Origin of the sequence: Nocardioides sp. JQ2195 (assembly GCF_012272695.1) — a bacterium.
In the GTDB taxonomy this organism is placed as follows: Bacteria; Actinomycetota; Actinomycetes; order Propionibacteriales; family Nocardioidaceae; genus Nocardioides.
In genome coordinates this window covers 1,479,323-1,536,993 of record NZ_CP050902.1, presented here as the reverse complement: position 1 = coordinate 1,536,993, position 57,671 = coordinate 1,479,323, and the positions used below count along the sequence as shown (strand labels likewise).

The 57,671-nt window shown below is 68.6% G+C and carries 41 protein-coding genes and 1 tRNA gene (2 of these 42 running past the window's edge); 19 read left to right on the top strand and 23 right to left on the bottom strand.

Annotated elements, in window-relative coordinates; genetic code table 11:
* Positions 1-1,078 carry the 5' portion of a glutamate-cysteine ligase family protein gene (locus ncot_RS07320; RefSeq protein WP_168617014.1) on the bottom strand. The gene continues 392 nt to the left of window position 1, outside the view, so the window shows 1,078 of its 1,470 coding nt (coding positions 1-1,078); its start codon is at positions 1,076-1,078; its stop codon lies off the left edge, out of view.
* Between the two features lie 77 nt (positions 1,079-1,155).
* Entirely contained in the window at positions 1,156-2,154 is a 999-nt protein-coding gene (locus ncot_RS07315) for a DUF4192 domain-containing protein (RefSeq protein ID WP_168617013.1), read from the bottom strand.
* Between the two features lie 136 nt (positions 2,155-2,290).
* Between ncot_RS07315 and ncot_RS07310 the strand changes: the two genes are divergently transcribed.
* The 3 genes from ncot_RS07310 to ncot_RS07300 all read left to right on the top strand — a co-directional run bounded on the left by ncot_RS07310 (position 2,291) and on the right by ncot_RS07300 (position 6,980).
* A complete protein-coding gene (locus tag ncot_RS07310) occupies positions 2,291-3,592 on the top strand; it encodes a DNA polymerase IV (protein WP_168617012.1) in 1,302 nt (433 codons plus the stop codon).
* Between the two features lie 54 nt (positions 3,593-3,646).
* Entirely contained in the window at positions 3,647-5,806 is a 2,160-nt protein-coding gene (locus tag ncot_RS07305; protein ID WP_168617011.1) for a S9 family peptidase, read from the top strand.
* A gap of 226 nt (positions 5,807-6,032) precedes the next feature.
* Positions 6,033-6,980: a sigma-70 family RNA polymerase sigma factor gene (locus tag ncot_RS07300; RefSeq protein WP_168617010.1), complete on the top strand. Its 948-nt coding sequence runs from the start codon at positions 6,033-6,035 to the stop codon at positions 6,978-6,980.
* 21 nt (positions 6,981-7,001) lie between these two features.
* Here the strand turns inward: ncot_RS07300 and coaE are convergent, their stop codons facing one another.
* Positions 7,002-7,586, bottom strand: a complete 585-nt coding sequence (gene coaE, locus ncot_RS07295) for a dephospho-CoA kinase (protein ID WP_168617009.1) — start codon at positions 7,584-7,586, stop codon at positions 7,002-7,004.
* A 75-nt stretch (positions 7,587-7,661) separates the two neighbouring features.
* On the bottom strand, positions 7,662-8,072 hold the full coding sequence (locus ncot_RS07290; protein ID WP_168617008.1) for a MarR family transcriptional regulator: 411 nt from the start codon (positions 8,070-8,072) through the stop codon (positions 7,662-7,664).
* A gap of 83 nt (positions 8,073-8,155) precedes the next feature.
* Here ncot_RS07290 and ncot_RS07285 point away from each other — a divergent pair, with 83 nt between their 5' ends.
* Positions 8,156-9,997 carry an ABC transporter ATP-binding protein gene (locus ncot_RS07285; RefSeq protein ID WP_168617007.1) on the top strand — a complete coding sequence of 614 codons (1,842 nt, stop codon included), beginning with the start codon at positions 8,156-8,158 and terminating at the stop codon, positions 9,995-9,997.
* A gap of 122 nt (positions 9,998-10,119) precedes the next feature.
* Positions 10,120-12,255: an aryl-sulfate sulfotransferase gene (locus tag ncot_RS07280; protein ID WP_168617006.1), complete on the top strand. Its 2,136-nt coding sequence runs from the start codon at positions 10,120-10,122 to the stop codon at positions 12,253-12,255.
* A gap of 36 nt (positions 12,256-12,291) precedes the next feature.
* On the opposite strand, the gene ncot_RS07275 is transcribed toward ncot_RS07280, so the two are convergent.
* Together ncot_RS07275 and ncot_RS07270 are read right to left on the bottom strand one after the other, a co-directional pair.
* Positions 12,292-14,238, bottom strand: coding sequence for a sodium:proton antiporter (locus ncot_RS07275; RefSeq protein WP_206065198.1), 1,947 nt, complete (start codon positions 14,236-14,238; stop codon positions 12,292-12,294).
* A gap of 166 nt (positions 14,239-14,404) precedes the next feature.
* A complete protein-coding gene (locus tag ncot_RS07270; RefSeq protein ID WP_206065196.1) occupies positions 14,405-15,358 on the bottom strand; it encodes a helix-turn-helix domain-containing protein in 954 nt (317 codons plus the stop codon).
* 93 nt (positions 15,359-15,451) lie between these two features.
* Between ncot_RS07270 and ncot_RS07265 the strand changes: the two genes are divergently transcribed.
* Positions 15,452-15,613: a hypothetical protein gene (locus ncot_RS07265; protein ID WP_168617004.1), complete on the top strand. Its 162-nt coding sequence runs from the start codon at positions 15,452-15,454 to the stop codon at positions 15,611-15,613.
* Between the two features lie 123 nt (positions 15,614-15,736).
* Here ncot_RS07265 and rpsA read toward each other — a convergent pair whose 3' ends face one another.
* Positions 15,737-17,248, bottom strand: coding sequence for a 30S ribosomal protein S1 (gene rpsA, locus ncot_RS07260; RefSeq protein WP_168617003.1), 1,512 nt, complete (start codon positions 17,246-17,248; stop codon positions 15,737-15,739).
* A 383-nt stretch (positions 17,249-17,631) separates the two neighbouring features.
* Between rpsA and ncot_RS07255 the strand changes: the two genes are divergently transcribed.
* Together ncot_RS07255 and ncot_RS07250 are read left to right on the top strand one after the other, a co-directional pair.
* Entirely contained in the window at positions 17,632-20,481 is a 2,850-nt protein-coding gene (locus ncot_RS07255) for a binary toxin-like calcium binding domain-containing protein (protein WP_168617002.1), read from the top strand.
* Positions 20,482-20,576: 95 nt separating this feature from the next.
* Entirely contained in the window at positions 20,577-21,383 is an 807-nt protein-coding gene (locus ncot_RS07250) for a class I SAM-dependent methyltransferase (protein WP_168619218.1), read from the top strand.
* Between the two features lie 50 nt (positions 21,384-21,433).
* Here the strand turns inward: ncot_RS07250 and ncot_RS07245 are convergent, their stop codons facing one another.
* Positions 21,434-22,333, bottom strand: coding sequence for a DUF3068 domain-containing protein (locus ncot_RS07245; RefSeq protein ID WP_168617001.1), 900 nt, complete (start codon positions 22,331-22,333; stop codon positions 21,434-21,436).
* A 184-nt stretch (positions 22,334-22,517) separates the two neighbouring features.
* Between ncot_RS07245 and ncot_RS07240 the strand changes: the two genes are divergently transcribed.
* Both ncot_RS07240 and ncot_RS07235 read left to right on the top strand, forming a co-directional pair.
* On the top strand, positions 22,518-24,368 hold the full coding sequence (locus ncot_RS07240; protein WP_168617000.1) for a hypothetical protein: 1,851 nt from the start codon (positions 22,518-22,520) through the stop codon (positions 24,366-24,368).
* Positions 24,365-25,582, top strand: a complete 1,218-nt coding sequence (locus tag ncot_RS07235) for an acyltransferase (RefSeq protein ID WP_168616999.1) — start codon at positions 24,365-24,367, stop codon at positions 25,580-25,582. Before ncot_RS07240 ends, ncot_RS07235 begins: the two co-directional genes overlap by 4 nt.
* Here ncot_RS07235 and ncot_RS07230 read toward each other — a convergent pair.
* A complete protein-coding gene (locus ncot_RS07230; RefSeq protein ID WP_168616998.1) occupies positions 25,471-29,622 on the bottom strand; it encodes an alpha-(1->3)-arabinofuranosyltransferase in 4,152 nt (1,383 codons plus the stop codon). The genes ncot_RS07235 and ncot_RS07230 overlap by 112 nt on opposite strands.
* Positions 29,622-30,386 (bottom strand): class I SAM-dependent methyltransferase, encoded by a 765-nt coding sequence (locus tag ncot_RS07225; protein ID WP_168616997.1) that lies wholly within the window; start codon positions 30,384-30,386, stop codon positions 29,622-29,624. The genes ncot_RS07230 and ncot_RS07225 overlap by 1 nt, the downstream gene beginning before the upstream one ends.
* A gap of 85 nt (positions 30,387-30,471) precedes the next feature.
* Between ncot_RS07225 and ncot_RS07220 the strand changes: the two genes are divergently transcribed.
* Positions 30,472-31,641 carry a glycosyltransferase family 4 protein gene (locus ncot_RS07220; protein ID WP_168616996.1) on the top strand — a complete coding sequence of 390 codons (1,170 nt, stop codon included), beginning with the start codon at positions 30,472-30,474 and terminating at the stop codon, positions 31,639-31,641.
* Positions 31,642-31,690: 49 nt separating this feature from the next.
* Here ncot_RS07220 and ncot_RS07215 read toward each other — a convergent pair whose 3' ends face one another.
* Positions 31,691-31,846, bottom strand: a complete 156-nt coding sequence (locus ncot_RS07215; RefSeq protein WP_168616995.1) for a hypothetical protein — start codon at positions 31,844-31,846, stop codon at positions 31,691-31,693.
* Between the two features lie 74 nt (positions 31,847-31,920).
* On the bottom strand, positions 31,921-33,624 hold the full coding sequence (locus ncot_RS07210) for a hypothetical protein (protein WP_240938121.1): 1,704 nt from the start codon (positions 33,622-33,624) through the stop codon (positions 31,921-31,923).
* A 108-nt stretch (positions 33,625-33,732) separates the two neighbouring features.
* On the opposite strand from ncot_RS07210, the gene ncot_RS07205 reads away from it, so the two are divergent.
* Positions 33,733-34,968: an oligosaccharide flippase family protein gene (locus ncot_RS07205; RefSeq protein ID WP_240938120.1), complete on the top strand. Its 1,236-nt coding sequence runs from the start codon at positions 33,733-33,735 to the stop codon at positions 34,966-34,968.
* 16 nt (positions 34,969-34,984) lie between these two features.
* Here ncot_RS07205 and polA read toward each other — a convergent pair whose 3' ends face one another.
* Complete coding sequence (polA, locus tag ncot_RS07200) at positions 34,985-37,687, bottom strand: DNA polymerase I (protein WP_168616992.1); 2,703 nt, start codon at positions 37,685-37,687, stop codon at positions 34,985-34,987.
* Positions 37,688-37,757: 70 nt separating this feature from the next.
* Between polA and ncot_RS07195 the strand changes: the two genes are divergently transcribed.
* Entirely contained in the window at positions 37,758-38,195 is a 438-nt protein-coding gene (locus tag ncot_RS07195) for a hotdog fold thioesterase (RefSeq protein WP_168616991.1), read from the top strand.
* Between the two features lie 51 nt (positions 38,196-38,246).
* On the opposite strand, the gene ncot_RS07190 is transcribed toward ncot_RS07195, so the two are convergent.
* Complete coding sequence (locus tag ncot_RS07190; protein WP_240938119.1) at positions 38,247-38,732, bottom strand: GNAT family N-acetyltransferase; 486 nt, start codon at positions 38,730-38,732, stop codon at positions 38,247-38,249.
* A 157-nt stretch (positions 38,733-38,889) separates the two neighbouring features.
* Here ncot_RS07190 and ncot_RS07185 point away from each other — a divergent pair, with 157 nt between their 5' ends.
* The 5 genes from ncot_RS07185 (at position 38,890) to ncot_RS07165 (ending at position 44,092) form a co-directional block, all read left to right on the top strand.
* A complete protein-coding gene (locus ncot_RS07185) occupies positions 38,890-39,645 on the top strand; it encodes a DUF554 domain-containing protein (RefSeq protein WP_168616990.1) in 756 nt (251 codons plus the stop codon).
* A gap of 241 nt (positions 39,646-39,886) precedes the next feature.
* Positions 39,887-41,338 carry a branched-chain amino acid ABC transporter permease gene (locus ncot_RS07180; RefSeq protein ID WP_168616989.1) on the top strand — a complete coding sequence of 484 codons (1,452 nt, stop codon included), beginning with the start codon at positions 39,887-39,889 and terminating at the stop codon, positions 41,336-41,338.
* 9 nt (positions 41,339-41,347) lie between these two features.
* Positions 41,348-42,346 (top strand): branched-chain amino acid ABC transporter permease, encoded by a 999-nt coding sequence (locus ncot_RS07175; RefSeq protein WP_168616988.1) that lies wholly within the window; start codon positions 41,348-41,350, stop codon positions 42,344-42,346.
* Positions 42,336-43,286 (top strand): ABC transporter ATP-binding protein, encoded by a 951-nt coding sequence (locus tag ncot_RS07170; RefSeq protein ID WP_168616987.1) that lies wholly within the window; start codon positions 42,336-42,338, stop codon positions 43,284-43,286. Before ncot_RS07175 ends, ncot_RS07170 begins: the two co-directional genes overlap by 11 nt.
* Positions 43,283-44,092 (top strand): ABC transporter ATP-binding protein, encoded by an 810-nt coding sequence (locus ncot_RS07165; RefSeq protein WP_168616986.1) that lies wholly within the window; start codon positions 43,283-43,285, stop codon positions 44,090-44,092. The genes ncot_RS07170 and ncot_RS07165 overlap by 4 nt, the downstream gene beginning before the upstream one ends.
* Before the next feature lie 351 nt (positions 44,093-44,443).
* Here ncot_RS07165 and ncot_RS07160 read toward each other — a convergent pair whose 3' ends face one another.
* Complete coding sequence (locus ncot_RS07160; RefSeq protein WP_168616985.1) at positions 44,444-45,769, bottom strand: ABC transporter substrate-binding protein; 1,326 nt, start codon at positions 45,767-45,769, stop codon at positions 44,444-44,446.
* Between the two features lie 117 nt (positions 45,770-45,886).
* Positions 45,887-46,513, bottom strand: a complete 627-nt coding sequence (locus tag ncot_RS07155) for a response regulator (protein WP_168616984.1) — start codon at positions 46,511-46,513, stop codon at positions 45,887-45,889.
* A 107-nt stretch (positions 46,514-46,620) separates the two neighbouring features.
* On the opposite strand from ncot_RS07155, the gene ncot_RS07150 reads away from it, so the two are divergent.
* Positions 46,621-46,703, top strand: a tRNA-Leu gene (locus ncot_RS07150).
* Between the two features lie 186 nt (positions 46,704-46,889).
* Here ncot_RS07150 and pyk read toward each other — a convergent pair.
* From pyk to trpA, 7 genes are all read right to left on the bottom strand, one after another.
* Complete coding sequence (pyk, locus tag ncot_RS07145; RefSeq protein WP_168616983.1) at positions 46,890-48,338, bottom strand: pyruvate kinase; 1,449 nt, start codon at positions 48,336-48,338, stop codon at positions 46,890-46,892.
* Between the two features lie 159 nt (positions 48,339-48,497).
* Complete coding sequence (locus tag ncot_RS07140) at positions 48,498-49,991, bottom strand: glutamate synthase subunit beta (RefSeq protein ID WP_168616982.1); 1,494 nt, start codon at positions 49,989-49,991, stop codon at positions 48,498-48,500.
* Positions 49,992-50,041: 50 nt separating this feature from the next.
* Positions 50,042-54,565, bottom strand: a complete 4,524-nt coding sequence (gltB, locus tag ncot_RS07135) for a glutamate synthase large subunit (RefSeq protein WP_240938118.1) — start codon at positions 54,563-54,565, stop codon at positions 50,042-50,044.
* A gap of 251 nt (positions 54,566-54,816) precedes the next feature.
* Positions 54,817-55,539, bottom strand: a complete 723-nt coding sequence (locus ncot_RS07130; RefSeq protein ID WP_168616980.1) for a VIT1/CCC1 transporter family protein — start codon at positions 55,537-55,539, stop codon at positions 54,817-54,819.
* 137 nt (positions 55,540-55,676) lie between these two features.
* Complete coding sequence (gene lgt, locus ncot_RS07125; RefSeq protein ID WP_168616979.1) at positions 55,677-56,654, bottom strand: prolipoprotein diacylglyceryl transferase; 978 nt, start codon at positions 56,652-56,654, stop codon at positions 55,677-55,679.
* Positions 56,651-57,262 (bottom strand): SCO family protein, encoded by a 612-nt coding sequence (locus ncot_RS07120; protein ID WP_168616978.1) that lies wholly within the window; start codon positions 57,260-57,262, stop codon positions 56,651-56,653. Before ncot_RS07120 ends, lgt begins: the two co-directional genes overlap by 4 nt.
* Positions 57,255-57,671: the 3' portion of a tryptophan synthase subunit alpha gene (gene trpA / locus ncot_RS07115; RefSeq protein ID WP_168616977.1), read on the bottom strand. 414 nt of this gene lie beyond the right edge of the window; the window shows 417 of its 831 coding nt (coding positions 415-831); its start codon lies beyond the right edge, outside the window; the stop codon is at positions 57,255-57,257. The genes ncot_RS07120 and trpA overlap by 8 nt, the downstream gene beginning before the upstream one ends.

Below are 57,671 nucleotides of genomic sequence, written 5' to 3'. Positions count from 1 at the left end.
TGCGCACGAGTCCGAAGTAGAACGCGGCGTTGGCCATGGTGTCGACAACCGTCGGCCCTGCCGCCAGCAACCGGTTCTCCACCCGGAGGTGGGGCACCCCGCCGGCGATGTCGTAGACCGGCCGGTTCCAGCGATAGATGGTGCCGTTGTGCAGCCGCAGCTCGGCGAGCTCGGGGGTGCCGCCCCCCTCGAGCACCTCCAGCGGGTCTTCGTCCTCGGTGACCGGCAGCAACGCCGGGAAGTAGCGAACGTTCTCCTCGAACAGGTCGAAGACCGAGTTCACCCACCGCTCACCGAACCACACGCGGGGCCGCACGCCCTGGGCCTTCAGCTCTTCGCTGCGGGTGTCGGTGGCCTGCTCGAACAAGGGGATGCGCGTCTCGCGCCACAGCTCCTTGCCCAGGAGGAACGGCGAGTTGGCGCCGACCGCGAGCTGCATCGCGGCAATCGCCTGCGAGGCATTCCAATAGGCAGCGAACTCGTCAGGCGTGGTCTGCACGTGCAGCTGCGTGCTGGTGCACGCTGCCTCGGGGACGATGGAGTCCGCGGTCGTGGTGAGCTGCTCGACACCATTGATGTCGATCACGATGTCTTCACCGCGCGCGGCCAGGATCTGGTCGCTGAGCAGCTGGTAGCGCGGGTTCCCGCTCAACGAGGAGGGGCCCATGTGCCCCTCGGCGAGCGTGGGCAGGATGCCGATCATCACCATGTGGGCGCCGACCGGCGACGACTTCGACTCGGCGTCGTTGAGGCTGACCCGCAGGTTCTCCTCGTACGCCGTGAGCCCACCGCCACGCAGGTGGCGCGGCGGCACGTTGATCTCCACGTTGAACTGCCCGAGCTCCGTCTGGAAGTCGGGGTCAGCGATCTCCGCGAGCGCCTCCGCGTTCTTCAGGGCCGGGTCGCCCGACTCGTCGACGAGGTTCAGCTCGATCTCGAGCCCGGTCATCGGGTCGTCTGTGTCGAAGCGTGCCTCACGCAGCATCCTGGCGAACACGTCGAGGCATCGGCGCACCTTCTCGCGGTGGCGCGTGCGGTCGGCCCGGGAGAACTCCTGTGCGACGACTTCTTCACCCATTGCAGCAGACTAGTTGCTCCGGCAACCCCCTCGGCGTGAATCGGCCCGCCAGCGTCGATCGAGTGCCGGCACGGTCCTCACCGTCCTCGGAGCAGGGCCGCGAGATCGGTCATCGGCTCCCAGGACGACGGGGGCACTGCCCGGTCGAGCGCGTCGCCGAGCAGCGTGGCCATCGAGTAGTCGGGATCGGCGAGCACAGCCCGGTCCACCGCACACCACGCCAGGGCACCGTGCCCGGCCAACCACGCGGCGAACCCCAGCAACGATGCCGGCGCGGCCTGCAGCTCGGCCGGCGTGCGCCGCAGCACCTCGCGCCACAGCTCGACGTGCTGCTCACTCGTCTCGCGCGACATCAGCCCCCAGGCCACGTCCCGCAGCGCGAGGTCGCGACACGCCACCAGCAGGCGGCCGATCTCACTGGTCGTGGGCGTGGTGCCGCCGGCCACATGGCCGGCGACCACGTCCTGGACCCACTGGGCCTCGATGGACCGACCGTCCGGGCTGCTGGCGCTCCAGGCCTCGACCGCCGCCGCCACGGCCTCGACGGCATCGAAGTCGGTGCCGACGAGGCTGTCGGCCAGCTCCTCACGGGAGTCGAGCGTCACGCGGCCCTCGACCACGCCCTGCACGGTGAACGGGTGGGTACGGTCGTCGAACTCGGTGCCGGCATCCGCACGCCGACGCCCTGACGGATGGCCCCGATCCATCAGGGACGACCACCTGCTGCCCGTGACGCGCAGCAGCTCGACCACCTCGATGCCTTCGGCGAGCAGCGCCAGGGCCATCAGCTCCAGGGCTTCGTCGCACGGCTCGGGATCGTCGCTGTAGCCGAGGACCACCACCCGTTCGACCCGATGTCGGCACGCCGGCTCGACCAACAGCTCCACCACCTCACCGAACTCGGCCGGGTCACGCGGCAGGTCCACCCGGGCATGGAACGACGGCCCGGAGGACCCGAAGGTGAGCATCACCAGTGACTGGTCGGGTCGGAACCCGAGGATGTAGGGCACCATCGCCAGGAGGTCTTCGGGGGTGCGTGCCCTCAGGGTCTTCGGAGCGTGCTGTGGAGTCGTCATGACAGACAGGTTCGACCTGTTCCGGCACCTGACCCGCGGACCAATGGGCACCCTGTGCAGGACGCGTGCGGGCGGGTGTCCCGTGCGCGAATACCGGTCCGGCGGCAGGTAGGTTTCCCGGCATGGAGGCGGAGTCATGAGGACGCAGGCATCGGTGCTGCACATCGACCTCGACGCGTTCTTCGCCGGCGTCGAGCAGCGTGACAAGCCGTCCCTGCGCGGCAAGCCGGTGATCGTCGGCGGCACCGGCGGCCGCGGTGTGGTGGCCACCGCCTCCTACGAAGCTCGTGCCTTCGGGGTGCACTCCGCCATGTCGACGCGTGAGGCACGCTCCCGCTGCCCGCACGCGGCGTTCCTGTCGGGACGCTTCCACGCCTACCGCGCGACCAGTGCCAAGGTCATGGCGGTGCTCCGTGAGGCATCGCCCCTGGTGGAGCCCCTCTCCATCGACGAGGCGTTCGTCGACCTGGCCGCGAGCGACCTGGCGTCGTACGACGTCTCCACGGTCACCGCGTTCGGTGAGGACCTGCGGCGCCGGGTGCACGAGGTCACCGGAGGGCTCACCGCCAGCGTCGGGATCGGCAGCTCGAAGTTCATCGCCAAGGTGGCCAGCGACCTCGAGAAGCCCGACGGCCTGTTCGTGGTCGCCCCCGGCACCGAGCAGGACCTGCTCCGTCCGATGAAGGTGACCGTGATCCCCGGAGTCGGGCCGGCCACCGCCGAGCGGCTGCGCCGAGCCGGCGTCCACACGGTCGCGGACCTGGAGGCGGTCAGCGAGGCGGAGCTCGTCCGGCTGGTCGGCAACGCCCACGGCCACAACCTGTGGCGCCTCGCCCGGGCGATCGACGACCGGAGCGTCGAGCCGTTGCGCGAGACCAAGTCGGTCAGTGTCGAGGGCACCTACGAGGACGACCTCACGGACAAGCGACTCATGGACGGGCTGCTCACCCGGCAGGGTGCCAACGTGGCCGCGCGGTTGCGCAAGGACGGCATGTCGGGTCGCACGGTCAGCATCAAGGTGCGGCTGCACGATTTCACGACGTTGAGCCGCTCGAGCACCCTGGCCTCCCCCACCGACTCGGCCCAGGTGATCGGCCGCACCGCGCGCTCGCTGCTCGCCGACCTCGACGTCTCCGGAGGCGTGCGCCTGCTGGGCGTCGGAGTCTCGGGGCTGGCCGACTGGGTGCAGGACGACCTGTTCGGCCCTGAACCTGACGACGCACCGGAGCCCGAGGTGGAGGTGCCGACGGCCCGCCAGCGCACGTGGGCCCCGGGCAGCGACGTACGCCACGACGAGATGGGAGCCGGCTGGGTGTGGGGGTCGGGAAGCGGCGTGGTGACGGTTCGCTTCGAGACCGCCGAGACCGCGCCCGGCCCGGTCCGCAGCTACCGCATGGACGACCCGGCGCTGCACGTCGTCACCCACGAGGAGCAGTGAGCGACGCCGTGGGCCCGGCAGTCGGCACTGGAGTCGCTGGCTAGAGTCACGGCCATGCAACCCCCCGTCGCTGCCCGCGTCCCCTCCGAGCACACGATCCACGGCCACACGGTCGTCGATGACTACGAGTGGCTCCGGGAGAAGGAGAACCCCGAGGTGATCGCCCACCTCGAGGCCGAGAATGCGTGGACGGAGGAGCGAACCGCCCATCTCGCCGACCTGCGCCAGTCACTCTTCGACGAGATCAAGGCGCGGACCCTGGAGACCGACCTCTCCGTGCCGTCGCGGATGCGCGGACACTGGTACTACTCCCGCTCCTACGAGGGCAAGGAGTACGGCGCCTCGTGCCGCATCCCGGTCACGGACCCGGACGACTGGACACCGCCGAAGCCCGCCGAGCACGCCAGCACCGACCAGCCGGCCCTGCCGGGCGAGGAGGTGCTGCTCGACCTCAACGAGCTCGCTGCCGGGCACGACTTCTTCTCCCTCGGTGGCTCCTCGGTCACCCCGGACGAGCACCTGCTCGCCTACGCCGTCGACGTGGTCGGCGACGAGCGCTTCACGATCCGGGTGCTCGACCTGCGCACCCGCGACCTGCTGCCGGACGAGATCACCGGGACCCTCGGGGGTGCGACGTGGGACCCCTCGGGAGAGTCGTTCTACTACAGCACCGTCGACGAGAGCTGGCGCGCCGACAAGATCTGGAAGCACCGGCTCGGCACGTCCCAGGCGGACGACGAGCTGATCTTCCACGAGACCGACGGTCGCTTCTGGGTCGGCGTCGGCAGGTCGCGCACCGACCGGTTCCTGATGATTGTCTCCGGGGCCAAGAACACCTCCGAGTTCCGGGTCCTCGACACCACCGTTCCCGACGGCCGGTTCGAGGTCTACTGCCCACGCGAGGAAGACGTGGAGTACGGCCTCGAGCATGCCGTGATCGCCGGGGAGGACGTCTTCCTGGTGCACCACAACGGGAACGGACCGAACTTCGAGCTGGCCACGGCTCCGGTGACGCCCACGTCGCGGGACCAGTGGCGACCGCTGATCCCCCACGACGCAGCCACCCGCATCGAGGACGTCGACGCGTTCGCCGAGCACCTCGTCGTGCACCAGCGCAGTGCCGGCCTCACCCAGCTGCGCATCCTCGAGCTCGACGAGGCGGGCGTTGCCGACGACTACCAGGTCAGCTTCGAGGACGAGGTCTACACCATCGGTTCCGGGGGCAACCCGGAGTTCCACCAGCCCGTCGTACGCGTCGGCTACACCACCATGGCGACGCCCTCGTCGATCTACAACTACGACGTGCGCACCCGCGAGCTGAGCCTCCTCAAGCAGGCGCCGGTGCAGGGCAACTACGACCCCGCGGCCTACGAGGAGCACCGGCTCTGGGCGAAGGCCGATGACGGCGCCGACGTGCCGATCTCCCTGGTCCTGCCGGCGGGTGCTCCGCGTGACGGGTCGGTGCCGATCCTGCTCTACGGGTACGGCGCCTACGAGATGTCGATCGACCCCTACTTCTCGATCGCCCGGCTCTGCATGCTCGAGCGCGGTGCCGGCTTCGCGATCGCGCACGTGCGCGGGGGCGGCGAGATGGGTCGCGCGTGGTACGACAACGGCAAGCTGATGCACAAGCAGAACACCTTCGGCGACTTCATCGCCTGCGCTCGACACCTGATCGACGACGGGTGGACCGGTGCCGACCGCCTGGTGGCCGAGGGGGGCAGCGCCGGAGGACTCCTGATCGGGGCCGTCGCCAACCAGGCACCGGAGCTCTTCGCCGGCCTCGTGGCCGAGGTGCCGTTCGTCGACGCGCTGACCTCCATGCTCGACGCCAGCCTTCCGCTGACCGTCGTGGAGTACGACGAGTGGGGCAACCCCGAGGCGGATCCGGACGTCTACGACTACATGCGCTCCTACGCGCCCTACGACAACGTGGCGGCGCAGGCCTATCCGCCGATCCTGGTCGAGACCTCCCTCAACGACACCCGTGTGCTCTACGTCGAGGCGGCCAAGTGGGTGGCCAGGCTGCGGGCCACCGCGACCGGGTGCACGACCGACCCGGGGAGCGAGCGCGGGGACTTCCTGCTGCGCACTGAGATGTCGGCCGGCCACGGTGGCGTCTCGGGCCGCTACAAGGCGTGGACCGACCGAGCGTTCACGCTGGCCTGGATCCTGGACCGGATGCACCTCGCAGGGGGCGCCGACACTCGCTGACCCGTCGCACGCCGAGGGAGTGGCACGTGGTTCCTGTGAGGTTCCCCGTTCCCCTGAGAAGTCCCTGAGAAGTGCTGGATCAGGCAACTTCGGGTACCTCCCGCACGTCTATCTGTATGTAACCCCGAGCAGCCCGCCCCGGCGGGAATCTCCCCGGCCCGGGGCTTGTTGGAACAGATGTGTGGGGCTGACTCCCAGCGGCACCACCGACGAAGGAGGGCGTGTGATGGCCAGCAGGACTGCAATGCGTGAGATCGAGGGCCGCGACAGCGTCGGGCTCTACCTCGACGAGATCGCGCGCAACCCGCTGCTCGACGCGGCAACCGAGGTCGAGCTCTCCAAGACGATCGAGGCCGGCCTGATGGCCGAGCACCTGCTCGCCGAGGGCCGGGTCGGTCGACGCAAGGGCGGCGCCCCCAAGAGTGCCAACGAGGAAGAGCTCGAGTGGCTCGCGGAGGAGGGGCGCAAGGCGGTCCGGACCTTCATCAACGCCAACCTGCGGCTGGTCGTCTCCATCGCTCGCAAGTACGGCCGCGCCCAGATGCCCATGCTCGACCTGATCCAGGAGGGCAACACCGGCCTGATCCGTGCGGTCGAGAAGTTCGACTACGCCAAGGGCTACAAGTTCTCCACCTATGCGACGTGGTGGGTCCGCCAGGCGATCACCCGCGGCATCGCCCAGCAGGCACGCGTCGTACGCCTCCCGGTGCACGTCGTCGAGGAGCTCAACCAGGTCGGCAGCGCCCGCCGCACCCTGGAGCGCCAGCTCGGCCGCGACCCGGAGCCCGAGGAGATCGCCACCGAGCTCGACATGAGCCTCGACCGTGTCCTCGACCTGATCCGTTGGGGTCGGGACCACGTCAGCCTCGACACCCCGGTCGACGAGGACGGCGACACCTCGCTCGGTGACCTGATGGCCCAGGAGACCACCCCCAGCCCGGACCTCGAGGTGCTCGACACCGAGAGCCGCGACCGGCTCAACGCGTTGGTGGGTCAGCTCGACGAGCGTGCCGCCGACATCATCCGGAGCCGCTACGGGCTCGTGGACGGCCGCCAGCACAAGCTGGCCGACATCGGCTCCAAGCACGGCATCTCCGCCGAGCGGGTGCGTCAGCTCGAGCGCGAGGCGTTGCAGAAGCTGCGCACCTTCGCCGACCCCGATCTCGCCGCCTGACCCACGACCGGGCGCTGACCTTCAGCCGACCAGCTCCGCGAGGACCTCTGCCACCCGATGGCGGAGGTCCTCGTGCGTTCCGGTGTTGTCGATGACGTGCGTGGCGATCGCCAGCCGCTCCTGCGGCGAGGCCTGGGCCGCGATCCGGGACCTGGCCTCCGCCTCGGTCCAGCCTCGGTCGCGCACCATCCGCTCGACCTGCACGTCTTCGGGGACGTGCACCACCAGCACGGCGTCGAAGGTGTCCGCGCGACCGCTCTCGGCGAGCAGGGGGATGTCGTGCACCACCACGTCGTCCGGCCCGGCTGCAGCCTCGAGCTCGACGGTGCGCTCGAAGACCAACGGGTGGATGATCGCCTCGAGTCGTCGCCGTGCCGGTTCGTCGTTGAAGACCAGGGCGCCCATGGCAGGACGGTCGAGGTCGCCGTCCGCCGTGAGCAGGGTGTCCCCGAACTCCGCGACGACCGCCGCCAGCCCCGGCGTCCCCTTCGCGACCACCTCGCGCGCGAGCGCGTCGGCGTCGATGATCATCGCGCCCTGCTCGGCCAGCAGTGCGGACACCGTGCTCTTGCCCGAGGCTATGCCTCCGGTCAGCCCGACCTTCATGCCAGGAACCTTCCCACGCGGGTGATGCTCTCGGCTGTTCACCCTAGTGGTCCGCCGGAGAGCCGGTCCTCGTGACTACCGGGTGTCGACCAGCAGACGGAGGATCCGGTCGAGCTCCTCGCGGTCACGTGCGGTCAGGCCACCGAGGAACTCGTCGGCCGCGACCGCCCGGGCCTCGTCGATGCGGGCACACATCAGCACTCCGGCATCGGTCACCGTCACACACGTGGCCCGACGATCGGTGGGGTCGGGAGTCCGTTGCGCCAGGCCCCGCGACTCCAACGCGTCGATCACCTCCGTCGCCGAGCGCGGCGCCATCCGGAGTCTCTCCGCAATGACGGACAACCTCGGACCTTCGAGCTCGTGGACCAGGCGCAGGGCGCGAGCCTGCCCGGGGGCGATGTCCCACTCGGCCATCGCCGCGCCGTATCGACGACGCAGTGCACGCGCCACCGCCTGGAGGAGGTCACCGGTGTCGTCAGCCATGGTCACAGCCTAGAGGATTGAAGCCATCCCTCATAGTGAGGTACCCTCATCATATGAATTGACCCCACAGGAAGGGGCACCACATGGATACCCCCACACTCTCCGACTCGCCTCGCGGAAGGGGTGGCCGCGCCACCCGCCCCGACCCGGCCGACCGCCGCCAGCTCGAGCACTCCCCCGTCTCGCTCGGCCGCGTCGCCCGGCTCTTCACTCCCCACCGTGGCCGGCTCGTCGTCATCGTGGCCCTGATCATGGCCAGCTCGCTGGTCGGTCTGGCCCAACCGTTCCTCGTGCGTCACGCCATCGATGTGGCACTCCCCCGCCAGGACCTGCAGCTGCTGCTGTGGCTCGTCGGCGGGATGATCGCGGTCGCGGTGACCAGCGCGGCGATCGGCGTCGTCCAGACGTGGATGTCGACCGCGGTCGGCCAGCAGGTCATGCACCGGCTGCGCACCGAGCTCTTCGCCCATCTCCAGCGCCAGTCGGTGGGGTTCTTCACGCGCACCCGTGGCGGCGAGGTCCAGTCACGGCTGACCCACGACATCAGCGGCATGCAGTCGGTGGTCACCTCGACGGCGACCTCCATCGCCGCCAACGTCACCGTGGTCATCGGCACCGCGGCCGCCATGGCGGCCCTGAGCTGGCGCCTCGCCCTGCTCTCCCTCGTCGTGCTGCCACCGGCGGTCTGGCTGACCCGCCAGGTCGCGAAGATGCGCCACACCATCACCGCGCAGCGGCAACGCCGCCTGGCCGATCTCCACGTGCAGGTCGAGGAGGGCCTCTCCGTCAGCGGCGTGCTGCTCAGCAAGACACTCGGTGCGGCCCCCGCGATGACGCGTCGGTTCGAGGAGACCTCCACCGACCTGGTCGGCCTCGAGATCCGCTCCCGCCTGGCCGGCCGTTGGAGGATGGCCACGATGAGCGTCATCTTCGCGACCATCCCCGCAGTGATCTACCTCGCTGCCGGGCTCCCGGCCACCTCGGGTGGCATGACGATCGGCACCCTGGTCGCCTTCACCGCCCTGCAGGGGACCCTGTTCCGCCCGTTGATGGCCCTGCTCAACGTCGGTGTCGACATCACCGCCTCCCTCGCGCTGTTCAGCCGGATCTTCGAGTACCAGGACCTGCCCGTCGAGATCGACGACCCCGCGCAACCGGCCGACCTCACGGCGTACGACGTCCGCGGCGACGTGCACTTCTCCCAGGTCGGGTTCTCGTACGACGACTCGGGGCCAGTGCTCGACGGCATCGACCTGCACGTTCCTGCTGGCACCACGCTGGCACTGGTCGGGGAGACCGGCAGCGGCAAGAGCACGCTCGCGTCACTCGTGGCACGCCTGCACGACCCCACCACTGGTCGCGTCACCATCGACGGCACCGATCTCCGTGACCTGCGACTGGACGACCTGGCCGAGGTCGTCGGCGTGGTCACCCAGGAGACCTACCTCCTGCACGCTTCCGTGAAGGAGAACCTGCTGCACGCCCAGCCCGATGCCACCGACGAGCAGATGGAGGAGGCCTGCCGGGCTGCCCGCATCCACCACGTGATCGCCGACCTGCCACAGGGCTACGACACGGTCGTCGGCGCACGGGGACACCGGTTCTCCGGCGGCGAGAAGCAACGTCTCGCGATCGCCCGCACGCTGCTGCGCGACCCGCGCGTCCTCGTGCTCGACGAAGCAACCAGCGCGCTCGACAACGAGACCGAGCGGGCCGTCCAGGTCGCCCTCGACGAGGTGAGCCGCGGACGCACCACCATCACCATCGCGCACCGGCTCTCGACGATCCGCGATGCCGACCAGATCGCCGTCCTCGACCGGGGTCGCGTGGTCGAGCTCGGCACCCATGACGAGCTGCTGCTGGCCGGCGGACGGTACGCCGCCCTGGTGCGCGGCGCCCCAGCGGTACCCCCCGTGGCCGCCTGACCCGCGCCACGGGTCCCGGTCCCAGGTGCGGCGCCTCTCCGGATCTGGGGGACTGCAGCGCCGGGGCGGACGGCATCGACGATTCCGCGGACACAGGACCGGGAGCGTCCTACGGTGCTCCCATGAAGCTCCTCCTCGTGGCCCTGCTGCTGCTTCCGACGGCAGCGGTCGCGAACCCCGCGGCCTCCGCAGCCTCCACCTCCCCCGCGGCTGCAGATGCACCCACGCACTCGCTCACGATCTCCGGCACCGGCGTGGCGACGTACCCGGCGTTCACGCCGAGCACCAAGCGCTACGGGATCACCACCACGGATGCCAGCACCGGCACCGTGCACGTGGCGGCGAGCACGACGGATGCAGCAGGAACCGTCCTCATCAACGGTCGCATCGCACCGGACGGCGAGCGCAGCGTCAGTGGACTGGAGCCCAGCGACGAGGTGTCGGTGATCATCAGCGACTCCACGGGCACGACCGCCTACTCGGCGATCTACCTTCCGGCCGGCCTCCACGCGTTGACGAGCACCGGCGAGCAGACCGGCCCACAGGAGCACACCCTGCTCACGCTCGGCCTGTGGAGCGGCAGCACGCCGTTCTACGAGGTGGCCGTGGATGCCCACGGCGTGCCCGCAACGGTGCACGAGGAGAGCACCTCATCCATGGACTTCAAGCGCCAGCCGAACGGCCAGCTGTCCGTGTCGCGGCACTCCGGCGCGGGTCCGGATCGTGACGGAAGTGCTGTCGTGACGCTGGGCGACGACTTGGCCGCGCAGGACTCCTACGAGACCACCGGGTTGACCAACACCGATGGCCACGACTCGATCCTGTTGGGCGACGGGAGCCGCTACTTCGTGGCCTACGAGCCCAACGAGGAGACCGGACTGACTGATGCCGTGATCCAGCACGTCGATGCCTCGGGGGCTGTTCTCTTCGAGTGGAGCGCCCAGGACCACCTGGACCCGGTCACCGAGACCGTCATCGCGGAGGGCAATCCCGACTACGCGCACATCAACTCGATCCAGATCATGGACGACGGCGACATCCTCGCCTCCTTCCGTCACTTCAGCTCGGTCCTCAAGATCGCGCGGCACCCGCACGGCGCCTTCGCCGAGGGAGACATCGTGTGGCGCTTCGGCGGCCGGTTCAGTGACTTCACCTTCCCGGACGACCCGCACGGCGGCCCCTGTGCACAGCACACCGCGAGCGAGCTCGACAACGGGAACCTGCTGATGTTCGACAACGGCTCGTGGAGCTGGAACGGCGCGCACCCCCTGTGCATCAACCCGGCCGATCGCACCGGAGCAACGATCCCGCGGCTCCCCACCCGGATCACGGAGTACTCGATCGACCCGGTGAGCGGAGAGGCCCACCTGGTCTGGGAGTACACCGACGTCGATCGCTTCGCCATCTTCGCCGGCTCTGCCGAGCGGCTCCCGAACGGCAACACCCTCGTCGGATGGGCTTCCTCCAGGGACGCCGTGGTGAGCGAGATCAACCCGGACGGAGAGATCGCCTGGGAGCTGAAGGATCCGAGCCCGTCCGAGCAGCGCCAGTTCACCTACCGGGCCGATCGCACCCGGGTCGAGGACCACGTCGCGCCGGAGGTCACCCTCCCCGTGGCGGACGGGGCGGTGTACGACCGCGACGAGGTCGTGCGGCCGGCCTACTCGTGCACCGACCGCGGCGGCTCGAGCCTCCAGTCGTGCACCACCACGGGCATGGCGGCCGACCGGCTCGACACGTCCACACCCGGCGACCACACCGTCTCCGTGTCCGCGACCGACGCAGCGGGGAACAGCGTCACCCTCACCAAGGCCTACACCGTCGGTGTGCTCCACCGCCCCGACGCCACCATCCGCAGGTCGGGCTCCAAGCGGTTCGCCGGCGGCGACATCTACGGTCCGTCGAAGCCGGACCAGATCGTGACCTACAAGATCACGAAGTCGAAGCGCTCCCGGATCGTGCGTGTTCGGATCGGCAACGACGGCAACGTCACCGAACGCTTCTCGATCAAGGGCACCCGGGGAAGCCGCACGTTCCGGATGAGGTACCTCGCTCAGGGCAGGTCCGTCACCCGCAGGGTCGTCGCGGGGACGTTCCGCACCCCGGCCGTCCGTCCCGGGGAGCACTGGGTCCTGAAGCTCAAGGTGACCCGCACGGCCACGGCACGCAACGGAGACCTCAAGCGATTCACGATCACGGCCGCTTCGCCCGGCGGACGTCCCAAGGACGCGGTGGCGCTCCGCGCCAGGGCCAGGTAGAGCGGCACCGGCACGGCGCTCGTACCGGCAGCCACGTCAAGGACTCGGTGTCGGCTGTGGCTGCTCCCTCGCCGGCCCGTCGGTCTCACGGACCAGAGCCACGATGCTCACCCCCACTTGGGCAACCTTGGACTCCTCGCTCAGCACGTGCACCTCGCCGTCCTTCAACGCGAACATGAGCACGGTCTCCTCGCCGTACCTGCCCCGGAAGTCGTCGAGCGTGAACTCCTTGGTCAGCCGGGTCCGCTTGACGGTCATGCCACTGGCCACCAGCTCGTCCATCTCCTCGTGGGAGCGTGGCGGTTGGAAGACGGACCGGGCCGTGAGGTGGGAGGCCGCCTTGCGTCGCTGGTCCTTGGTCCGGTCCTCCTCATCAGTACGCCGGAGCTGGTAGACGTTGGCACGACCCAGGACATGGGCGAACTCGCGTGCGGCGGTGGCGTTCACGTCGTCGCCATCCGTGCACGCGATCAGGCTCCCGATGCCCGCCAGGTCCATGTCCTTGACCGCGTAGTCGCTCAGGATGTTCGCAGTCTCGGTGGTCAACCCCGCCATCCGCGCCCTGTGCAGCTTGGAGAACTCGCGGGACACCATGATCGTGCTTACCTTCGACTCCTCGAGGATCTTCGCTGCGTCGACGACCCACTGCTGCCCACCGACGAAGATGATCCCCTGGGGCGACGTGCTGGCCAGGCCCAGGCGCTCCGCGAGGCGTCCGACGCCGAGCCCGTAGATCGCCACCGTGCAGACGATGACGATGAACACCAGGGGCACCATGTCGCTGGCCTGGTCAGCCAGGCTGGCCAGGTCGTGCGAGCGGGCCAGCAGATCGTCCGCGCGAGCGCCGCTCGCCCGCTCCGCCTCCGCGTGCGCCAGCTCGGCCGAGTGTGCGAACTCGAGCGCGAAGATGCTGGTCACCGCTGCCGCCACGATGCCACGCGGAGCCATGAACGCGAGCAGCTTCCTCTCGTCGCGGGTGACCTTGGTCCCGATCAACCCGAGCGTGACGCTCAGCGGACGCACCACCACGACCAGCAGGGCCAGGAAGATCAGCGCCTGGGGGGCGACGTCGACCACCTGCTGCGGGCTGATCCGGCCGGCGAGCACGATGAACAGCGCTCCCACGAAGAGGATCTGCAGGTTCTCCTTGAACGCCGCAATGTGCTCGAGGTGCAGGTCCGGGCGGTTGCCGAGATAGACACCGAGCACGGTCACGGTCAACAGGCCGCTCTCCGGCTGCAGCGCGTCGGAGACCACCAGGGATCCGATGGCCGCGCCGAGGAAGGTCACGCCGTGCAGGAAGTCAGGGATCGCGTGACGCCGCATCAGCCGCTCGAGGACCCACCCCAGCGCCAGCGCAATGCCGAAGGCGATCAACAGTGTCTTCAGCAGGGTGCCGAGCAGCTGGGGCACGGCGTCACCGCCACCGCCGGCCAGCACGCCCTGGAAGACCAGCACCGCAAGCACGGCACCGATCGGGTCGACCACGATCCCCTCCCAGCGCAACAGCGACGACACCCGCCGCGTCGGTCGCAGTGAGCGCAGGATCGGGCTGATCACGGTCGGGCCCGTGACGACCAGGATCGCCCCGACCAACAGGGCCACCTCGACGTCGAAACCGATCAGGAGTGCCGCAGCCGTGATCAGCGCCCAGGCCACCACCACGGTCACCGAACAGAGCCGGATCACGGGCCTTCCGAGGTCCTGGACGTGCTTGAGCCGCAACGACAGCGCTCCCTCGAACAAGATGATGCCGACGGCCAGGGTGACGCCGCCGAACAGCACGTCCCGGCCGAGCACCGTCTCGGGGCTCACGAGCCGGCCCAGGCCGAAGCCGGTCAGCAGCAGCAGCAGGATCGAGGGCAGCTTGATCTGCCAGGCCGCCCACTGGGCTGCCACGGCGAGCACGACGACCAGCGCCAGGTACGACGCGGGCGAGAGGCTGCCGATGGTCGTCAAGAACGAGTCCCAGGTGTCAGTCACGGGGAACACCTTGCCTCAATCCAGTTCCCGGGCGCGCACGCGAGGCACCTGATCACCCTGCGAGGATGAACACATGGCACCCAGGCGCCCGGAGGAGTACCACTTCCTCGAGGTCCTCCCCCCACCCTGACCGGCAAGGTCCACCGTCTCGACCTGGCCGCTGGCCTCAAGCGGTCGCCGAGTTGAAGACCCGTCGGTACTGCTGTGGATTGACTCCGCGCGAGCGGATGAAGTGGTGGCGCAGCGTGGCGGCGTTCCCGAAGCCCACCTCGGCCGCGATCCAGTCGACGGGGTGGTCGGTCTGCTCGAGCAGCTCCTCGGCCGCGACCACGCGCTGCGCGGTCACCCACGCGTGTGGGGTCGTGCCGGTCTCGTCGCGGAAGCGGCGCGCGAAGGTGCGCGGAGACATGTGACTGTGCCTGGCCAACGCCTCGACTCCCAGGTCCTCGGCCAGGTTCTCCAGGATCCAGGTCAGCAGTGGCCCCAGCGTCTCGGCAGCACAGTCCGGCACGGCCCGGGCGATGAACTGCGCCTGTCCGCCGTCACGGTGCGGCGGGACCACCATGCGGCGGGCAGCACTGGCCGCCACCTTGGCTCCGAACTGCTGGCGCATCAGGTGCAGCGCAGCGTCGAGGCCAGCCGCTGACCCTGCCCCGGTGACGATGTTCCCGTCCTGGACGTAGAGCACGTCCGGGTCGACATCAGCCTCGGGGAACTTCGCGACCAGCTCGGGGACGTGACGCCAGTGAGTCGTGCACCGCCTTCCGTCGAGCAGACCCGCCTCACCCAGCACGAACGCGGCGGTGCAGTGCGCGAAGATGAAGGCGCCGCGGGCGTGGGCCCGACTGATCAGGTCGGCCACCTCGGGCGACGGCGCCAGGAAGTCTCGTCGAGGGGCGACACAGATGAGGTCCGCGTCCTCGGCCACCTCGAGGCCCTCGTCGACGTGGAGGTCGAACCCCGAGGCTCCCGACACCCGGCCCGGGCGCGGGGTGACGACGTGGAAGTCGAAGACAGGATTGTCGTCCTCGGGATGGTAGGGCTCAGCCCACACCTCGCACATCGCGCCGAGACCGAACGGCTCGGCACCTTCCTGGACGACCACGACAACCTTGTGCACGCATCCACTGTGCACCCCAAGTGGCAGGAAATCAAGCAAACATGGCATCACTGCCACTCGTGGCAGGATCTTTCACGGAGAAGAATATCTGCCATGAACATCACCTTCGCACTCATCCTGGCCCTGGCCACACTCGGATACCTCGCCTACCTGGCGGCACTCATCCACAATGACGGGTTCGGCCACCGGGCCCCGAGGAACCCGCCCCGCAGCCACCACGCCGATGCCTTCGAGCGTCACGCCTTTCTGTCCTGAGCAACGGGGCCGACGCTCCAGGTCCACCCACAACGGCCGACGGGCCCGGACACCAGCTGGTGTCCGGGCCCGTCGGGCGTGTCCTGCACTCAGGCGCTCAGCGCCTGAGCTGATGCGTGGTGCTCAGGCACCGCCGCCGGTGAGCTTCTCGCGAAGCGCCTGGAGCGCCTCGTCGGAAGCCAGCGAGCCGCCAGTCTCGGCCGCCTCGGGGGCAGCGGACGATGAGGACGTCTCGGTGCCGCCGGAGGAGTACGACGTGGCCTCGCCAGCCTCGGCCTCGGCGACCTTGGCGTCGGCCTGCTGCTTGACGTGGGCCTCCCAGCGGGCGTGAGCCTTGGCGTACTGCTCTTCCCACTTCGCGCGCTGCTCGTCGAAGCCGTCGAGCCACTCGCCCGTCTCCGGGTCGAAGCCCTCGGGGTAGATGTAGTTGCCCTGCTCGTCGTAGGTGGCTTCCATGCCGTAGAGCGTCGGGTCGAACTCTTCGGCCTCGGAGGCCGTCGCGGTCTCGTTGGCCTGCTTGAGGGACAGCGAGATGCGGCGACGCTCGAGGTCGATGTCGATGATCTTGACCATGACGTCGTCGTTGACCTGGACGACCTGCTCGGGGATCTCCACGTGGCGCTCGGCCAGCTCGGAGATGTGGACCAGGCCCTCGATGCCCTCTTCGACGCGGACGAAGGAACCGAACGGAACCAGCTTGGTGACCTTGCCGGGCACGATCTGGCCGATCTGGTGGGTCCGGGCGAAGTGCTGCCACGGGTCTTCCTGCGTGGCCTTGAGCGACAGGGAGACGCGCTCGCGGTCCATGTCCACGTCGAGCACCTCGACGGTGACCTCGTCGCCCACGGTGACGACCTCGGACGGGTGGTCGATGTGCTTCCAGGACAGCTCGGACACGTGGACCAGTCCATCGACGCCGCCGAGGTCCACGAACGCACCGAAGTTGACGATCGAGGAGACGACGCCCTTGCGGATCTGACCCTTCTGCAGCTGCGTCAGGAAGCCCTGGCGCACCTCGGACTGGGTCTGCTCGAGCCACGCACGACGCGACAGGACCACGTTGTTGCGGTTCTTGTCGAGCTCGATGATCTTGGCCTCGAGGGTCTGGCCGACATAGGGCTGCAGGTCGCGGACGCGACGCATCTCGACGAGCGAGGCGGGCAGGAAGCCGCGCAGGCCGATGTCGAGGATGAGTCCACCCTTGACGACCTCGATGACGGTGCCTTCGACGACGCCGTCCTCTTCCTTGACCTGCTCGATGGTGCCCCAGGCACGTTCGTACTGGGCGCGCTTCTTGGACAGGATCAGGCGGCCTTCCTTGTCCTCCTTCTGGAGGACCAGGGCCTCGACCTCATCGCCGACGGCGACGACCTCGGACGGGTCGACATCGTGCTTGATGGAAAGCTCACGGGAGGGAATGACACCCTCGGTCTTGTAGCCGATGTCGAGCAGGACCTCGTCGCGGTCCACCTTGACGATGGTGCCGGCGACGATGTCTCCGTCGTTGAAGTACTTGATGGTCGCGTCGATGGCCGCGAGGAAGTCCTCTTCGGAACCGATGTCGTTGACCGCAACCTGGGGCGCGTCCCCAGCGGGATCGAAACTGTCGGGAAGAGTGGAGATGGTGCTCGTCATAAGGGAAGTGATTCCTTGGATGGATGGGGTCGTGCGGGCACGCGACAGGTCCGTCTTCACTACCGATCAAGCACGGCCCACGGCCACCCTGCACATTCCGGGCGGCCCGTCGGCCTGATAGCGAGCCAAGGTCCACTCCGTCCGGGACGCAGGCAGACTTGAGGCGCAACCTAAAGATTACGTGCCCGCGGGTGGCCACGTCCAACCGGGCTCCCCCGACCGCGACATCGCCTGGGCAGCACCACCGCCGGAGAACTCCACCAATTCACCAATTCTGGGTACAGGACGGCCCCGACGCTCCTACCATCCGGGAGACGGGATGGAGACCTCAAGTTTCCGTTCACTCACTCCCCCTCCACTCTCAGGGTCCCAGGAGTCCACTCATGCGCATCCGTCCACACGTCGCAGCGATCGTCTCGCTGTCGACGGCATCGCTCTACTCCCTCTTGGCGGTGCAGCCAGCAGCTCATGCTGACCCGCTGCCCGCGCCCTACACCGCCGACGCGCACGCCGACGTGGCCACCCTCTCGGCGAAGCTGCTCGACGGCGACCTTGCCGGCCTGACCGTCGGCCACGCCCAGGCGACGGTCGACAGCACCGCCGCGAGCGACAACGCGACAGCCGTGTCCAAGAACGCGGAGCTCGCAGTTGCGGGCTTCCCGATCACGGTCGACGCCCAGACCAGCACGGCGCCGCCGTCGTCCGACCCTGCAGCCGCCCCGCTCATCCCGCTCAACCTTGCTCCGGTCGCGAGCCTCGGCGTCATCACCGGAGACACCGAGGCGAGCTACGTCGACGCCGACACCTGCATCCCCGAGGCTGATGGTCAGCGGGTGCTCTCCGACGCCAAGACCGACCTCGCCGGGCTGACGGTGCTCGGCGTCTCGGGACTCGGCAACCTGGTGGAGGTCGGGGCCTCGAGCGTCCAGTCGACCACCGCACTCGTCGACGACGACGCCGACGGCGCCTCCGACGTGGTCTCGACCGTCCAGGCGACGGTCGGCGACATCCAGCTGCTCGGCGGCCAGGTCCAGGTCGAGGTCACGTCACCGGTGACGGTCACCGCGGACTCCGACGGCACGACCGGGACCGCCGGCTTCCAGGACCCCCCGACGATCGTCGTCCACGTCGGCAGCACCGACATCCCGATTCCGCTCAACGGCCAGGCCGTTGACGTCCCGCTTCCGCTCCTGCCGCTGGTCGACCTTCACATCACCGGCTTCTCGCCAACCGACGACTCGGACGGGGCCACCGGTGAGGCTGACCTCCAGTCCCTGCTCCGGATCCAGCTCGAGGTGCTGTCGACACCGTTGACGCCGCCTGTCGCCGACGTCGACCTGAGCCTGGTACCGCTGCACGTGACGGCGACCGCGCCCTCCGGCGGGGTCGAGTGCCCGGTCGACCCGAACGCGGACCCCGACGGCGACGGCCTCACCAACGGCGAGGAAGCAGACGCCGGCACCGACCCGCTCGACCCCGACACCGACGGTGACACCATCAACGACGGTGACGAGGTCTCCGGCAACGGCAACGCCTACGACGGCGATCCGACGAACCCGCTCGAGGCCGACACCGACGGCGACGGCCTGACCGACGCCGAGGAGAACACCAACGCCACCGACCCCAACGACACCGACACCGACGACGGCGGCGTCAACGACGGCACCGAGGTCAACACCGACGGCACCAACCCCCTCGACGGCGATGACGACCTCACCGCCGACCCCGACGGCGACGGCCTCACCAACGGCGAGGAAGCAGACGCCGGCACCGACCCGCTCGACCCCGACACCGACGGTGACACCATCAACGACGGTGACGAGGTCTCCGGCGACGGCAACGCCTACGCCGGCGATCCGACGAACCCGCTCGAGGCCGACACCGACGGCGACGGCCTGACCGACGCCGAGGAGAACACCAACGCCACCGACCCCAACGACACCGACACCGACGACGGCGGCGTCAACGACGGCACCGAGGTCAACACCGACGGCACCAACCCCCTCGACGGCGATGACGACCTCACCGCCGACCCCGACGGCGACGGCCTCACCAACGGCGAGGAAGCAGACGCCGGCACCGACCCGCTCGACCCCGACACCGACGGTGACACCATCAACGACGGTGACGAGGTCTCCGGCGACGGCAACGCCTACGACGGCGCTCCGACCAACCCGCTCGAGGCCGACACCGACGGCGACGGCCTGACCGACGCCGAGGAGAACACCAACGCCACCGACCCCAACGACACCGACACCGACGACGGCGGACGCACGGACGGCGACGAGGTCAACACCGACGGCACCGACCCGCTCGACGGCACCGACGACCTGGCCGACACCGACGGCGACGGCCTCACCGATCCCAAGGAAGAAGAGCTGGGCACTGACCCGGAGCTCGCCGACACCGACGGTGACACCATCAACGACGGTGACGAGGTCTCCGGCGACGGCAACCCGTACGACGGCGAGCCGACCGATCCGCTGCTGCCGGACACCGACAACGACGGCCTGACGGATGCCGGTGAGGTTGCCAACGGCACCGACCCCAACAACGCCGACACGGACGGCGACGGCCTCGAGGACGGCGCCGAGGTCAACAACCACGGCACCGACCCGCTGGACCCGGACACCGATGGCGACACCATCACGGACGGCGCCGAAGTTGCCGGGACGGAGAATGCCTTCGACGGCATGCCCACCGACCCGACCGAGGCCGACACCGACAACGACGGCCTGGCCGACAACGTCGAGGCGAGCCACGCGACCGACCCGAACGACGCCGACACCGACAACGACAAGTTGAAGGACGGAGCCGAGGTCAAGGGCATCAAGATCAAGCAGAAGGTCCGCATGCAGGGCAGGACGAAGCGGATCGGCAAGGTGCAGACCAACCCGCTCAAGAAGGACACCGACGCCGACGGCATCAACGACGGCAAGGAGGTCAAGGGCTACAAGATCAAGCAGCGGGTGGTCACCTCCAAGCGAGGCGAGCCGATCAAGGGCTACCGCATCGGCAAGGTCAAGAGTGACCCGACCAAGAAGGACACGGACAAGGACGGTCTGAGGGACAACCAGGAGCGCACCGGTTCGAAGAACAAGCGCCACGACCGCCACAAGTCCGACCCCGTCAACTGGGACACCGACTTCGGTCGGGTCTCGGACGGCAAGGAGGTCAAGAAGAAGGCCGACCCGAGCGACGCTCGGTCCGGTCCGAGTAACCCGAAGCTGTGATCGGCCACTGACCGCGCAGCATCGTTGAACGGTCCGAAGGGGCGCCGGGTCGATCCCGGCGCCCCTTCGTCATCTACTGTTCTGGGGTGAGCAGCATGCGTGCCCTGCGGGTCCCGGTGGGCGAGGATGACTCCCGTCGTGCCAATCGAGCAGATTGGGACCGCTACGCCGACGAGTACCAGTCCACGCACGGCGCCTTCCTCGGCGACGCGGGTTTCGTGTGGGGCCCCGAGGGCCAGTCGGAGTCGGACCTGCAGCTGCTCGGCGACGTTCGCGACAAGGACGTCCTCGAGCTCGGATCGGGCGCTGGGCAGTGTTCCCGCTGGGTCAACAGCCAGGGCGGCCGCGCGATCGGGCTGGACCTGTCGATGCGTCAGCTGCAGCACGCCAGGCGCATCGACGGCGAGACCGGCGTCCCGGTGCCCTCCGTGTGCGCGACCGCGACCCAGGTGCCGTTCCGCAGCGACTCCTTCGACATCGTCTTCTGCTCCTTCGGCGCGCTTCAGTTCGTCGCCGACGCGGCCCGGGCCGTGCGCGAGACCGCCCGAGTGCTGCGCTGCGGCGGTCGCTTCGCGTTCTCCGTCACCCATCCGACCCGCTGGATGTTCCAGGACGATCCCAGCGAGGCGGGCCTGGTCGCCAACCAGTCCTACTGGGACCGGACGCCGTACGTCGAGGTCGACGACGCCACCGGGATGGTCAACTACGTCGAGCACCACAGGACCATCGGCGACTGGGTGCGGCTGCTGGCCACGCACGGGTTCGTGCTCCACGACATCGCGGAGCCGGAGTGGCCCGAGGACCACGACCGGGTCTGGGGTGGCTGGTCACGAACGCGGGGGCTGATCACGCCCGGAACCGCGATCTTCGTGGCCGAGCTGGTGCCGAGACAGGACAAATGAATCGCGGTGTCCCACCAGCTCAGGTGGGACACCGCGGAATCATTGGCCGATCAGGCTGAACGACGCCCCTTGGTCCTGCTGAGCAGCAGCAGCCCGCCGCCGACGATCAACAGGATCGGGCCGACGATGAAGCCGACCAGCGGCACCGTGCTGGTGATCAGCTCCAGGCTCGAGACGTTCTCCTCGGCATCCTCGGCATTCGTCTTGACCTGGTCGTCGGTGAACGCCAGGTTCAGGTCCAGCAGCGGGTCACCGTTCTCGAGCGTGCGCACCTCGTGCTGCTCCTGCTTGACGATCGCTCCAGTCCTCGGCTCGATCCACATGGTCTTGTCCATGCTGTACTTGCCGTCGATCCCGTCGACGACCTCAGCATCGACGTCGGAGACGTTGTAGTTGAACTCGTAGGTCTCGACACCCTCGATGTCGTGCGTGCCCTTGAAGTCGACCTTCACCGGCTCGCCGATCATGCCGTCCCAGTAGTCATAGCTCTTCTTCTCGGTGTCGAAGGGGAACTTGTTGACCAAGCCCTCCTTCTGCTCGGTGCCCTCCGGGACGTACGTGCCGTTCTCGACGGCTCCGGCGTCATAGCGGTCAGTGGCGAAGGCATCCGGCTCCGGGATGTTGATCAGGTTCGGGTCGTTCTTGTCCTCGATGCAGTCCGGAACGTCGGGCCCGTCCACGACAAGGCACGTGACGTTGGTGAACACCACGACGTCATCGTCCGACGCGTCCGAGTCTGCCTTGGTGAAGCTGGTGGCCTTCACCTGCAGGTCCTCGACCTTGCCGGTCCCCGGGTTGAGCTTCGCCGCCGTTCCGCTGAGATGCGTGGTGCTGTCTGTGTCGATGGGCGTCTTCTTGACGACGCCCGGCGCCCACAGCGACGCGATCAGCGCCGCGACGAGCAGGAACGCTCCCAGTCCGATGAGGACCCAAATGATGATCTTCTGCACGGTTTTCCCTCCCAGGAACCCAGACGAATTCGGTGCAGGTTAGCAGTGAAAACGGGTGACCACGCATCAAGATCACATTCGCGATGCCATCGTTGTCGTCCGATCCGTCGGATGACGACCGAACCGCGCCGACAGATCGGCGATACGGACCGGAACTGACTCAGCAGCGTGAGAGAGTCCCTGCGTGACTTCCAGCGCATCCGAGCGCCGACCGGGTCGGCTCGCAGCTCTCCAGCACCCCGTGGTCATCGTGGGCGCGGCGATGGTGGTGGTGCAGGCGTTGATCCGCGGATGGGCGCTGCAGGGCAGCTTCTTCTACACCGACGACTACCGCCTGCTGTGGGACGCGGGCCATCACCGGCTCGACGGGTCCTACCTCATCACACCGTTCGACAGCCAGTTCATGCCCTTGGGCCGCTTCCTTGCCTGGATCGTGGCCTACAACGGCCACCTGAGCTGGCCGCTCGCGGCCACCTTCACGCTATTGCTCCAGGCCGCGGCCTCCCTCGCCTGCCTCGGGATGCTGGTCTCCCTGTTCGGCCCACGCTGGGGGATCCTCGCACCGTTGGGCATCTACCTGTCCAGCGTGGTCACCCTGCCGTCCTTCATGTGGTGGGCTGCCGCGATCAACCAGGTGCCGTGGCAGCTGGTCTTCTTCCTCGGCGTCACGGCCTGGGTCGGCTACCTGCGCACGTCATCGCGGTGGTGGTTGGCAGCGACGACGCTCGTCGTCGTGCTCGGCCTCGCCAGCTACGTCAAGACGTTGCTCATCCTCCCGGTGCTGGCCCTCGTGATGCTCGGCTGGTTCAGCTCGGGCGGCCCGTGGCACCGGCTGCGCGACTGTGTACGCCGCTACTGGCCAGCGGGCGTGGTGCTGTCCGTCGCGACCGGTTCCTTCGCCCTCTACTACGTCACCGCCGTGCCACAGGTCTTCACCGACTCTGACCAGATGCAGCACAGCGCCGTGTCGGTGGCCGACGACCTCGCAGGCACCATGCTCGGCTCTTCACTGGTCACAGGGATGACCGGAGGCCCGTGGCGCTGGCTCAACTCCAACCCACCCGTGGGGTACGCCGACCCGCCCGAGTGGGTGGTGGCCCTCGCGTGGCTCACGGTGCTGGGCACCGTGGCCGTGCTGTTCCTCCTGCGCCGACGCACCGGACGAGCGGTCCTGCTCCTCGCGGGCTATGCGGTGCTGGCCTACCTGCTGCTGCTCACCAGCCGGGCACGCGTGGCGGGTGGTTCGATCGGGACCGACCTCCGCTACCTGACCGACGTCCTCCCTGTCGTCGTGCTGACGCTGGGCCTGGCCACGCTGGAGCTGCGGGGCGCGCGCGAGTCCAGCCACGCACGTGCCACTCCTCCGCGGATCCGCATCCCCGGGTGGGTGGCACCGACGTTGACGCTGGCGGTGATCGGCTCCGGCGTGTGGAACACCATCACCTACGTGCACACCTGGCACCACGACAACCCGGGCGCGGCCTATGTCGAGACCATCGAGGACGACCTACCCGCCGGCCGGACGCTGGACATGGCGGGTCAGGTCGTGCCGACCACCGTCATCCCGGGGTTCTCGTTCCCCTACAACTCGACCCGACGGTTCCTGCCGCTCGTGTCCGACGCCTTTCGATTCCCGCAAGCCACCGATCAGCTCGTCGTGGTGGACGACGGCGGCCACCTGCGCAGAGCGCTGATCAAGACAGGCATCACCACGGACGAGGGTCCCGTTGAGGGATGTGGTTGGGCGATGTCGGGCACCACCGGCCCTTCCACTGCGGTGATCCCGCTGGGTGGTTCGACCTACGACTACCAGTGGTGGCTGCGGATCGCCTACGTCGCCTCCGGAGCGAGTGGCGTCACGGTCGAGGCCGGGGACAGCACCGTGCAAGGCAGCCTCAACAAGGGACTGGGAAGTCTCTACGTGAAGGTGCGAGGATCATTCGACGAGGTCCGCATCAGCGGGCTCGAGGACGACGCGGGAGTGTGCGTGGACACCATCGAGGTGGGCACTCCTGTGCCAGGAGGACCACTGTGACGACCGAGGAGATGCGCGCAAGGGCCGCAGAGCGCACGACGTTCCCGGTGCTGGACACCTTGCGTGCGGTGGGAGCGCTCGCCGTCCTGACCACGCACACCGCCTTCTGGGCGGGCGCCTACACCGAGCACGGCGTCGCGGGCCGCGCCCTGGCTCGTATGGACGTCGGTGTCGCGATCTTCTTCGTCCTCTCGGGTTTCCTCCTGTCGAGGCCGTGGTTCCTCCGTGCCGCGCGAGGGGCCGCCGCTCCGGAGCTCGGCCGCTACTACGTCAAGCGCCTGCTGCGGATCATGCCGGTCTACCTGGTCACCGCGGTGATCGCCCTCGCCCTGATCCGGGAGAATCGCGGCCACGACCTCCTCGGATGGCTCACGACCCTCTCGCTCACCGACATCTACGTCCATCCGTCGATGCCCGCGGGGCTCACCCAGATGTGGAGCCTGGCCACCGAGCTCTCCTTCTACCTCGTCCTCCCCCTGGTGATGTGGCTGGCGATCGGTCGGCAGCTCCGCCCGGCGCGGGTGCTGGTGACCCTGTCGGTCCTGTGCATCATCGCCGTCCTGTGGCACCTCGGCCTGTCCACCCAGGTCCCCGGGGTCGAGCACCGCGCAGTCCACGAGTGGCTTCCGGCCTTCCTGATCTGGTTCTCCATCGGCATCGGGCTCGGGCTCCTGCAGGTGCTCCACGCGCTGGGCCGCCTGGATCGCCACACCGTCGCCAGGCTCGAGGCCGCGGCGTCGACGCCCGGCTCGCTCTGGCTCGTCGCGGCCGGCCTGCTGCTGGTCGCGACGAGCCCCCTCGCCGGCCCCACCTTGCTGACCGCGCCGACGGAGATCCAGTCGCTCACCAAGAACCTGCTGTACGCCGGCATCGGCGGCGCCGTGGTCTTCAGCGGCGTGTTCACCGCCGACAATCGTTGGGCACGGGCGATGAGTCATCCGCTCCCCCGCCACCTCGGCCACATCTCCTACAGCCTCTTCTGCATCCATCTCCCGGTGCTGCACCTGGTGATGTGGTTGACCGGTCATGACCTCTTCGCCGGGCACCTGCTGCAGATCTTCCTGCTGACGCTGGTCCTGTCGCTGGCGGCCTCCGAGGTGCTCTACCGCTTCGTCGAGATGCCCTTCATGCGGCTGAAGGACCTCGGCAGGGCCAAGCGCATCGTCGATCCGGCGACGACCGAGAGCGCACCCACGGCCATGAGGACCAAGTAGTGGGGCCAGGACCAGTCACCGGCCCACCCTGACCCAGAACCCCAGGGACGCACGTAGTAGGCCCCCGCGGCCAACGCCGGCAGGACACCGATCATCCAGGCCAGGGCATCGTGACGACGCAGGGCAAGGGCGAGCACCGCACCGATCACTGCCGCGGCCAGACCGCCCCAACCGCCCAGCAAGCCGCCACCCAGCAGGCCGATCAGGGCGAGCAGGTGGGGCGACACGTCACGCGGCTCGATCGTGGGCAGGAGCGACGTCGGTCGCCGCCTCAACACGACCAGTCCCACGACGAGGCAGAGCAACAGCCCGGCCCCGATGCCAAGGCCGATGCGATAGGACGAGTCGGGGGCAAAGATGGCATCCACCGCATGGTCGCCGTCGAGGCGCCATCCCTGTTGCCAGCCGTCCACGACCACGGGCTCCAGCTCCTCGTCCCCCTGCCAGGCCCGCCACCCGTCGTTGACGTTCTGCCGCCACGCGAGCACGCTGCTGCCGGAGTCCGGGAGGAAGGTCGCCGAATCGGGCGACGTCACTGCATCGGCAGCAGCGGGCTCGGCGGCGCCGACGCTCGACCCGGCGGAGCGCAGGACCAAGGCGTCCGGGGCCAGGGCATCGGTTCCCGCGACCGTGACGACGTTCTCGCCCGCGACCAGGTCCAGGTCGCGTGCCCTGCCCACGCCGCAGGGCGCCACCTCGACCGGTTGCATCGAGAAGAGCTGGGCCGGGGAGGCGACGAGCCTGGTCGTCCGCAGCGAGCCGTTCACGGCCAGGGTAGGCCCGCTGCCACAGTCGAACGACTCGACCGTCCTCGATGGCTGGGCCGCACCGGCCGCGACACCGTCGAGCCGCAGCTCGCTGACGCCGACCGGGAGCGCGGAACCGAGCCCCGCACGATCGATCGAGATCGCGTCAACCGTGTCCGTCACGCGGATCTGCACCTCCCGGGTCCGGATCGGCGCGAAGTCGGCGTGGCCGTCCTCGTCGAGCTCGAGCTCCTGACGGCCGCCCGGCCAGACCAGTGTCACGGATGTCGGGCGCCTGACCGGTGCCGCAGAGGCCACGGCGACCGTGATCCCCCGCAGCGTTCGCCCGCGGGCGAGGTTCACGGACAGCGTCGGACGCAGGTCGTCGACGTCGGCCACCCAGGTGGTGCCGAGGTCACCGTCGAACGCCGCGATCCCGGAGGCGCGGGCATCCGGGACCCCCGTGGTGGAACCGGTCACCGCCACCACATTGCGTTGCTGGATCAGCGCATTCAGCGCCGCGCCGGCGCGAGGCACCGCCGTGAGCGTGCTCGTGTAGCTCCTGGCATCGGGGCTGGTGACCACACGCTCCATGCTGCCGAGCTCCTCGGAGGAGCCCACCTGGTCGCGCGTGCAGGGCACTCGCCCCTCGATGACGACACACCCGGTCCTCCGGTCACGCAGGGCGCTCAGCAGCACAGCGTCCGGTGGCCCCCACTGCGCCGGGATGCTCGGCGTGACCAGCTGCCGGTGGACGTCACGCCCGTCCCACGCCACGTCGGAGAGCTCCAGCCGCGAGCCGGAGGCGGTGGTCTCCGACACGCGCAACCACGAGGTCGTCCCCTCGCCGACCGCAACCTCGATGGGCTCCGGCCCGGTCACCCTCACCGTGCTCGTTCCCTGCTCCGTCCGCACACTCAGCTCGGTCCCTTGGGGCACCGAGGCCCCCGGGGTGATCACCACGGTCCCCAGTCGAGTGGGCTCAGTCAGGTCCACCCGCCACCAGTCCGGGTCGGAGTCATCACGACCCGACGTCCACGACGTCTCCGGGTCCCCGTCGACAGCCGCGAACGGCAGCGCCCCGTGCTCCGCACCACCTGCTGCATCGGCGTCCGACATCGAGCTGGATGCCGAGATGCCGGTGGCGCCCGTGAGGCGGGCAGTCGTGCGCCAGCGCGCTCCGCCAGGAAGCTCGTAGTCGAGCACCGGGTTGCCCGACCGGCGTACGTCACCGGGGCCGCGGACCGCAGACGCTCCGTCGTGCACGCGACCGAAGAATCGTTCGCGGTCCGCCATCCCGTCGGTCAGCACCACGGGGCCCCCGGAACCGTTGCTCTCCGGCTGCTCCGCACGGTCAGCAGCGAGCTCGGTCGGCCCGTCACCGACGAGCTGGTGGTCCAACAGGCGGAGGACGTCCTCGGGGCCGCCCACGACTGTGGGGACCAGCGAGGTGGCGACCGTCTCGTCGACCGGCTCCGTGACCTCGTAGATCTCAATGGCCCAACGCTCGGACTCCCACCCGGAGTTCACCAGCACGCGTCGACTGTCAGCCTCGACGTAGGGCTCCCCGCCGACCCGCGGGCCGAGTCCCTGGACGAGCTCGATCCCGGGCGAGTCCTTCAGGGCGCGTGCGACCAGCACCGGGTCCGGGACGTCACCGGAGGGCCTGAGATCGTTGCGAACGACGACGTAGCGAATGCCGCTGCGGGCCAGGTAGCGGCTGAGCCCCTCCGACCCGACGCCTTCGTTGAAGCGCTCCTCGATCGCGTCGAGCATGCGGATGTTCCCGGGCGGTGTCAACGGGATCGCGTTGCGCACGGCCCAACGCGACGTGCCCAGGTACTGCATCGGCTCGTCCCTCGGCGTCCCCCAGAGATACTCACCGAACGAGGAGCCCGGCGCCAGCAGTGCCACGTGGTCGCCCGGCTGCTCCTCGAGCCAGGCAGCCGCCTGCGCCCAGTAGCCCGGGGTCGCCGCCACCCCGGGAGTCGGAGCAAGCCGGCCCGCCAGGGCCGGCATCGCGGCACCGAGCACGGCAATGACCGCGAGCGCCAGCACCGGGGTACGACTCGCATACGAGAAGCCACGCAGTCCCGGGTCGATCCGCCGCCGCACGGACTCGGCGCTGACCACCTCCAGCGCCCAGGCCAGACCGAGGATCATCGGCAGGCGCACCACGGGATCGAACTTGTGGACGTTGCGGATCGGCGCCAGCGCACCGTCAAGGGAGCCGCGGACGGACTCGGCGAACCAGCCCTGAACGGCTCCCTGGTGTCCCATGGTCACCATGAAGAGTCCGAGCACCATGGACAGGAAGAGGAACTGGCGGTGCGGGTTGCGACGCATCGCGATGCCCACCGTCCCGAGCAGCAGGACCAGCCCCGAGTTGAGAGCCACGTAGTTCCTGGTGATGGCTTCGTAGCCACCCTGCCACGAGGGGTCCACGTAGGGGACCCAGTCCGACGTGCCCCGGAGCGCGTCGAACACGGTGGTCGGGAACGTGGTCACCGACGCGCTCTCGATGAAGCCCAGGAAGGGCGGGCTGTAGGCGCCCATCACGAACAACGGGACCAGCCACCACAGCGTGCCGACAAGCGTGAAGATCGGCCACCACAGCATCATCGACCGCCTGCGCGGCCCCGCGGTGCGCGTCAACAGCCACACGACTCCCAGTGGGATCACCGCGAAGGTGGCGGCGGCATTGACACCGCCCACCATCGCGACGCCCAGTCCGGCCAGGGCAGCGGCCCGTCGCGGTGATCCGCGGTGGGAGCCGATCACCAGGGCCACCAGCACCCAGGGTGCGACGGCACTCGGCCACGCCTCGATCGAGATCGGACCGATGGTGGACAGCATGCGGGGGGAGGTCGCATAGGCGAAGGCTGCGATGATCGCCGCTGCGTCCGAGCGGATGCCCAGGGCCCGCGCCAGGCGCGCAGCACCGACGAAGGCGACGCACAGCACCACGGCCATCCACAGGCGTTGGACCACCCACCCGTCGAGTCCCAGGAGGTCGCCGAGCAGGAAGAAGGGGCCCATCGGCCAGAAGTAGCCGTAGGCCTGGTTCTGGAGCTGCCCCATGGCCCCGTCGGGATCCCACAGGTGGGCTGCCCGGGCAAGGAAGGAGGCCGGGTCCGCGACGAGGTCGAACTTCGTGTCCGCCACCTGGAGGCCGGGCGCCTGGATGAAGGCGAGCCCGATCAGCAGCAGGCAGCCGGCGGCCAGCCGCAACCGGGTCCTGGTCTCGGACGCTGTGTCGTACGCCGGCGCCGCGGCGCCGGCCTGCTTCACCATCACCGCTTCCGAAGGACGATGACCAGGTTCCATGTCACGAATTCACGCAGGACCGGGACTCTCAACAGCCAGTGGCTCCACCACGGGTTGTAGCGCGGGATGACGTCCAGCACCTCCGCCGAGGACTGGTTCGCGGCCCAGTCCAGTCCCGCCTTGACGGTGACCGGGAACATGGACGTCCCGAAGAGGTTCTTGGGCTGCTTGCCGTGCTTGCGTCGATAGCGGCGAGCCGCCCGCGCCCCACCGAGGTAGTGCCAGGGCGAGGTCTCGTGCCCGCCCCAGGGCCCGAACCAGACCGTGTAGCTGATGAACACGAGTCCACCCGGCTTGGTCACCCGGACCATCTCGTCGGCCATCGTCCAGGGCTGCGGAACATGCTCCAGCACGTTCGACGAGTAGGTCACGTCGAGGCAGGCGTCACGGAACGGCAGCTGCATGCCGCTGCCCAGGACCGTGCGCTCGGCGATGTCTCCACCCATGCCGGCCAGCTCACCAGCATCTGCATCGAGGGAGAAGTAGGTGAGCCCGGAAGCCTCGAAGGCGTCACGGAAGTAGCCCGGTCCGCCGCCCACGTCCAACATGAGGCCACCGTCGGCGTCGACGTACGTCGCGAGCTGGCCGACCGAGTCCTCGGCAATGGCGGTGTAGAAGCGCTCCGGGTCAGGTTGCTCGAAGCGGAACTCGTTGAGGAGTCGGAACGAGCGTCGCAGCGTGGCGCGCCACGGTTTGCGGCTCCTGGTCGCGACGACGTCATTCTGTGGCACGCGCAGACCCTACCCGAGGCCCCCGGCGGCAACGGCACATCGACGAGATGCCGTGCGCCGTGCTCACTCGACGTAGGGTTCTCCGGTGCAGCACACAACGACGGAGCATCGTCTCGACGGCCGACACGTGGTCTTCCTGAGCTGGCGGGACACCGCCAACCCGGAGGGTGGTGGCGCGGAGCTCTATCTCGAGGAGATCGCCCAGGGCCTCGTCGAGCGCGGCGCCCGGGTGACGATCTTCAGTGCCGCACACGACCAGGCGCCACCCGACGAGATGCGCGCCGGCATTCGCTACGTACGCCGCGGCTCCAAGCTCAGCGTCTACCTGCGCGGCATGCTGGGAGTCGCGCTGCGCCGATTCGGACACGTCGACGTCGTCGTCGACGTGCAGAACGGCTTGCCGTTCTTCAGCCGCCTCGTGACGCGTCGCACCGTCGTCGTGCTGGTGCACCACGTCCACCGCGAGCAGTGGCCCGTGGTCTATCCCGGTCTCTTCGGGAAGGTCGGGTGGTGGATCGAGCGAGTCCTCGCCCCCAGGCTCTACCGGCACAGCCAGTACGTCGCCGTCTCGCAGGCCACCCGCGAGGAGCTGATCGAGCTGGGCGTCGACGGCCAGCGCATCGCCGTCGTGCACAACGGCACCAGTCCCCCACCTGTCGTGGACGCACAGCGCTCCGCGTCGCCGACCATGTGTGTGGTCGGTCGTCTGGTGCCCCACAAACAGGTCGAGCACGCGATCGACGCGTGGGCGATCCTCCGCGACGAGGTTCCGGGGCTCCGACTGGTCATCGTCGGCGACGGCTGGTGGGCCGATGACCTGAGGGCCCATGCGGCCACGGTCCACGACGGCAACGAGATCGCGTTCGAGGGCCACGTGACCGAGATCCGCAAGCACGAGATCTACGCATCGTCCTGGGTGCTGGCCCTGCCTTCCCTCAAGGAGGGATGGGGCCTGGTCGTCGGCGAGGCCGGGAGCCACGGGACGCCGTGCGTGGCGTACTCCTCGGCCGGTGGCACCCGCGAATCCATCGTCGACGGGGTCTCCGGACTGCTGGTCGACGACGAGGACGACTTCGTCAGCGCCCTTCGCCGCGTGCTGGCCGACTCCGGCATCCGCGAGGCCCTGGCCGAGGGGGCGCGGGACGTCAGCCGTCGTTTCACGTGGGAGCACGCCCACGGCTCGTTCGCCCAGGTCCTCACCCGCGCGATGGCCGGTGAGCACATGAACAAGCAGGACCCCGACGAGGTCGTGTGACCGGTCGGGGCCCTGGGGGTGTGCGCAGCAGCTGCTGCGAGCACTGTGGTCAGTCGGTGCTTCCGTAGGGAATCACAGGCTGGTTGACATTCGCCGGCGAGTCACCACTGGTGCCCGTCTGCGAAGAAACCACACCGAAGACTGTCGCAGACGCGAGTCCGCCTCCCACGATGAGCGCGGCAATGCCGCCGATGATCCCATTCATTCAGTAACCCTCCCTGGTTATCCGGGCAAACGATAGCAGCGCACTCGTCAGTCCGGCACATCGAATTGCGGAAGTCACAGCCGCTTCTTCCTGCGTCGTACCACGCAGGCCACGGCTCCAAACACGACCGACCCGCAGAAGCCCGCCCACGCCAGTCCCATGGCCACCGACCACCCGCGCGGAGCTCTCCGAGGACTCACGTCGTCGAGGACCACGACCTGCACCGGGTCGTCATCGACGACGGTCCGACCGGCAACCGCGGGACCGGCCTCAGGGCCTGAGCCGTCGCGCACCACGAAGCCGATTCCCAGGTCGGCCAGCGCCCGCGCGCGTGCGTCGGGAGTCGCGCGACCCAGCGCACGCTGGACCTCCGGCACCCGCGGGTCCTCCCCCTGGATCACCACGTCGTCCACCATGAGCTCGTCGTTGCTCACGTAGTCCACGTCCAGGAACCGCGGCAACGGGTCCAACACCTTGTGACCGTCGTTCCAGCCCGGCGCGCGGTACGCCGCGAACGGGAGCACGACGACATCACCACGTACGCCGACCTCGGACGTCTGGTCCTCCATGGCCGACCGCGCCCCCTCGTACCCGTCCGGGTACTCGACGGCACCAAGCTCCCCCGACATCCCCCAGGCTGCGTCGGGCATCAGCGCCAGGGGCACCAGCACGAGCCCGACGGCGGTCACGAGGGCCGCTGCTCGATCGTGGATCCAGCAGCGGATCGCCGTGGCTCCGTGGGCCGACAGTGCGACGAAGAGTGGCAGGCACAGGACGAGGAGCCGTGAACCGTCACGAAGGAGTCCGCCACCCGGGACGTGGGCGACCAGCCACCCTGTGAGGCCCGGAGCAGCCCAGGTGGTCACCGCCCAGCCCCAGCCCAGGATCCAGAGGCACACCTGGGCGGTGCGGTCCCGGCCGGTTTCATGGCGGAGCCACCGTCGGAGCCCGGCAGCGGCGAGGAGCACGACAACCAGGGTCATCACCACGCCCAGGGACCCCGTGCGGGTCGTCGGGACCACTTCCGCGTTCCAGATGCCGCCGAGACCGAGCGCGGCCAGGGGCGCGGCCAGGTGCCCCTCTCCGTGGAGCGCGAACAGCTCCGCAGCCCGCGCGTCCGACGTCGCGTCTCCCACGTGCAGGACTCCTGAGACGAGCCAGGGCGCATTGCCGGCGATCAGGATGGCGAGGAGCTTGGCATCCTGGCGTGACCGACCGGACCAACCGAAGGCAAGCACGACGAGAGCGGTCGCGAGGCCCGCGCCGGCGCTCAGGCTTCCCAGGGGAACCAGCAGGTACATGGCCGCACCCGGCCCGTTGGTCCGCGCTCGCCGGCCAGCAGACACCAGCCACGGCAGCGCCGCGTAGCCCAGCAGCACCGGCCAATGACCCAGCACCAGACGTTCCACCACGAAGGGGTTCCAGACGACGAGGCTGGACACGGTCAACCGCGCCAGCACCGGCCCCGGGACGAGAGTCGCGGCTCCAGCGCCGGCAGCGGTGAGGCTGCCGAGCAGGACCAGCTTCTGCAGGAGCATGCCGGGGATGACCTCGTCGATCACGGCCACGACCGCGTCGGAGGGCACGGCGCGTGGGAGCGCCGTACCGGTTCCCACGAAGTCGGGTCGCAACGCCAGGTCCGGCACCCAGACCATGTCGTAGGTAAGCAGGTAGCCGGGGGCAAGAGCGGGCCCGAGGACCACGACGGCCAGCACCAGCGACCAGGCCCACGGCAGCAGTGCCGCCACCTGGTCCCGGGAACCGCCGCTGTTCGACACGCGCCAAACATAGGCGATGTCGTTCCCGCGCCGGGCCGCCGTCTGGCGCGAGGCCCGACGAGCTTGTGGTTTCACCGCGATTGCCTCGCACCCTTTAGGGTGCAACACGTGTCGAAGACCAAGCGCAGCCTGCCCCGCTGGCTCGTGGGTGGAAGTTCCATCGCTGTCGCGATGGGCATCATGAACGTGGCCACCTACGGCTTCACCATGCTCGCGGCTCGGATCCTCGGCCCCCAGCCCTACGGCGCGCTGGCCAGCGTGATGGCCCTGCTGATGATCATCAGCGTCCTCCAGCTCGGCCTGCAGGCCACCGCCGCCCGACGCATCTCCGCGGAACCTGACCACGTCGGCCAGATCGAGCACACGGTCCTGCGCGTGAGCTACCGCGCGGCCCTGGCCATCGGCGTCCTGCTGCTCCTGCTCACACCCGTGATCGACAGGGTGCTGCGGCTGGACAACCTCGTGGTCGCGGCCCTGGTCTCGGTCGCGGCGGTCCCGATGACCGTGATGGGCGGACAGGCCGGCATCCTGCAGGGAGAGCGCCGGTGGTCCTCGCTGGCGATGATCTACATCGCGAACGGCGTGCCCAAGCTGATCATCGGAGTCGCGCTGATCGCGTGGCAGCCCACCGAGCTCAACGCCATGATCGGTGTGGTGGTCGGGCAGTTCGCACCCGCCGTCGTCGGCTGGTTCGCCCTGCGACACGTCCGGCACCCCGGTGCGGTCAGCGACCACCACGCCGCACGACCGATGGTCCGCGAGGCGTTCCACAACTCGCAGGCACTCTTCGCCTTCTTCGCGTTGTCCAACGTCGACATCGTGGTCGCCCGCAACGTGCTCGACTCCCACGACGCCGGGCTCTACGCAGGCGGCCTCATCCTGACCAAGGCCGTGCTGTTCCTCCCCCAGTTCGTGGTCGTGCTCGCGTTCCCGGCGATGGCGTCGGCCGGTGACCGACGACGAGCGCTGACCCGAAGCCTCTCGCTGGTGGCGGGACTCGGTGCTGTCGCCATTCTCGGTGCACTGGTCCTCTCGGGCCTGGCCATGGTCTTCGTCGGCGGCAACGACTACTCAGAGATCCAGGACCAGCTGTGGTTGTTCGCCGTCCTGGGCACCGCGTTGTCGATGCTGCAGCTGCTCGTCTACTCGGTCCTCGCCCGCCAGGGACAACGCTCGATCTACCTGGTCTGGGCGGCCCTGGTCGCACTGGTGCTCCTCGGCATGACGGTCACCAGCCTGGCGGGACTCCTCGCGGTGGTGGTCTCCATCGATGCCGCCCTGCTCGTCGTGCTGTTCGCACTGAGCCTCTATCTCGTGCGCGAGCCGGTCGTGCAGAAGGACTGATCCCGGCTCCGCACGATCAGTGAGCGGCCTCGTGCCAGCTGCGGCCGGTGCCGACCGACACGTCCAACGGAACGGTGAGGTCGGCAGCCGACCCCATCTCTCGGCGTACCAGCTCTTCCAGGGCCTTGCTCTCACCCTGGGCGACCTCGAGGACGAGCTCGTCGTGCACCTGCAGCAGCACGCGTGAGGCGAGGCCGGCCTCGGCGATCGCCCGGTCGACGTTGAGCATGGCCACCTTGATGATGTCGGCGGCGGAGCCCTGGATCGGCGCATTGAGCGCCATCCGCTCAGCCATCTCGCGACGCTGGCGGTTGTCACTGGTGAGGTCGGGCAGATAGCGGCGACGACCCATGATCGTCTCGGTGAAACCGCTGCGGCGCGCCTCGTCGACGACGCCGCCGAGGTAGTCACGGATGCCACCGAAGGTCTCGAAGTACTCGTCCATCAGGACCCGGGCCTCGGCGGGCTCGATGCGCAGCTGCTGGGACAGGCCGAACGCCGAGAGACCGTAGGCGAGGCCATAGTTCATCGCCTTGATCTTCGCGCGCTGCTCCACCCCGACGTCATCGGCGGGGAGGTCGAACACCTTCGCCGCGGTGATCGAGTGGAAGTCACGGCCCGAACGGAAGGCCTCGATCAGCTGGTCGTCCTCGGAGAGGTGCGCCATGATCCGCATCTCGATCTGGCTGTAGTCGGCGGTCATCAACGACTCGAAGCCGTCGCCGACGACGAATGCCTCGCGGATCCGACGCCCGGCCTCGGTGCGGATCGGGATGTTCTGCAGGTTGGGATCGGTGCTGGACAGCCGGCCGGTGGCCGCAATGATCTGGTTGTACGTCGTGTGGATGCGGGCGTCGCCCGCCACCGTCTTGAGCAGCCCCTCGACGGTCTGGCGCAACCGGATCACGTCTCGGTGACGCAGCAGGTGCTGCAGGAACGGGTGCTCGGTCTTCTCGTAGAGCGACTGCAGGGCGTCGGCGTCCGTCGTGTACCCGGTCTTGGTGCGCTTGGTCTTCGGCATGTCGAGCTCGTCGAAGAGCACCACCTGCAGCTGCTTCGGTGAACCGAGGTTGATCTCCTTGCCGATCACCTCGTAGGCGTCGTCGGCCGCCGCACGGACCTGGTCACCGAAGTCGGACTGCAACCCCTCGAGGTGGTCGACGTCGACCGCGATGCCGGTCTGCTCCATGCGGGCCAGGGTGCTCACCAGCGGCAGCTCGACCTCGGCCAGCAGGGCGGTCCCTCCGTGCTCCTCGACGGCGGTGTCGAGCGCGTCGGCCAGGTCGAGGATGGCCAGCGCGGTGAGCATCGCGACGTCTCCGGCTCCTTGGTCACCCGTGTCGAGGGTGAGCTGGTCGGCGTCACCGGTGTCCTGGCGGAGCTCACGCTTGAGGTAGCGCAGGGTCAGGTCGGCCAGGTCGTAGGAGCGTTGGTCGGGCTGCACGAGATAGGCCGCCAGAGCCGTGTCGACGGCCAGTCCACGCAGCTCCCAGCCACGAGCGACCAGGGCCAGGATCGGGCCCTTCGCGTCGTGGAGCACCTTGGCCCTGGTGTCGTCGCCGAGCCAGGCCGTCAGGGCGGCGTCGTCGTCGGGGTCGATCTCGGTGACGTCCACCCACGCCGCCTTGCCGGCCGGGGTGGCCAGGGCCAGCGAGAGGACGTCGCCGGTGCCCGCTCGCCACGACCCCTGCACCGCCACACCCACGCGGTCGTGCTCGGTGGCGTGCTCGTCGAGCCACGCCCTCACGGTGCCGGGGGCGAGTCGCTCGCCGTCGAGGTCGAAGCCTTCTTCGGAGATCTCCTCGTCGCGGTCGGGGTCGATCGTGTCGATCAGCCGGGTGCGCAGCTCGCCACGGAACTCGAGCTCGTCGAGCAGCTCGAGACCGGTCGTGCGGTCCCACTCCTGGCGGACCAGCTCCCCCGGCCTCGCGGGCAGGGTCAGGTCACAGACCAGCGCGTTGAGGTGACGGTTGCGGATCACGTCGCCCAGGTGCGCACGCAACGCCTCGCCCTTCTTGCCGCCGATCTCGTCGGCTCGGGCGATCACGTTGTCGAGACCGTCATAGGTGTTGATCCACTTGGCCGCGAAGCCCGGGCCCACGCCCGGGACCCCGGGCAGGTTGTCGGAGGTCTCACCCACGATCGCGGCCAGCTCGGGATAACGGTGCGGCGGGACGCCGTACTTCTCCTCGACGGAGGCCGGGGTGAGCCTGGCGAGGTCACTGACCCCGCGCATCGGGTAGAGGACGGTCGAGTCGTCGGTGACCAGCTGGATCGAGTCACGGTCTCCGGTGAGGATCAGCACCTCCATGCCCTCGGCCACGCCCTGGGTGGTCAGGGTGGCGATGATGTCGTCGGCCTCGAATCCGTCGAGCTCCATGTGCACGATGCGCAGGCTGTCGAGCACGCGCTGGATCAGCGGGAGCTGGCTGCGGAACTCGTCGGGGGTCTTGTTGCGCTTGGCCTTGTATTCCGAGTACTCGGCCAGTCGGAACGTCTGACGGGACTTGTCGAACGCCACCGCCACGTGGGTGGGCCGCTCGTCACGCAGCACGTTGACCAGCATCGAGGTGAAGCCGTAGACGGCATTGGTGTGTTGGCCGGTCGCGGTCGCAAAGTTCTCCACCGGCAGCGCGAAGAAGGCCCGATAGGCCAAGGAGTGGCCGTCGAGGAGAAGCAGACGCGCACGGTCAGGGCTCTGAGCAGGATTCTCGGACACGTCGCGACTCTATCGACCCCCTGCGACATCCGCCGACCCCGCCGTTGTCGGCGTTGGGCACAATGACCCCATGACCCAGGACTCGACCGAGAACATCGACATCGAACAGCTGCTGGGCCAGATGCCTGACGGCAACGGCAGGCTCAACGACAAGATGGGGGTCACGATCACCGAGGTGACCCGCGACCGCATCGTCGGCACGATGCCGGTGGAGGGCAACACCCAGCCCTACGGCCTGCTCCACGGAGGTGCATCGGTCGTCCTGGCGGAGACACTCGGGTCCATCGGTTCGGCGATCCACGCCCACCCCGACAAGATCGCGGTCGGTGTCGACATCAACGCCACCCACCACCGCGCGGCCACGTCCGGCATCGTCACCGGGGTCGCCACGGCGATCCACAAGGGACGCACCAGCTGTGCCTGGGAGATCGTGATCAGCGACGAGCGTGGCAAGCGGGTGTGCACCTCGCGCATCACCTGCGCCCTGATCCCCGCCGATCGCGGCTGAGCCCGAGGCCCCCGGGCCCGCCCGACGACAGGACGGACCGCCGGGGCCGGGTCAGACGCTCTCGCGTTGGTGGCGCATCGAGCGTCGCTGGGCCAGGACCTGGCCGAGGGGCTGCCGAGCCCGGCTCGCGGGGCGACGTCCGGTCAGCTTGGCGCGGACGACGTGGGTCGGGGCCACCCGCAGCACGGCCTGGGGCGCCAGCGCCATCCGGGCCAGGAAGCGGTGGGCATCGCGGGAGTTGCTCAACGAGGCACCCGCGACGTGGGCGACGCCGTGCTCCTCGGCGTACTGGACGGCGCACTCCATCAGCGCGCGCCCTATGCCACGGCGTCGGAAGCGGGGGTCGACGTGCGGCGAGATCGCCTGGACGACCGGATCAAGGTTGATCGGCGAGAGCACGGAGACACGCAGGAAGACGCCACCCGCCACCTCGCCGTCGATCTCGGCCACGACGATGCGGTCCTCGTCGCTCGCGGCGGCGCTCTCGATGATCTGGGCCATCTCGTCCGTGTGGGTGCCGGAGACCGGGCGCCTCATGAGTTCGGACCAGAGGTCCGCAAGTGCGGCGGAGTCGTCCACCGTGGCGTCACGCAGCACTATCTGTGACCGCATCATCTGGTTGTGCCTCCCTGCATCTGCCCCCGAACATCTGGAGACTACGCTCAGTGCCCCGCCCCTGTCATAGGAGTCCCCCTTGTCTGGTTTCGGCCCGGGTACGGGCACCGTCGTCAACGTGCTCGCGGTGCTCGTCGGATCCGGCGTCGGCGTGCTGGTGGGCAACCGGTTGCCGCAGCGCACGCGCGAGCTGATCACCGACGTCTTGGGCCTCGTCACGTTGTTGATCGCCGCAGACGGAGCACGAGCGGTCTTCTCACCGGCGCTCTCCGAGCACGTCGGCAGCAGCGCCCCGATGTTGATCGTGCTCGGTTCCCTGCTCATCGGCGGCATCATCGGCTCGCTGCTGCGGCTCGAGAGCCGGGTGGAGGGCCTCGGCGGACGGCTGCAGAGCCGGCTGCAGGGCGGAAGCTCGTCGGCCGAGCGGCACCGCTTCATCGAGGGGTTCGTGACCGCGTCCCTGATCTTCTGCACCGGCCCGCTGACGATTCTGGGTGCCCTCAACGACGGGCTCGGGAACGGCGCGGACCAGCTGTACCTGAAGTCGACGCTCGACGGGTTCGCAGCCATCGCCTTCGCTGCTGCCTTCGGGTGGGGTGTGGCGGCCAGCGTGCTCACCGTGGTCGTCGTTCAGGGATCCCTCACCGCGCTCGGCCTCGCCATGGGCGATCTGCTGCCCGAGCCGCACCTCGCCGCGATCACCGCGACCGGGGGACTCCTCCTGGTCGGGGTGGCCCTCAGACTGCTCAGGATCCGTGAGCTGGCGGTCGCCGACATGCTCCCGGCCCTGCTGGTGGCCCCGGCCCTGGTGAGCCTGGTCGCCGTTCTCGCGTGAGCCGAGTTTTGCTAACAAGACAGTGACAACTGACGCCTTCGACTATGACGCGGATCACGCCGTGTATATAGTCCCGGACAGTCCACGGCCGCGTCTCGGAGCGGTTCTCCGGCCTGAAACCCCGACAGGAGCCACTTACGTGCAACGGCGACTCATCAGATCCTTCTGCCTCTTGATGGGGGTGTTCGCCCTCTTTGCCGTCGTTGGTGCCAGTGTTCCGGCTTCGGCAGCGGACAACACGTTGATCGGCACCATCGTGGACACCAACGGTGCAGCAGTTGGTGAGGTGCCGGTGATCGTCACGTCGGCGGACGGCAAGTTCAGGAAGAAGGCGACCAGCGACGCCCAGGGCACCTTCACGGTCGACACGCCGGGTCCCGGTGACTACACCGCAAAGGTCGACGTGAAGAACCTTCCTCCGGGCGTCCAGGTTCCGGAGAAGTCGAAGCAGGGCAAGACCGTCACCCTCCCCTCCGACGACATCGTCCAGATCCAGCTCCAGCTGAGCGAGTCCGTGCACGGCACGATCCTCAACCAGGACGGCTCGGAGAAGACGCCCGTCGAGGGCGTGCAGATCAACGTGGAGTCGGCCGACGGGTCGTTCTCCGAAACCGCCACGTCCGACGGCGAGGGCAACTGGACCGTCTTCCTGCCGGAGCCCGGCGCCTACGAGGTCAGCGTCGACGAGGACGCGCTGCCCGAAGGCGTGAAGGTGCGTGAGGGCACCAACTCCGACATCACCGTCACAGTGGGTGAGGGCATCCAGCGAGCCCTGTTGTTCCCGATGGGCAAGGACGACCGCCAGGTGCTCGGCACGGGTGACAAGGCACTCCAGCTCGTCGTCGAAGGCATCCGGTTCGGACTCCTCCTGGCCCTCGCTGCCCTCGGACTCTCGCTGATCTTCGGCACCACCGGGCTGGTCAACTTCGCCCACGGCGAGATGATCGCGCTCGGCGCGATCATCGCCTGGGCGCTCAACACCAACGGCGTGCCGTTCCTCGTCGCCGCCCTGCTGTCGATCGTGGTCTGTGCCGTGGCTGGCGGGCTCCAGGAGGTCGGACTGTGGCGACCTCTGCGAAAACGGAAGACCGGCTTGATCGCGATGATGATCGTCACCATCGGCCTGTCGATCTTCGCGCGCTTCATGTTCCAGTACTTCATCGGCGGCGGCAACGAGTCGTACGACGACTACGTCATCCAGGACGGCGTCAACCTCGGCCCCATCTCGTTGGCGCCGCGTGACATCTGGAGCATGGCGATCGCCCTGGTGATCCTGGTCCTGGTGGGGCTGTTCGTGATCTACAGCCGGATGGGCAAGGCCATGCGTGCCGTGGCCGACAACCCGGCCCTCGCCGCCGCCTCCGGCATCGACGTCAACCGGGTGATCCTGTTCGTGTGGGTGATGGGTGGCGGGCTCGCTGCCCTGTCGGGGATCCTCCTGGGCCTCTCGCAGCAGGTGAAGTTCGACATGGGCTTCGACCTCCTGCTCCTCGTCTTCGCAGGCGTGGTCCTCGGAGGTCTCGGCACCGCCTTCGGTGCGTTGGTCGGCAGCCTGGTCGTCGGGCTGTTCGTCACGGTCTCGACACTGTGGATCCCGCCGGAGCTCAAGAACGTGGCGGCCTTCACCGTGATGATCCTGATTCTGTTGACACGGCCACAGGGCATCCTGGGCCGATCCGAGCGAGTGGGTTGAGGAGGAATCATGGACTGGGGATCAATCATCTCGCAGACACTCTCGGCCCTCATCGGCTGGGAAGTCGTCGCCTACAGCCTCGCGGCCATGGGCCTGAACATCCACTTCGGCTACACCGGGCTGCTCAACTTCGGCCAGGCTGGCTTCATGGCCGTGGGCGCCTACGGCGTCGCCATGGGCGTGTCCACCTTCGGCATGAGCCTGTTCGTGGCGGTGCTGTTCGCGATCGCCTTCACTGTCCTGCTGGCGTTGCTGCTCGGCATCCCGACGCTCCGTCTGCGGGCCGACTACCTGGCGATCGTCACCATCGCCACCGGTGAGATCCTGCGGCTCTTCTTCCGCTCGGCGACCCTGAGCGAGTGGACCGGTGGTTCCGACGGCCTCCAGGGCAATCCGCTGTTCACCCAGCAGTTCAAGGACATGAACCCCTACACCGGCCCGCTCGACATCGGACCGCTCTTCCTGACCCAACACATCCTCTGGACCGTCACCGTCGGCTGGGTCCTGATCGCGCTCGGCGTCCTGGTGACATGGTTGCTGATGCGCAGCCCGTGGGGCCGCGTGATCAAGGGAATCCGAGAAGACGAGGAGGCTGTCCGCAGCCTCGGCAAGAACGTGTTCGCCTACAAGATGCAGAGCCTCATCATCGGTGGCCTCTTCGGCGCCGCGGCCGGCATGATCATCGCCCTCGCGGCATCGTCGGCCAACCCCGACAACTTCGCACCGCAGTACACCTTCTTCGCCTACACCGTGCTTCTCCTCGGCGGGGCGGCCAGGGTGTTCGGCCCGGTGGTCGGCGCGGTCATCTTCGTGGGCGTGCTGGTCTTCGTCGACGCAGTCCTCAAGGGAATGCTGAGCGACGGAATCATCCCCGAGTGGCTCATGGACGGCGACCAGGTCGGCCAGGTCCGGTTCATCCTCATCGGCCTCGTGCTGATGCTGCTGATGATCTTCCGGCCGCAGGGAATCTTCGGCGACAAGAAGGAGCTGCAGCTCGATGCCCGCTGACAACGAAGCCACCAAGACCGAGCCCGGCGAGCGCGCCAAGGCCGCGGCCGCTGCCCTGGCCACGGCCGAGCAGGTCCCCGGTGGGAGCAAGCCCGATCCGATCCTGGTCGCCGACAAGGTGGTGCGGACCTTCGGCGGGCTCAAGGCTGTCGACGTCGACCACCTGGAGATCCAGCGTGGATCGATCACCGCCCTGATCGGCCCCAACGGAGCCGGCAAGACCACCTGCTTCAACCTGCTCACCGGCTTCGACAAGCCGGACACCGGAACCTGGCAGTTCAACGGTGACGAGATCTCCAAGCTGGCACCCCACCGCGTGGCTCGCCGGGGCATGGTGCGGACCTTCCAGCTGACCAAGTCCCTGGCACGGATGACCGTCCTGGAGAACCTGCGCCTGGGCGCCAAGGACCAGAAGGGCGAACGCCTCTGGGCCTCCATCCTGCCCTTCATGTGGCGTGACCAGGAGAAGGAGGTGACCGACCGTGCCGACGAGCTGCTCGAGCACTTCAACCTGGTGCGGGTCCGTGACGACTATGCGGGCAGCCTCTCCGGCGGCCAGCGAAAGCTCCTCGAGATGGCTCGGGCGCTCATGGTCGGTCCCGAGATGGTGATGCTCGACGAGCCGATGGCCGGAGTGAACCCCCGCCTGCGCCAGAGCCTCAACGAACACATTCGGGGTCTGCGCGAGACCGGCATGACCGTGGTCTTCGTCGAGCACGACATGGATGTCGTCCGCGACGTCTCCGACTGGGTCGTGGTGATGGCCCAGGGCCAGATCGTCGCGGAGGGCCCACCCGAGGAAGTCATGGCCCAGCAGGCGGTCATCGACGCCTATCTCGGCGCACACCACGACGCTCCGTTGACCGAGGCCGAGGAAGAGGCCCAGCTGGACGCCGTGGCGACACAGCTCGCCAAGGAAGATGAGGAGGGCACGGCATGAGCAGGAAGACCGGGGCCAACGCCTATGAGAGCGGTCAGGACGGCGTCGGCGCCATCGACCGCGAGGAGCACCTGAAGGCCGCCGAGGGCGCCCTGCTGCGCGCCGACGACCTCACCGCCGGATACATCCCCGAGGTCAACATCCTCAACCACTGCGACTTCCACGTGAACGAGGGAGAGCTGGTCGCCATCATCGGCCCCAACGGTGCCGGCAAGTCGACCCTGCTGAAGGCACTCTTCGGACTGGTGAACATCCGCGAGGGCGACATCACCCTCCGTGGGGAGTCCTTGCGTGGCAAGAAGGCCAACCAGCTCGTCGACATGGGCGTCGGCTTCGTGCCCCAGACCGAGAACGTCTTCTCGACGCTCACCGTCGAGGAGAACATGCAGATGGGTCTCTTCCTGCGACCGAAGCTCTTCCGTGAGCGCTGGGACTACGTCACCGACCTCTTCCCGCGCCTGGCGGACCGCCGCAAGCAGCGCGCAGGTTCGCTCTCGGGTGGCGAGCGCCAGATGGTGGCCATGGGCCGGGCGCTGATGATGGAGCCGTCCGTGCTGCTGCTCGACGAGCCGTCGGCGGGGCTGTCCCCCGTCCTGCAGGACGAGGTCTTCATCCTCACCAAGCGGATCAACCGCACCGGGGTCAGCGTGATCATGGTCGAGCAGAACGCTCGCCGTTGTCTGCAGATCTGCGACCGGGGCTACGTCCTCGACCAAGGACGCAACGCCTACACGGGTGCCGGCACGGACCTGATGAACGACCCGCACGTCATCGGTCTCTACCTGGGCACGTTGGCCAAGGCCTGATCTCCACCCACGCAGCAGGGGCGTCACGGTTCTCGCCGTGACGCCCCTTCCGCGTACCCCTCGTCCTCGGTGGCTCCCCGGCGGCCTCGGGGCTCCTGCCACCGTTACCTTCTTCATGGCCCCGCGCTCCAGCCCGGATGACACGGCCCGGCCGACGCCGGCTTCCGGCGTACGACGACCACGTCAGGTGACCGGCCGACCCCGGCTTCCGGCGTACGACGTCGCGTGGCTGCCGACGCCCTCGGGCCCAAGGGACTGTCGTGACGAGCCCCAGGGACCCAAGGCGCACACGCAGGCGGGGCCGGCATGGTTTCCCGTGCCGGCCCCGCCGATTGTGCCGTGGTTCAGCGCTCAGCTGACGTCGTCAGCGGAGATCTCACCCTGGCTTGCCTTGACGAACTCGTAGGTGCCGTCCGGCTTGTACTGGTAGATGCCGATGTAGGCAGTCCCCGGGTCACCGTTGGGGAGGAAGTCGACCGGGCCGCTGAAGCCGTCGTAGTCGATGTCCTCGCCGTCGGCGAGCAGGTCCTTGCACTCCTTGAAGGTGGTGCACTTCGTGCCGTCACGGGACACGCCGACGAGCTCCTTGGCCAGCGCCGGGCCGGCGTCGGACTCGGCAGCAATGGCCGCCAGCCCCATCAGGACGGTGCCGTCGTAGGACTCGGCCGCGTAGCTCCAGTCCTTGAGCTTCGGGTTGACCGTCGCGAGCTTCTTCTTGAGCTCGCCCGTGGCCGCAACACCGGGCAGCGATCCCTTGACGTTCGGGCCCATGGTGCCGGCCTCGAAGTCCTTCGAGAAGTCGCTCAGGTTGCCGTCCACCAGGTAGATCTTCTTGGTGTCGGGACCGATGCCCTGCTTGACCAGCTCGGGGATGATCTTCTTCGTCTCGTCGAAGCCGATCAGCACGATGGCCTCAGGGTCCTTCGCCTTGATCGTGGAGACCTCGGTCGAGTAGCTGGGTGCCTTGGGGTCGTAGATGACCTTCTCGACGACCTCGGCGTTGGCGGCCGTGACGTTCTCCTCGACGTGGTCGGCGAGCCCGGTGCCGTAGGCGTCCTGGAGGGCCATGATGCCGACGGTGGCGTTGCCGTCCTCGATGATGGTGTCGGCCAGGACGCGTCCCTGCAGGGTGTCCGGCGGAGCGGTGCGGAAGTAGAGTCCGCTGTCGCAGTAGGTGCTGAACTGGTCGGACGTGTTGGCCGGCGACATCTCCACCATGCCTTCGCTGGTGATCTTGTCGATGACCAGCAGGGACACGCTCGAGGAGGCGGCGCCGAGGACGACGTCGGCCTTCTTGTTGATCAGGCTGTCCACCGACTGCGACGCGATCGGGTTCTGGGCGTCACCGGAGTCGGAGTTGACCAGCTTGACCTTCTTGTCGAGGACACCACCCGCGGCGTTCATGTCGTTGACCGCCAGCTCGACGGCCGCGAACTCCGGCGGGCCGAGGAACGCCAGCGAACCCGTCTGCGGGAGGAGGGTGCCGACCGTGAAGGTGCCATCGCCCTTGACGTCCGGGAAGTCCTTGACCTTGCAGTCCTCGCTGCTCGACTTCTTGTTGTCGTTGTCGCCGGACGCGGAATCATCGTTGTCCGAGCCGCAGGAGGCCCCGAGGGCCAGTACGGCGCCAACCGCAATTGCGGTCCCGAGACGCAGTTTCTTCGTGGGGCGGTTCATTGACCCTCCGTTGTTTCACGGTTCCGCCGTGCACACGGCACGGCCTGATGTGAGCAACCTAACGCCAAGCACCCTCGGGAAAGCGCCTGAAGTCGCGGCCGTTGCCAACTCGTGATCTTAGGATTCGGCCGCTGGGGTCTCCCGGACCCCGCTCACTCCGTGCTCGACGACGCCGTCTGCCACCTGGCGCATGGACAGGCGCAGGTCCATGGCCGTCTTCTGGATCCAGCGGAAGGCATCGGGCTCACTGATGCCGAGATCCTTCTGGAGCACACCCTTGGCCCGCTCCACGGCCTTGCGGGTCTCGAGGCGCTCCGAGAGATCGGCCACCTCTGACTCGAGGGCCGAGAGCTCGGTGAAACGACTGACCGCCATCTCGATGGCGGGAACCAGGTCGTTGCGGGAGAACGGCTTGACCAAGTAGGCCATCGCGCCGGCGTCCCGGGCCCGCTCGACCAGGTCCCGCTGGGAGAACGCGGTCAGCATGACCACCGGCGCGATCCGCTGCTCGGCGATTCTCTCGGCCGCGGAGATCCCGTCGAGCCGGGGCATCTTGACGTCGAGGATGACCAGGTCGGGCCGAAGCTGCTCGGCGAGCGCGACCACCTGCTCGCCGTCGGCTGCCTGCCCCACGACGTCGTAACCCTCCTCGCCGAGCATCTCGGCGAGGTCCATGCGGATGAGCGCCTCGTCCTCGGCGATGACGACGCGGCGAGGCCGGCTGGCGGTGGGTTGTTCGCTCACGCCGCCAAGAGTAAGGCTGCGCCCCGGTCCATGGCGAACCGTCGGCAAACTGGCCGTATCCCAACCTTCGGTCGACGACCGATGTCATGTACTCTTCGACAGGCCCAGCCGGGTTGGCGGAACGGGATACGCGATGGTCTCAAACACCATTGTCCGAAAGGACATGTGGGTTCGAATCCCACACTCGGCACACCAGGCGGGCCGAGTCGACCGACTCGGCCCGCCGACCTTTGTCGGTGGGTCACGGCATGGTGACGTCATGGTCCACGTTGTCCGCGGTGGCGTTCAGCAATCGCTCCGACGGCATCCATGCGCTGTGCCGCCATGCGCTCGACCTGCTCGGGATTGCGTGGAAGCGCTCGGGCCCGCGGCCTGATCAGGTCGGCCGGTGGTAGGCCGGCGCCACCTCGTTGATCGCGTCGCCGATCCGGTGGATGCGCAACGCGTTCGTGGAGCCCGGGATCCCGGGCGGGGAGCCTGCAATGATGACCACCAGGTCCCCCATCTCCACGCGGCCGATGGACAACAACGCCTCGTCGACCTGGCGCACCATCTCGTCGGTGTGCTCGACCGGCGCGGTCTTGAAGGTCTCCACACCCCAGGTCATCGACAGCTGGGAGCGGACCTTCGCCTCGGGGGTGAAGGCCAGGATCGGGATGTGTCCGCGGTAGCGGGCCAGGCGTCGCGCCGAGTCTCCGCTCTGGGTGAACGCCACCAGGTACTTCGCGCCGACCCGCTCCCCCACCTCCGCGGCAGCCTTCGCGATGACACCGCCCCGGGTCTTCGGGTTCCAGTCGATGGCGGTCATGTGGTGCAGCCCGTGGTGCTCGGCCGAGCCGAGGATCCGCTCCATCGTCTGCACCGTGACGATGGGGTACTCCCCGACGCTGGTCTCGCCGGAGAGCATCACCGCGTCGGTGCCGTCGAGCACCGCGTTCGCGACATCGGAGGCCTCCGCACGCGTGGGTGCCGGGGCAGCGATCATCGACTCGAGCATCTGGGTGGCCACGATCACCGGCTTCGCATTGCGCCGCGCCTTGTCGATCACCCGCTTCTGGAGGAACGGCACGTCCTCCAGCGGGCACTCCACACCCAGGTCGCCGCGCGCCACCATCAGTCCGTCGAATGCCTTGACGATCTCGTCGAGGTTGTCGATGGCCTGTGGCTTCTCGATCTTCGCGATCACCGGAACCAGCACACCGACCTCGCGCATCACCTTCCGCACGTCGTCGACGTCAGCGGCACTGCGCACGAAGGAGAGCGCGATGAAGTCGACGCTCAGGGAGAGCGCGAAGCGCAGGTCCTCGATGTCCTTCTCCGACAGCGCCGGGACGGAGACGGCGACCCCCGGGAGGTTGATCCCCTTGTGGTCACTCACCTTGCCGGCCACGACCACCTCGGTGTGGACGGTGTCCGCCTCCACCCGGGTGACCCTCAGGCGCACCTTGCCGTCATCGATCAGGATCGGGTCGCCCTCGCTGACGTCGCCCGGCAGGCCGGCGTACGTCGTGGAGGCGATCTTGTTGTCGCCGGGCACGGTCCGCGTGGTGATCGCCCACGCCTGGCCCTTCTTGAGCTTGACCGGACCGTTCTCGATCGGGCCGAGACGGATCTTCGGCCCCTGCAGGTCAGCGAAGATGCCGACTCCGTGCCCGCTGGCGTCGGACGCCTCGCGCACCAGCTGGTAGCTGCGTCGGTGGTCGTCGTAGGTGCCGTGGCTCATGTTCATCCGAGCCACGTCCATGCCTGCATCGACGAGCTGACGGATGGATTCGGCCGTTGACGTGGCTGGCCCGAGGGTGCACACGATCTTTGCTCTACGCACGCACCCAACCTACCGGGAGAGGGTGTCCACCGCGCCACAGGTGCGCGACATCACCACGAACGGCGACATAGCACAGCCGACCCGGCACGAGTTGACGCTTTCCGCGTCAACTCGTGCCGGGTCGGCGGTCACACCCGTGAACTCGTGCCGGGTCGGCGGTCAGACGACGAGGGGCCGGGCCGTCGGCGGGATCGGCGCCGGCAACGTCGTCGAACCGGTCAGGAACTCGTCCACAGCGGCAGCAGCCGCCCGGCCCTCGGCGATCGCCCACACGATCAGGGACTGTCCACGACCGGCGTCACCGGCCACGAACACGCCCTCGACCGAGGAGGCGTACTTGAGGTCGCGAGCCACGTTGCTGCGCTCGTCGAGCTCGACACCCAGCTGGTCCACCAGCCCGTCCTTCTCCGGACCGGTGAAGCCCATCGCGAACAGCACCAGCTCGGCCGGGATCTCCCGCTCGGTGCCCTCGACCTCGGTCAGCTTGCCCGCCTCGAAGGCGACCTCGACGATGCGGAGCGCGCGCACGTTGCCGTTCTCGTCGCCGAGGAACTCCTTGGTCGACACGGCGTACACCCGACTCTGCACGTTCATCCCCGCGCCCTCCTCGTGGGCGGAGGAGACCTTGAAGGTCATCGGGTAGGTCGGCCACGGCTGGTTGGCCGGACGCTCCGTGCTCGGCATCGGCATGATCTCGAGCTGCGTGATCGAGGCCGCTCCCTGGCGGATGGAGGTGCCGAGGCAGTCCGCACCGGTGTCACCGCCGCCGATGATCACGACGTTCTTCCCGTCGGCACGGATCTGGTCCGAGCCATCGGTCGTCGCCGGCTCACCCAGGGAGGCACGGTTGGACTGCGGCAGGAACTCCATCGCCTGGTGGATGCCACCGAGCTCGCGCCCCGGCACCGGCAGGTCGCGCGCCGTCGTCGAGCCCATGGCCAGCACGACGGCGTCGTAGCGCTCACGCAGTTCGTCGGCGGTGATCTCGTGACCGACGTCGATCCCGGCGCGGAACACCGTTCCCTCGCGGCGCATCTGGTCCAGGCGCTTGTTGAGGTGCTTCTTCTCCATCTTGAACTCGGGGATGCCGTAGCGAAGCAGGCCACCGATCTTGTCGGCCCGCTCGTAGACCGCAACGGTGTGTCCGGCCCGGGTCAGCTGCTGGGCGGCAGCCAGGCCGGCCGGGCCCGAGCCGATGATGGCGACGGTCCTGCCCGACAGCCATTCCGGCGGCTGGGGGCGGACGAAGCCCGACTCCCACGCCTTGTCGATGATCGAGACCTCGACGTTCTTGATCGTCACCGGGTCCTGGTTGATGCCCAGGACACAGGCCGTCTCGCACGGGGCCGGGCAGAGGCGACCGGTGAACTCCGGGAAGTTGTTGGTCGCGTGCAGGCGCTCGATGGCGCCCTCCCAGTCGTCGCGCCAGACCAGGTCGTTCCACTCGGGGATGATGTTCCCCAAGGGGCAGCCCTGGTGGCAGAACGGAATGCCGCAGTCCATGCAACGACCGGCCTGCTTGGTGATGATCGGCAGCAGGGCGCGGCCGATGCCGCCGGGGTAGACCTCGTCCCAGTCGTTGACGCGTTCCTCGACGGGGCGGCGTACGGCGACCTCACGGCCGTCCTTCAGAAATCCCTTCGGGTCAGCCATTGCGCACCTCTTTCGCGTTCGTTCCAGCAGTGCTGGGTCGTCGTGTGGTCTCAGCCATGGAGCACCTCCATGATCCGGGCCGCGGCCTGCTCCTCGTCGAGCCCGTCCTCGAGTGCTTCCGCACGTGCTTCGAGGACTCGCTTGAAGTCACTGGGCATGACCTCGGTGAACCGGGCCAGGTTGGCCTGCCAATCGGCGAGCAGCTCCTCGGCGACCGTGGACCCGGTCTCCTCGAGGTGTCGCTCGACCAGCGCCTTGAGCTCCTCGGCCGCCTTGCCCTCGACGGCGCCCAGCTCGACCAGCTCGGGGTTGACCCGGCCCTCGTCGAGGTCGAGCACGAAGGCGTAGCCACCGGACATGCCGGCCGCGAAGTTGCGTCCCGTCGGCCCGAGGACGACGACCTTGCCGCCGGTCATGTACTCGCACCCGTGGTCGCCCACGCCCTCGACGACGGCGGAGGCGCCGGAGTTGCGGACGCAGAAGCGCTCGCCCGCCTGGCCGCGGAGGAAGATCTCCCCCGAGGTGGCGCCGTAGCCGATGGTGTTGCCGGCGATGATCTGCTGCGAGGCGTCGAAGGTCGCGCCGCGGTCCGGGCGGACCACGATCCGACCACCCGAGAGGCCCTTGCCGACATAGTCGTTGGCGTCGCCCTCGAGCCGGAGCGTGATGCCGCACGGCACGAAGGCACCGAACGACTGCCCGGCCGAGCCCGTGAACGTGATGTCGATCGTGCCGTCGGGCAGCCCCTCTCCCTTGTAGCGCTTGGTGACCTCGTGACCGAGGATCGTGCCGACGGTGCGATTGACGTTGCGCACCTCGATCTGGGCGCGGACCGGCTCACCACTCTCCAACGCCGGGGCGGCGATACGCACCAGCTCGTTGTCGAGCGCCTTGTCGAGGCCATGGTCCTGACCCGTGGTGTTGTGGCGCGCCGCGCCCTCCGCGAGGGCGGGCAGGTGCAGGACCGGCGACAGATCGAGGCCGGCTGCCTTCCAGTGGTGCACGGCTGGCTCCACGTCGAGGCTCTCGACGTGGCCCACGGCTTCCTCGATGGTGCGGAAGCCGAGCTCGGCCAGGAGCTCGCGGACCTCTTCGGCGATGTACTCGAAGAAGTTCACGACGTACTCGGCCTTGCCGGAGTAGCGCTCGCGCAGCACGGGGTTCTGCGTGGCGACACCCACGGGGCAGGTGTCGAGGTGGCAGACCCGCATCATGATGCAGCCGGAGACCACCAGCGGTGCGGTGGCGAAGCCGAACTCCTCGGCCCCGAGGAGCGCGGCGATGACCACGTCACGACCGGTCTTCAGCTGCCCGTCGGTCTGCACGACGATGCGGTCGCGCAGACCGTTGAGAAGCAGCGTCTGCTGGGTCTCGGCCAGGCCGAGCTCCCACGGCCCGCCGGCGTGCTTGAGCGAGGTCAGCGGCGAGGCGCCGGTGCCCCCGTCGTGCCCGGAGATGAGGACGACGTCCGCGTGGGCCTTGGAGACACCAGCGGCCACCGTGCCCACACCCACCTCGGCGACCAGCTTCACGTGCACCCGGGCCGCGGGGTTCGCGTTCTTCAGGTCGTGGATCAGCTGGGCGAGGTCCTCGATCGAGTAGATGTCGTGGTGCGGCGGCGGGGAGATCAACCCCACGCCGGGCGTGCTGTGCCGGGTCTTGGCCACCCACGGGTAGACCTTGTGCCCGGGCAGCTGACCGCCCTCGCCGGGCTTGGCGCCCTGCGCCATCTTGATCTGGATGTCATCGGCGTTCGTGAGGTACTCGCTGGTGACGCCGAAGCGTCCCGATGCCACCTGCTTGATCGACGAGCGACGCTCCGGGTCGTAGAGCCGCTCGGGATCCTCGCCACCTTCACCGGTGTTGGACTTGCCGCCCAGGCGGTTCATCGCGATGGCCAGCGTCTCGTGCGCCTCCATGCTGATCGAGCCGTAGGACATGGCACCGGTGGAGAACCGCTTCACGATCTCGGAGACCGGCTCGACCTCGTCGATCGGAATCGACGGGCGGGCCCCGTTCTTGAACTTGAACAACCCACGCAGGGTCATCAGGCGCTCGGACTGCTCGTCGACCCGCTGGGTGTACTGCTTGAAGACGTCGTAGCGTCCGGCACGCGTGGCGTGCTGGAGCCGGAAGACGGTCTCCGGGTCGAACAGGTGCGGCTCGCCCTCGCGACGCCACTGGTACTCACCACCGATCTCGAGCTCACGGTGGGAAGGCGAGATGCCCCCGCGGGGGTACGCCGTGGCGTGCCGCTTGGCGACCTCCTCGGCGATGGTCTCGAGCTCCATGCCGCCGAGCTTGGAGGGGGTGCCGGTGAAGTACTTGTCGATGACGCTCTGCGACAGGCCGACGGCCTCGAAGATCTGGGCACCGGTGTAGGACGCCACGGTCGAGACGCCCATCTTGCTCATCACCTTGAGGACACCCTTGCCCAGTGACTTCACCAGGTTGCGGACGGCCTGCTCGGGCTCGATCTTGACGAAGTACCCCTCACGGGCGAGGTCCTCGACGGACTCCATCGCGAGGTAGGGGTTGACTGCGGCAGCGCCGTAGCCCACCAGCAGTGCGACGTGGTGGACCTCGCGGACGTCACCGGCCTCGATCAGCAGGCCGACCTGGGTGCGGGTCTTCTCCCGGACGAGGTGGTGGTGCACGGCACCGGTGAGCAGGAGCGACGGGATCGGCGCCAGCTCGGCGGTGGAGTGCCGGTCGGAGAGCACGATGATGCGCGCACCGTCGGCGATCGCGTCCGACACCTCCTGGCAGATCTCGTCGATGCGCCGAGCCATCGCCGCCCCGCCACCCTCGACCTCGTAGAGGCCGCGCGAGACGTGGGTGATGAAGCCGGGCATGTCACCGTCACGGTTGATGTGGCGGATCTTGGCCAGGTCGTCGTTGTCGATCACCGGGAACGGGAGCACGACCTGACGACACGAGGCCGGAGTCGGCTCGAGCAGGTTGGACTCCGGGCCGATCGTGCCGTTCAGCGAGGTGACCAGCTCTTCGCGGATCGCGTCGAGCGGCGGGTTGGTGACCTGGGCGAACAGCTGCACGAAGTAGTCGAACAACAGGCGCGGCTTGTCCGACAGCGCAGCGATCGGCGAGTCGGTGCCCATCGAACCGATCGGTTCTGCCGCGGTGTTGGCCATCGGGGTGAGCAGGACCCGCAGCTCCTCCTCGGTGTAGCCGAAGATCTGCTGGCGTCGCGTCACGGAGGCGTGCGTGTGCACGATGTGCTCGCGGTTCGGGACGTCCTTCAGGTGGATCAGTCCGGCGTGCAGCCACTCGTCGTACGGGTGCTCCGCGGCGAGCTCGGACTTGATCTCCTCGTCCTCGACGATCCGGTGCTCCTCGGTGTCGACCAGGAACATCTTGCCGGGCTGCAGGCGGCCCTTGCGGACCACCGTGGCCGGGTCGAGGTCGAGCACGCCGACCTCGGAGGCGAGCACGACGAGGCCGTCGTCGGTGACCCAGTAGCGCGAGGGGCGCAGGCCGTTGCGGTCGAGCACCGCCCCGACCTGGGTGCCGTCGGTGAACACCACGCACGCGGGGCCGTCCCACGGCTCCATCATCGCGGAGTGGAACTCGTAGAACGCGCGGCGCTTGTCGTCCATCTCGGTGTGGTTCTCCCACGCCTCGGGGATCATCATCAGCACCGAGTGCGGCAGGGAACGGCCACCCATGTGCAGCAGCTCGAGCACCTCGTCGAAGGACGCCGAGTCCGAGGCGCCCGGGGCACAGATCGGGTAGAGCCGCTCGAGGTCACCTTGGATGAGGTCGGAGGACAGCAGTGCCTCGCGGGCCCGCATCCAGTTCCGGTTGCCCATGACGGTGTTGATCTCACCGTTGTGGGCGATGAACCGGAACGGGTGCGACAGCGGCCAGCTCGGGAACGTGTTGGTCGAGAACCGCGAGTGCACCACAGCGACGGCCGAGGCGACCCGCTCGTCGACGAGGTCGGGGAAGACCTGGTCGAGCTGGTCGGTGGTCAGCATGCCCTTGTAGGCGATGGTGCGACCGGACAGCGAGGGGAAGTAGACGTCGGTCTGGCGCTCGGCGCGCTTGCGCAGGCAGAACGCCCTGCGCTCGAGGGCCATGCCGGACACGCGGGCGTCCGCGCCGGCCACGAACAGCTGCTGGAAGGCAGGCATGCAGTCGCGGGCGGTCGCACCGAGGGGTGCGTCATTGGTGGGGACCTCGCGCCATCCGAGGACGGCCAGGCCCTCCTCCGCGGCGATCTGCTCGATCTGTTCGCGGGTGCGGCCCACCTGCTCGGCGTCACCGGGAAGGAACGCCGTGCCCACGGCGTACGAGCCCTTCACCGGAAGGTCGAAGTCGACGACATCGCGCAGGAACGCGTCGGGCACCTGCATCAGGATGCCGGCGCCGTCACCCGAGTTGGGTTCGGCACCTGCGGCTCCGCGGTGCTCGAGGTTGCGCAGCGCCTGGAGCGCCTTCGCAACGATGTCATGGCTGGCTGCGCCCGTCAGGGTTGCCACGAAGGCCACGCCGCACGCGTCGTGCTCGCTGGCTCCGTCGTACAACCCCTGAGGCGGCGGGAATGCGTGCATGAGCATTCTCCCGTCGTCATCTGCGCCGACCCGGCGGACCGGGAGGGCGAACTGGCAATGCAGAATTTCTTGACAGCTGGGGGACGACACTGGCCCGCGGCGAGGGGTAAGACTACACCCTCCAAAACGCAGGAAAATCCATGAAATGCCCCTCATTGCCGAATCGTGAGATGTGTCTCAGCCCAGAAGGAGCCCGTGGACGGGGGCCCGAAAAGGTCCGAGGGAGCGACGACAACGCCTCCGTGCGCGCGTCAGGAGATCCCCTCGCCCACGCCGATCCCGATCAGGTAGGTGATCGCGAAGGCAGCTGCTCCGAGCAGCACCTGGCGACCTCCACCGAACCACCACGGCCTGTTCGTGAGGCGGGTGACGACTGCTCCGCACCCGAACAGGGCCATCAGGGTCAGGGCCATCGCGGGCCACAGCACGGAGACTCCGAGCAGGAACGGGAGCACCGGCACCAGCGCCCCCAGGGAGAAGGCGACGAAGGACGAGACCGCCGCGACCACGGGCGAGGCCAGGTCGTCCGGATCGACCCCGAACTCCTCCATCGAGTGGACCGCCACGGCGGTGTCGACGTCCCGGTGGACCTGTTCGGCCACCTCGGCCGCCAGCTCCGGGTCGAGGCCACGTTCCTGGAGCATGTCGGCGAGCTCGGCCTGCTCGAGGGCGGGATTGGCCAGGATCTCGCGGCGTTCCTTGGCGATCTCGAACTCGGCAGCCTCGGCCTGGCTGGCCACGGAGGCATACTCCCCCGCCGCCATCGAGAAGGCACCGGCGGCGAGACCGGCCAGGCCGGCGAGCACGATGGTGGACGTTCCGCTCGCATCCCTGGTGCCGCCGGCGACCCCGGCGATCAACGCGGCGTTGGAGACGAGACCGTCCATGGCCCCGAACACCGCTGGGCGCAGCCACCCGGCGTTCACGTCACCGTGCTCGTGGCCGATCTCGGCCGTTGCGTCAGGTGCTTCCATGGTCCTGAATCTAGCCACGCTCCCGCCTCCCGTCACCGAAGGGGAGGCTCACCTGCCACCGGGCTCCCTGACCGGGTGCGTCCGTCCCTCGCACAGCGCGCGACGGCACACGACCCCTCGACTCCGAGCTCGCGGGGTCAGTCCTTGGCATCCCGGTCGGCCTCGGCCCCGGCCTTCGAGTCGTCCGTGCCGTCGTCGCTGCTGTCCTCGACCTCGGCCGTCGCGTCGTGCGCGCCGGCGGAGTCCGTGTCGGAGCTCGCCTCGGAATCGGCGGCGTCGACCTCCGGGCGGGTGAACACGGTGTCCTCCCGACCGGGGTGACGCTTGGTGGACCAGACGAAGGAGGCCAGGGCCGCAAGGAACAGCACGATCGAGGTCCACACGTTGAGCCGCAGACCGAACACGTCGTCCATCTGGACGTCGTCGATGCGCAACGTCTCGATCCAGCCCCGGCCCACGGTGTAGGCCATGACGTAGAGCGCGAGCACGCGGCCGAAGCCGAGCGTGAAGCGACGGTCGGCCCAGACCAACAGGGCGAAGACGCCCAGGCACCACAACGACTCGTAGAGGAACGTCGGGTGGTACGTCGCATCGTCCAGGTGACCGCTCAACCGGTGCGCGGGATCGATCTCGAGGGCCCACGGGAGGTCGGTCGGCTTGCCGTAGAGCTCCTGGTTGAACCAGTTGCCCCAGCGACCGAACGCCTGGGCCACGATGACGCCGGGGGCCAGGGAGTCCATCATCGGCAGCACCTTGATGCCCATCACCCTGGCACCGATCATCGCGCCGACCGCACCGAGCGCGATCGCGCCCCAGATGCCGAGTCCGCCGCGCCACACGTAGAGCGCGGTGATGGGCTCCCGCCCCTCACCGAAGTAGAGGTGGTAGTCGGTGATCACGTGGTAGAGCCGGGCGCCGACGAGGCCGAACGGAATCGCCCACAGGGCGATGTCGGACATCTGCCCGGCCTTTCCACCTCGAGCCACCCAGCGCTTCTCGCCGATCCAGATCGCGGCGATGACACCGACGACGATGCACAGGGCATACGCCCGGATCGGGAAGGGCCCCAGGTGCCAGACCCCTTCGGCCGGGCTCGGGATGGTCAGGATGGTCATGCGTCCTCCAGCAGTAGCACCAGGTCGTCGGCGAGCTCGGCCGAGGACGTCTCCTGCCGCCAGAACATCGGCACTTCCTGGTCGTCGACCAGGAAGATCTGCGTTCCGTGGGTGACGTCGTAACCGCCACTGGCCAGCTTCTCCCCCTTGTCGATCGCCACGTGGAAGGCGTCACCGAGCTCGTTGATCCGCTTCATGCTCCCGGTCAGCCCCACGAAGCTCGGGTCGAACCGGTCGAGATAGCGGCGCAACGCCTTCTCGGTGTCGCGCGCGGGGTCGGTGGTCACGAAGACCACCTCGACCCGGTCACGCTGGTCGTCGTCGAGTCGGGTCAGGGCGGAGGCGATGTTGGACATCACCAGCTGGCAGATGTCCGGACAGTTGGTGTAGCCGAAGAACACCAGGGTGACCGGCTTGTCCGCGTCGTCGGCCAGCGCGAAGTCAGCACCGCCGGTGTCGACCAGCTCCGTGTCGGGCAGGGCCCAGGGCTCGCCGACATCGGTGCTTCCCAGCTCGCCGGTCGGGTTGCCGGTTCCCTGCGAGCAGCCACTCGCCGCCAGCACGGCGGCCAGCAGGACAGCGCCCCACCAGCGCCCGCGCCTAGCCACGTCGTACGCCGTCTGCGAGGTCCTCGGTGAGTGCGCGCAGCGCAGCCAGGCCGGCAGCCCGGTCGGCGCCGGCGTCGAGGAGCGTGCGGACCAGTGCCGAGCCGACGATGACACCGTCGGCGTACTTCGCGATCTCGGCGGCCTGGTCACCGTTGGAGACCCCGAGGCCCACACCGACGGGGAGGTCCGTGGTGGCCTTGGTCCGCGCCACGAGGGGGCCGGCCAGGTCGCTGGTGCTGGCTCGTGCCCCCGTGACACCCATCACCGCGGTGGCGTAGACGAACCCGCGACAGGCCGCCGTCGTCATCGCGATCCGTTCGTCGGTGGAGGACGGAGAGACCAGGAACACCTTGTCGAGGTCGTGGGCATCGGCCGCTGCGATCCACTCCTGCCCGAAGTCGGGCGTGAT

What these genes read in the sequence shown, in the direction of transcription:
- lgt (WP_168616979.1), bottom strand. Translation starts at nt 56,654, where the DNA reads ATGACCATCCTGACCATCCCGAGCCCGGCCGAAGGGGTCTGGCACCTG.
- ncot_RS07195 (WP_168616991.1), top strand. Translation starts at nt 37,758, where the DNA reads ATGACCCAGGACTCGACCGAGAACATCGACATCGAACAGCTGCTGGGC.
- ncot_RS07305 (WP_168617011.1), top strand. Translation starts at nt 3,647, where the DNA reads ATGCAACCCCCCGTCGCTGCCCGCGTCCCCTCCGAGCACACGATCCAC.
- ncot_RS07140 (WP_168616982.1), bottom strand. Translation starts at nt 49,991, where the DNA reads ATGGCTGACCCGAAGGGATTTCTGAAGGACGGCCGTGAGGTCGCCGTA.
- rpsA (WP_168617003.1), bottom strand. Translation starts at nt 17,248, where the DNA reads ATGACGAGCACCATCTCCACTCTTCCCGACAGTTTCGATCCCGCTGGG.
- ncot_RS07290 (WP_168617008.1), bottom strand. Translation starts at nt 8,072, where the DNA reads ATGGCTGACGACACCGGTGACCTCCTCCAGGCGGTGGCGCGTGCACTG.
- ncot_RS07190 (WP_240938119.1), bottom strand. Translation starts at nt 38,732, where the DNA reads ATGAGGCGCCCGGTCTCCGGCACCCACACGGACGAGATGGCCCAGATC.
- ncot_RS07315 (WP_168617013.1), bottom strand. Translation starts at nt 2,154, where the DNA reads ATGACGACTCCACAGCACGCTCCGAAGACCCTGAGGGCACGCACCCCC.
- ncot_RS07130 (WP_168616980.1), bottom strand. Translation starts at nt 55,539, where the DNA reads ATGGAAGCACCTGACGCAACGGCCGAGATCGGCCACGAGCACGGTGAC.
- ncot_RS07160 (WP_168616985.1), bottom strand. Translation starts at nt 45,769, where the DNA reads ATGAACCGCCCCACGAAGAAACTGCGTCTCGGGACCGCAATTGCGGTT.
- ncot_RS07285 (WP_168617007.1), top strand. Translation starts at nt 8,156, where the DNA reads ATGGATACCCCCACACTCTCCGACTCGCCTCGCGGAAGGGGTGGCCGC.
- ncot_RS07265 (WP_168617004.1), top strand. Translation starts at nt 15,452, where the DNA reads ATGAACATCACCTTCGCACTCATCCTGGCCCTGGCCACACTCGGATAC.
- ncot_RS07165 (WP_168616986.1), top strand. Translation starts at nt 43,283, where the DNA reads ATGAGCAGGAAGACCGGGGCCAACGCCTATGAGAGCGGTCAGGACGGC.
- ncot_RS07300 (WP_168617010.1), top strand. Translation starts at nt 6,033, where the DNA reads ATGGCCAGCAGGACTGCAATGCGTGAGATCGAGGGCCGCGACAGCGTC.
- ncot_RS07230 (WP_168616998.1), bottom strand. Translation starts at nt 29,622, where the DNA reads ATGGTGAAGCAGGCCGGCGCCGCGGCGCCGGCGTACGACACAGCGTCC.
- ncot_RS07215 (WP_168616995.1), bottom strand. Translation starts at nt 31,846, where the DNA reads ATGAATGGGATCATCGGCGGCATTGCCGCGCTCATCGTGGGAGGCGGA.
- ncot_RS07310 (WP_168617012.1), top strand. Translation starts at nt 2,291, where the DNA reads ATGAGGACGCAGGCATCGGTGCTGCACATCGACCTCGACGCGTTCTTC.
- ncot_RS07175 (WP_168616988.1), top strand. Translation starts at nt 41,348, where the DNA reads ATGGACTGGGGATCAATCATCTCGCAGACACTCTCGGCCCTCATCGGC.
- gltB (WP_240938118.1), bottom strand. Translation starts at nt 54,565, where the DNA reads ATGCACGCATTCCCGCCGCCTCAGGGGTTGTACGACGGAGCCAGCGAG.
- ncot_RS07170 (WP_168616987.1), top strand. Translation starts at nt 42,336, where the DNA reads ATGCCCGCTGACAACGAAGCCACCAAGACCGAGCCCGGCGAGCGCGCC.
- ncot_RS07280 (WP_168617006.1), top strand. Translation starts at nt 10,120, where the DNA reads ATGAAGCTCCTCCTCGTGGCCCTGCTGCTGCTTCCGACGGCAGCGGTC.
- ncot_RS07250 (WP_168619218.1), top strand. Translation starts at nt 20,577, where the DNA reads ATGCGTGCCCTGCGGGTCCCGGTGGGCGAGGATGACTCCCGTCGTGCC.
- coaE (WP_168617009.1), bottom strand. Translation starts at nt 7,586, where the DNA reads ATGAAGGTCGGGCTGACCGGAGGCATAGCCTCGGGCAAGAGCACGGTG.
- ncot_RS07255 (WP_168617002.1), top strand. Translation starts at nt 17,632, where the DNA reads ATGCGCATCCGTCCACACGTCGCAGCGATCGTCTCGCTGTCGACGGCA.